Source organism: Armatimonadota bacterium (genome assembly GCA_022563855.1).
In the GTDB taxonomy this organism is placed as follows: domain Bacteria; phylum Armatimonadota; class Fimbriimonadia; order Fimbriimonadales; family Fimbriimonadaceae; genus JADFMN01.
The window spans coordinates 172,588-230,258 of record JADFMN010000005.1; the positions used below are offsets into that span (position 1 = coordinate 172,588).

Below are 57,671 nucleotides of genomic sequence, written 5' to 3' on the forward strand. Positions count from 1 at the left end.
ATCCGTCGCTGACCGGAGCAAGCCGATGGAGACCGAGCATGGCGTTGTCGATAAGGTTCCACCCCTCGATGACGCCCTCAGCGTGGCGGTCCTCTGGGATGAGACGGAGCCCTGCGGCAATGCGAGCGGTCGGTCGCATGCCTAGAAGAGACCGGTCGTTCAACTCGACTTCGCCAGCCGCTGCCTTGCGGAAGCCGATCAGCGCGTGGAACAGTTCGCGCTGGCCGTTGCCGTCGACGCCTGCAAGCCCCACGACTTCGCCAGACCTAATCGTAAAGCTCGCCCCCTTGACAGCGTCGTCGCCGCGATCGCCCTTGACGACCAGGCCTGTTACACGCAGCAATTCGCCGCCTAGATTCAGCGGGGTCGGCTCGTCTGCCGCGAGCGTGTGCCCGACGATCAGCTCCGCCAGTTCGGCCGGAGTGGTCTCGCCGACGACAAGGTCGGCGACCTTTTCGCCGCCTCGTAGGACGGTGACGCGATCGCAGTGCGCCATTACCTCCGGCAGTCGGTGCGTCACGATGATGATCGTCGCGCCTTCGACTGCCAGTTGGCGCAAGCTTGTGTACAGCGCATCGGAGTCCGCAGGCGAGAGCATAGCGGTCGGCTCGTCCAAGATCATGATCTCGGAATCGCGCCATAGCAGCTTGACGATCTCGAGCTTCTGGGCTCCGGAAGGGCTCAGCGATGCCGCCAGCGCCGTCCAGTCAAACTCGAACCCCATCCTCTTGGCAAGCTTGGCTGCTCGCTCTATCGAGCGCTTTTCCGAAATGAAGACGCTTGGCTCGGCGCCGAGCATGAGGTTTTGCAGGCAGGTCAGCTCGGGAATGATGCTGTAGTGCTGGCTGACCATGCCGATGCCGTACGCGATCGCGTCCGCCGCGTTCCGCCACGTCTTCTCTTCGCCAGAGATCTCGATAGTTCCGCGCATCGGCCGGAGCGCGCCGTAGAGCACTCGCATCAGCGTCGTCTTGCCTGCGCCGTTCTCGCCGATGAGAGCGGAAATATGACCGGCTTCGACTTGGAAATCAACGTCCTGCAGCGCCTTGACGCTGCCGAAGTGATGAGTGATGCCGCGCAGGTTGACGGTCGGGATCATGAATCGCCGTCAAGCTCCATGAGCACTTCGTAAAGCGCGGCGGTCGTCCACTCCCCGTGTCCGCTCTCCTCTAGCTTTTGCAAAAGACGATCGACGAGTTCCGTACCCGGCAGGGAAGCGCCGATCTGTGCCGCCGTCTCGACGCAGTAGCCAAAATCCTTGCGCTGATTTTTCACCGTGAAGCCCGGCGACCAGTCGCCATCAAGGATTCTCTGACCGTAGTTGTCGAACGCCCAAGAGCCTGCCGCGCCGCCAGCGAGCAGCTCGCGCGTTTGCGCTATGTCTAAGCCTGCTTTCTTGGCGAAAGCAAGCGATTCGCAAAGTCCGAGCAGCGACCCTGCCACGGCGATCTGGTTGGCCATCTTCATCGTTTGCCCCTTGCCCGGACCGCCGACCAGGGCGACGTTCTTGCCGTACGCCTCCAAAACCGGCTTTGCGACTTCAAACTCTTGCGCGCTGCCGCCGCAGAAAATCGTTAGCGTGCCCGCCGTTGCGCCCTTCGATCCGCCGGTGATCGGTGCGTCCAGAAACCGTAGACCGGCATCTGCCATCTCGTCGTGCAGCCGCTTCGTCGCTTGCGGCTGAATTGTGCTGTGATCGATGAACAGCGTGCCCTTTTCAGCGCCTCCGCGCATTCTGGAAAGACAGCTTTCGACGTCCTCTGTCTTGCTCACGCAAAGGCAGACGACGTCGCAGTTCGCCGGCAGTTCCTCCAGCGTTGAGGAAACCCGTGCGCCTCGCGCAGCCAGTTGCTCGGCTTTGGCAGCGGTGCGGTTCCAAACTGTCAGGTCGTGGCCAGCCGCCAAGAGGTGACCGGCCATTGGGCTGCCCATCACGCCGAGCCCCACAAATCCAACGCGAGCCATGGTATTGGATTTTAGCCGGTTCCCGTTCTATGCCGACGGCTGGCTTGCTGTGTTGCTAGACCGATGCGCTCGTCCGATAGGTCCTATAAGTCTTATGCGACCTAGCCTCCCTCTGCGGCAGGCTGGTGTGGAGCCAGGGCAACTGGCTCAAGGCAGCAGCTTCTTGGCGCGCTCGACGCGCTTGACGATACGCGCAGGCCCGAGGAGCGACATCAACTCGAAGAGGCCGGGGCCGACGGTCTTGCCTGTGAGCGCGACGCGGGTCGGGTGGACGACCGGGCCGAACTTCTCGACCCCTGCGCTCTCCATGAATCCGCGCAGGATCGACTCGCACTCTTCGGCGGACGTTTCCTTCTTGCCGTCGAAAGCCGTGGTCAGGTGATCGAAAAGAGCCCGAACGTGGTCGTGCTTGAACCACTTATCGACCGCCTTCTGCTCCATGTCAGGGCTTTCAACGAAGAAGAACTTGCACGCTGGGCCGAACTCGGCAAGGTTGGCGACTCGCTCTTGCTCCAGGGTGATCGCCCCCTGTACGTAGTCGAGGTCTTCTACAGTGACCAGCAGCTTCATGCCATCGACGTTTTCGGCTGGCGTCGGTTTGCCCTTAGCTGCCTGGTGGTCGGGCTCGCGCCCAGCCCAGTACTCTTGGTTCTCGTCGCACGACGAGTAGTCGCGGACCATGCTCGCCAGCGTGCCCGCGTCCATCGCACGGATGTAGTGGCCGTTCATCCAGTTGAGCTTGTCGAGGTCGAACACGCCGGGCGACGGCTGTATGCCCTCGATGGTGAACGCCTCGGCCATCTCGTCCATGCTCATCACCTCGCGGTCGCCGCCGGGGGACCAGCCGATCAGCGCGATGAAGTTCGAGATCGCCTCGGTCAGATATCCGGCTCGCCGGAAGTCGAGGCACGCGGTGTCGCCGTGCCGCTTGCTGAGCTTGCTGCCGTCCTTGCCCTTGATGATCGGCACGTGGATGAACTCGGGCGGATCCCAGCCGAGCGACTTGAAGAGCGTGACGTGCTTCGGCGCGGAGCTGATCCACTCCTCGCCGCGGAAGACGTGCGTGATGTCCATCAGGTGGTCGTCGACCATCGCCGCGAAGTGGTAGGTCGGCATGCCGTCGTTCTTGATGAGCACCGGATCGTCGACGAGGTTCGAGTTGATCTCGACGCGGCCACGGATCGCGTCGTTCAGCACGATCGTCTCATCGCGCGGGATCTTCAGGCGGACGACGCCGGGCAGACCGGCCGACCGTGCCTCCTCAACTTTCGCGCCAGAGGCGTCGCGCCAGACGCCTCCGTAGTAGCCGATCGGCTGTTTGTTGATCTGCTGGTACTCGCGCATCTCCTTCAGCTCTTCGGACGTCTCGAAGGCCCAGTAGGCGTGGCCCGACTCCAGCAGGCGGTCGAAGATCGGCTTGTAAATGCCCCTCTCCTTCCGCTCGCTCTGGTGGTAGGGGCCGTGGGGGCCGCCCTTGCCGACGCCCTCCTGCCACTCGACCCCGATGTACAGCAAGCTCTCGATGATCTCCTCTTCGCACCCCTCGACGAACCGGGCGCTGTCGGTATCCTCGATGCGCAGGATGTGGACCCCCCCGTGGTGCTTGGCGAAAAGGTGGTTGAAGAGCGCGGTCCGGATGTTCCCGACGTGGGGGCTCCCGGTCGGGCTAGGTGCGAATCGGACGCGGACGGACATCGCCTCTGAAGATACCAGGAGGCTGGCCTGCGGAATGGCCCAGGTACCCGGTCGACCGTCGCAACGTGCAATGCACTTTGGCGGTATCAGTTAAACTGCACAAGAGACCCACGTTTCATGAGTGAAGAGCGCACCAACCCGGAATGGTACTACGTAGGCCACTACGGACAGTTGGGGCCGCTGACGCTCGAGCAGATGTGCGAGCTTGCAACCGACGGTGTCATCGCGCCTGAAACGTACGTTTGGCAAGCAGGAATGAGGGACTGGGAACAAGCGCTACAAGTCGACGATCTTCGTGGCTACGTGGGTGCAGAGGAGCCACCGGCTACTCCTCCTCCGTCGCCTGGCGCAGGATCACGAAACCCACCACCGATGCCGTCAGCCACGTCGGCCGTGCCTACAGGCACGGTGCTGGCGACCGCCCTGCCCCGGCAAGATTGGCAGTACATTCAGGCCCACCTCCCCAAGAGCGACCGGAGTCGGGTTGTGGGTGGATTGCTCAATTTCATACCGGGAGTTGGCCGCATGTATCTCGGGTACGCGGCTCACGGCGTGCTACAGCTGTTCTTGGCGCCCTGCATTATCGGCTGCGTTTGGGCCTGGATCGACGCGATCTACATCCTTTCAGGCGGACTCAAGCTAGATGGGTACGGCCGACGCCTGGATGAGTGAACCCGCGTGCCGAATCGACCCTTGAGACGTCATACTACAGGAAGAAGGCAGCCGTGTTTAGATCGATCATTCTCCTGCTGTGCGTGTTGGGCGCCTCTCTTGCGCTTGCCCAAGCGTACAAGCCCAAGCCCGGAGAGACGGTGATGAAACTCACTATCGAGCGTCGCGGCGACGTCTTCATTCTGCTGCATACGAAGCAGGCTCCCAAGACGACTGCGCAGATCATCAGGCTGGCCAACTCCGGATTCTACAACGGACAGAAGTGGTTCAAGGTGCTCAAGGATCCGAGGCCGTTCTTGGTCCAGTTCGGCGACCCGGGATCGAAGACCAAGCCGATGAACGACCCGAGTCTCGGCAACGGCGGCTCTGGGACGAAGGTCGCCTATGAAGAGACTGGAAAGAGAAACGTCACGGGTGCCGTCGGCCTGGCGAACAAAGACGGCGACCGAGACAGCGGGGACAGCCAGTTCTACATCCTGTTGGGCGACTACGGATTCTTGGACGGCAAGTACACGGTGTTCGGGCAGGTCGTTTCAGACATGGACGTCGTTCGCGGGATCAAGCTGGGCGATAAGGTAACTTCAGTCGTGATTCTTCGCGGCTGATGACTGTCCCAAAGACGCTTCGAACGCTTCGCAATATCATTCTGCGGCTTCTTTACGGCGCCGTCAGCCTGCTGTTCATCATCTTCATTACGTTCATCGCGGACGAAATGGTGCCTGGCGACGCCGCGACGATTCTCGCCGGCGACAAGGCGACGGAAGCCCAGGTCATTCGCCTTCGCAAGGCGATGGGACTTGATCGTGCTTGGCCGGTTCGATTCGTCGAATACGTCGGTGAGATTTCCCACGGCGACTTTGGGAAGAGCTACCGTGCGCCGTACGAGCCGGTCGTCGACATTGTGAAGCGCGACCTGCCGATGACCGCGAAGATCGCCGGCTGCGCAATCCTGCTGGCAAGCGCGATCGGACTGGTGCTGGGAACGTTCGCCGCGTTGAATGAGAATCGAGCGACGGACCGCGTCGCGCTCAGCCTGAGCACGCTGGGGGTGACTCTGCCAAATTTTGTGCTGGCGCCGCTCCTGGTGCTCGTTTTCGTGGAGTGGCTCGACTACTTGCCGCTGAGGTGGCAGGTTCCGGAGCTACAGGTCGCGCCGCAGATTTACTACTTGATCCTGCCGGTCGTGGTCATGGCTGCCCGGCCGGTGGCCATGCTGACCAGGTTGACCAGGGCGAGCATGCTCGACACGCTCCAGCAAGAGTTCGTTCGGCTCGGCATCGCCAAGGGTGTGCCAGCGTTTCGACTGTACTTGGTCCACGCGCTGCGCAACGCCATCCTCCCCGTGCTGACAGGCATCGGTACAAGCTTTGGCTATCTTCTTACCGGCTCGTTCATCGTCGAGAGGTTCTTTCTGTTGCCGGGGCTCGGGCGAGAGGCCATCGAGGCGATCCAGCAGCGCAACACGCCGGTGATCATGGCCTGCGTGATCGTAACGGGGGCGATGTTCATCGTGATCAACTTGGTCGTGGACATCGTACAACAGCTCGTTGACCCTCGCATTCGGGAGTCGCAAATATGAAAAAGCGGCTCGATATCCTGTTTTGGTGCGGCGTAGGTTTCCTGTTCCTGATCGCCGTGCTGGCGTTGTTCGGACCAACGATTCGGTACGATCCGGTAGCGCTCGGCGAGAAATTCTTACTGCCGTCGGGCGAGCATTGGTTGGGAACGGACGAACTGGGGAGGGACGTTTTCGCGCGGGTAGCGTACGGCGCCCGCATGTCGCTGTTGGTCGGCTTTGTGGTGCAGATCGCGGCTCTGATCATCGGGATCACGCTTGGAGCGACTGGGGTTTTCGCACCGAAGTGGATTCGGGTGCCGGTCTTGCGGTTAACCGACGCGATGTTCGCGTTCCCGGACATCCTGCTGGCGATTCTGATCATCGGGATATGGGGGATGGGGCTAGCGCCGGTGATCATCGCGCTGTCGGTAACCGCTTGGCCTGCGGTTGCGCGCCTAGTGCGAACGCAGATGGCCAGCCTCAAGGACAGAGAGTATGTCATTGCGTCTCGGGCTCTTGGGGCCGGGACTTTCTACCTCGTCATCAAGCACATTCTGCCGCACTTGTGGGGGATCGTCCTGGCGGTTGCGATGATCGATATGGCTGGCATCATCCTGGCCGAGAGCGCTCTGAGCTTTCTCGGAATCGGCATTCAGTCGCCGACGCCCAGTTGGGGGAACATGATCAACCACGCGCGGGATCAACTCGACTCGCACCCGATCATGTTGCTGTGGCCGTGTCTCGCTCTGAGCCTAACGATCTTTGCGCTGAACTTCGTTGGTGACGGGCTGCGGTCGCTCATCGATCCGAAAAACCGTTAACGCCGGTTCTTCTCTTCGATCAGCTTGATGGCAGCTTGCAGCACTACGTCGCTCTCTGGGTCGCCTATTTCCCAGAAGGTGCCCAGGGTCGCTTCGGCAAGAACTTGCGGCTTGATTCCACCGGACACGTACACTCCGTCGGCATCGACTTTACGGCTGATGTTCTCTCCGCTCGGCAGGAAGTACCGTCCGTTCGTAATCTTGGCGGTGCTCAAATCGCGCAGGAGGATGACGTTTTGAACCGAGGCCTTTCCGTACGTGTGCTCGCCGACGATGGTTGCCAAGTGATAGTCGCGCAAGACTCCCGAGAATATCTCAGCGGCGCTCGCGCTGTTACGGTTGACCAGTACGGTGATCGGATAGTTGATTCCAAGCGTCCGACCGCGCCGCGTGAAAAGGCGTTCGCCGCGGCTGCCTCTCCGCTTCAACGTCACGGCAAGCTTGCGGTCCACGAACAAGCTCAGCATTTCGACCGTGATGTCGAGCAGACCTCCGGGGTTGTTTCGCAGATCGATGACCAGTCCTGCGGGGTCTCGTCCGTCCAAGCCTTGCAGGATGGTCTTGAACTGCTGGGCAGTGGGTTCGCCGAACGAGTCGATCTTGATGTACGCAACGTTTGAGTCCGGCAAGATTCTGCCGTCAACAGTCGGCACGACCACGTAACCGCGAACGATGCGAATCTCGATTGGCTGGGCGACTCCTTCGCGCATAACGGTCAAGGTAACGGCGGTGCCTTCGTCTCCTCGAACAAAGTCGACGATCTGGTCGACCCCCATCCCGCTGACGTTGAGATCATCGACCTTCACGACGATGTCGCCGACCTGCAGCCCGGCGCGATCCGCTGGACCGTCCTTGAACACGGTCACTGCCTTCGCGCCCAGATCGTCCCCTCTAAGCCGAGCGCCAACGCCCGCGTAATTGCCACTTGTTTCTATCGCGAAATCTTCCGCTAGCTCCGGCTCCATGAAGACCGTGTGCGGATCTCCTAGAGATGCCAGGAGACCGGTCATGCCCGCATGGGTCAGCTGTTGCTCGTCCACCGGCCTGTAGAAGCTGCTCAGGATGATGTTGTAGTGTCGTTGGAACAGTTGCGTCGGCGTCTCCGTCGAGCTGAAGTTGCCGGTCAGCAGTTTGCGGAAGGCGGCAGCAGACGGAGCAGATCCCTTCCGAACGTCTCGCCACGAGAAGCCTAGCGAGAAACAGAGGCAGAGCGCCACGAAAACGGTGAACGCCTTGGAGACCAGCTTCACGACGTGACCTCCTCGGAGCTGATGTCTGTGCTGAAGGTGCCCGTTCGAAGTACGTAACCCACGCCCGTGGGCAATGTAGCGACGCGGATCCACGCAAGATCTCCTGCGGTCGCAGGTCCGCGCAGCTCTGCCGATCCGTGCGCTGAGAGCGCTAGCGCGAACACCTCCGCCGCGCCGCGAACGCTGCCATCGACGTGCAGCACGATTTCGCGGCCTTTAGCGGTTCCAGTGGACTCAAGAACCGTTGGCTCGCCGGGCTTTTCTCTGCGGATCGCGCCGTAAATTCCTGCAGGCGCGAGCAAGTTCAGACACTCGGTCATGACGCCGAAGTCGCCTTGACCGCTGTTTCGAAGATCGATCTCGATTCGACCGTTCGGTACTCCGGTTCGTCGCAGCTCTTCAGCCGCACCCTTGAAAAACCTAAGCGTCAACCGGTTTCCGTCCCAGCTGACAGCAGGAACTTTGGTCAAGCTCTTGTCGATCGTCGCCGTGAACTCGTCTTCTCCGCGCATCCATTTGAGAGCCACCTGACCTGACTCCCCGGCGCTGAGCTGTTCAATCGCTCTAGGGGCCGAGATCGCCTGCTCTGCTTTCTCAATCAGTAGCAGGGCTAGCTCAAGAAACTCTTCTGGGGTCAAGTCTCCAGCGTCGCGGTGCCCCCGAAGCTCTCGCCAGTAAAGCGCGTCGTCCGAGCTTGGAATCCACTTGCCGTCGACGGACAGTATGAGGTCTCCGACCTGGAGGCCAGCCTGTTCCGCTGGACCGCCTGGCGCGACCGCTGAGACTATGAGATCAGGGATGAGAATCTCCCAGTCCACGGCGGAGTCGCTGTCCTGCAGCAGATCTCGACCGCCGATCAACTGGCGTTGCGCCTTCTCCAACTCCTCTTCGTTGTAAACGAGCCGCAGCTCGACGCCGATCCCTTCGAACTCGCCTCGCAACCGCCGAGAGTACGCCCGAAACCGCTCGGTGTCCATGAAGAAGCTGCTGCTGTCTGCGAGGTTGGCAAGCATGCTGCGGATCGCGCCGACGGCGAGGGAGTCATCGTGTTTGACCGGATCGACGAACTCTTTCTCGAGCAGCATCGAAAGCTGATAGAACATCTGGGCCTCGGGGATGCTCGCCGCCGCTCCAGGCGCCACGATGCCAGCCATCGTTATCGAACCACCGATATCCACGCCCGGACCGGTGTCCATGCGGGCGCGCAACAGCGCACCGCCGGCTACCGCGAACAGGGCGCAGAGCAATCCGCTGGTTGCCAATAAGTTGCGTTTGACGTGGTCCATCGATATTAGCCGTTACTCTTTCTTACAACTCGAAGCCAGTTGACCGTTCCCATCAAGCTTACGAACCCGGCGAATGCGCCTTTCAGCTGTATCTTCGGGCTCGCTCAAGAAGCTCTTCAGGATTTCGACCGACGTTTCCTCATCCGTCATCGATTGACCCAGACATAGAACGTTGGCGTGGTTGTGCTCGCGGGCCAGCCGCGCCATTTCCGCCGATACGCAGTGCGCGGCCCGAATTCCCCGATGCCGGTTGGCGCGCATACAGATCCCGGTCCCTGTACCGCACACAAAAACACCGAACTGGGACTGGCCGGCCAGTATTGCGTCGCACGCCTCGTCGGCCGCGTCTGGATAGTCGTACGCGTCAACATTGGGAGCCCCGACGACGGTTACCTCGTGGCCGTTTTCGGCAGCCCACGACGCGAGCTTGGTTTTGAGCGCGTATCCGGCGTGATCAGAGGTCAAGATTATTTTCATGCGGCATCCGGCAGTTCGATGTTCTTGATTCGGACAAGCTCTTTTAGAGCAACTTGCACGAGCGGGTCGGGATCGTTCAGCGTGTTCTGGATTTCAGCGAGTTCGACCGGGCCTGGTTGCGTCGCGAACGCTCGTAGACAGGCGGCGCGCACCCTTGGGTCGGGGTCGATCACGGCTTGTCTGAGAGCCGAGCGGTAATACGGCTGCGCCCGATCCGCCATGTGCTCGAGCAAGAACAGTCGGACGAAGACGCTTTCGTCTCGGATCCCGTGCAACGCCTGCGACCGCATCGACTCGTCCGGAGAATCGATCAGCCTGCGATACGCATGCGCCCGAACGGTCTCGTTGTTGTCGTTCACTGCCGTCCACAGCAGGCGGCGAGAGAGCAGCTCATTGCCGATGTCGGCGTGTTCGACGATCGCAAGCCTGACTGTTGCGTCTCCGTCGTTCAGCGAGACTGCGGCGTAGATGACAGTGTCCTCGGGATTCAGAGTCTGCAAGGAGCGAGCGGCTGACCGGCGGGTCCGCCAACTCCTTCTGCTAAACGCCCTGTTCAAGATCAGCGCCGTCTCCTTCTCCTGTTTGTCCTTCAATGCCTCTGCAGCAAATCGGACGTTTGTGTCGAACGGTCCGGCAACGCATCGCTCGCCGATGACCTTCCAGGCAGCCGTCGTATCTTGAAATCGAAGCGCTTGGATCGCGAGATATGCGATCGCTGCCGAGCCGCTGGAGGCGTATCGGGATATTGCCGGGACCATCTCTGGCGCCAGCGCTCGACCGAGAACCGCAAGCGCGTTTAGGACGTCGGCTTCGCGTCCCACTTCGAATGCCGTCTCGAGTTGCTCGAGGTGAATCGGTTGCAGCAAGGAGGGGAGTCCGGCCAGCAAGCGCGCGGTGCTTGGTGCGCGGTCGCCGCCGATTACTTGCTCGCCTGCGGCCAGAGAAATTGCGCCAATCTTGATGCGATTTCGTTCGCCCCCGGCTCGCTCGAACCGGTTACCGAGCGGTGGCGGACCAACTCGGATCTCGCTGACTGCAGTAGCGGCATAGGGGCTGAGATCCAACCGATGCTCTGTCCAGCCAGATCCAGCGACATGGCCTAACGACGTCACAGAATACGGATACGCGGAGGTCTCCGCCGGTCTTTCGGAGTTTGCCAACACCGAGTAAGCTGACACCGTCTGTCCGTCTTCGCCGATCAAGTAGATTCCGTAGTTCTCACGCCCCTCAACGCTGACCATCATGGCTAGTGTTTGACCCAGCTGGCAATAGAACAGAGCCTGGCCGCGGTCGTCCTTGCTGACCGTTGCAAATCCGCGCCTGTGTCGGTTCGGCTCGGTGACAACTACAATGGGATTGAAGGCTGGATCGCTCTGCAATTCGGCGGCAAAGCTGCCCTGGGCGTAGGCGGTGATCGGCAACGCTGCTCTTGGTGATCGGATAGGCACGATGAGCATCGCAGCTATTTCCGGCGCAGGCATCGCGATCGCTGCTTGATCCGTCTCGCCGGTCATCGGCGCTGACAGCTGAACTGCCACGCGAGGCCGCGCTCCTGGCCAGAGCTGCACGTAGCCGTGCGCAGTTGCGGCGCCATCTCGCTGGGTTAGGAACAGCCCGAGCATCTGTGGCTCGACAAACGCCCATGTCAGATCGCCAGATCGTACGCTCGATATACGACCGCCGGTCCACGAGGCAGCATCGCGGAACCCGACTAAATCTGTGACCGCCGTCGCTGGGATTCCCGCTACGGCCTCTTCCCAGTCGCTGGCCGAAATTGCTTGCGGGGTTTGGAGCCTGCTGGGCCCCCATCTGGACACAGCCCTATTTCCTGCTGCCAACAGAGAATTGGAGAGCCCCGCGTCGTGTATCGCCGGATACTGGGGCAAGTCCCTGCCCGTAGGAAGTGAGACGGTTGCGGCTCCAGGGTGCCCGCCCCGTTGGGCGTTGATCATCACGTGCTGAACCCACGCCTCGTACAGCTGAATGGAGAGTGCCTCCCCAGGACTCCGGTCTGTGAAGGTGACGTAGCTCACCGACGTGAGCGGTGTTTCGCCGCTCAGAATCGTCGCGGTCGACTCTGCCAGCGCGGCATGGATCACGAACGCGGAGGAGTACGGACCCCGATACTTGCCGTCATCGGATTCCCAACTGCCGCTGTTGATTCGTACGCCAAAGTCCTCCGTCAGCCATCTGCCGCCGGCTAGATCGTTGTCATCGAGCCCGTCGCCGTACGAAAACTCATTGAGCACGCCGGGCTGATTTCGGAACTCCGAACTCCTGCCGCTGGCGGACTCCAGAAAGACGAGGTCGTCGTCGATGGTCACGTCGAGAGAGATCCGAAGCGACGATCCTGCTGCAGCCTCGGCGATCGCCTTGAACTGCGCGAGAGACTGCAGAATCGTCTCAACGTCTTTCAGGTTCAGGGAGCCGCGGCGCTGCTGGACGTACCCGTCCTGTCCGTGGTCGAGAATGGTCACGCGAGTCGAGATGTACACCTTGACCGGGTACTCCGGTGCGCCCGAACGAGTGCGCTCGCCCTGCAAGAACGCTGCCGCTACATCTTTCCAGCCGCCATCGATCCTGTACCGTCCGGCGAGGTTCAAATCCGTGCCAAGCGCGTACTTGAAGCCGTCTAACTCGTAGTGGGGCGTCTCTGCGTTGAATGGGCCTCCAGACGCTGGGACGGACATGGTGATCGAGCGACCACCGATATCGATTGTTCCAAGCGTGACCTGGTCGTCGACCACTGAAACTGGATTGCCGACCGCTGAAGCGAGGACTAGAATCGCGTGAAACATCAGTGCCTATCGTAGATTCTAGTCGAATATGCGCACGTCATACTCGGATATCGCGTGTCCGTCACCGCGAGTGAACTGCAGACCCTCCGCTGTCGAGAACACCGAGAGGTCGTCTGGCATGCTCTTGATGAGGTCGAGAACGACCTTGGTCGCGTTGGCGGCGTTCTTTTTGAACACCTCCAAGACGTTGTGGGCAGTCACCGCTTCCGCTCCGACGACGACGCCGCTGTCGTAGTCGGTCACGAGCCCAAAGTTGACGACCCCCATTCCGAGTTCGTGGCAGAGGTACCCCTCGGGGTACTGGGTCATGTTGATGATGTCCCAGCCCATCTTCGTGAACCATGCGCTCTCCGCCTTGCTCGAAAACCGTGGCCCTTGGATGACGACCACCGTCCCAGTTTCGTGGCAGGCGATTCCGTTCGCCTTGATGGCCTCGATCGTTAGACGCCGAAGCTCTGGGTGGTAGATGTCTGCAGCAGAGACGTGCGTCGTTATCGGGCCGTCGTAAAACGTTTCAGGGCGGCCCTTTGTGCGATCGACGAACTGATCGGTAACCAGAAAGCTGCCGGGGGCGATCCGCTCCTGAAGAGAGCCGCACGCGCACGGGCTGACCACCGCCTTGACGCCGAGGCTGTGGAAGGCCCAGACGTTAGCTCGGTAGTTGATCATATGGGGCGGGATCGTGTGCTTTCGACCGTGGCGCGGAAGAAATGCGACGCGCTTCCCGCCAACGCTGGCCAACATCACGCTGTCACTCGGCGGACCGTATGGGGTGTCCACCTTGATCTCCGTCACGTCGTCCAGCAGGCTGTAGAACCCCGAACCCCCGAACACGCCAATTTCGGCGGCGCTCACTTCTGTCCCTCAGATCCGCTCAAAGACATCAAACCTGAAAGGATGTCGATCATCATGTCCACCCTCTTTCCCGCGCGCAAGAGAATGGCCGGTTCCTCGAAATCGAACACGCGCTTGTTCCTGATCGCGTTCACCGTCGTGAATCGCTCGTCTGCCAGGATGTCTGCCGCGTTCTCCGCAGAAATGATGATGTCTGGGTTTTCGACGATCAGCGTTTCCAGATTGAGCGCGACGAACATGGAAGCATCCGGCCCGACTGGCGATCCGCCTACAGATCGAACGACATCGGCTTGGAAGGTGTTTTTCCCGGCGATCATGTAGCCGCCTTCTCGATCGCCGATGACGATAGCTACTTTCAGAGTTGGATTGCCCGCGGAAAGAGCTGTGTTCCGGGCCGTGATCACCCTGTCGAGGTACTTCGAAATGTTCGATTCAAGTCCGATCTTTGACGCGAGCCGGTACGAGTAGTCGATGAATTCGTCTAGCGTCGAGGCCTCCATCGGCATCATCTCAAACCCTAACTGCTCGATTTTGGCAATTTTCTCGTCGCTGTACAGGTTGCTGTCGAAGATCACGAGGTCCGGTTTTATTGTCTCCAGCTTCTCGTAGTCGATTTCACCGTTGTCGACGACGACGATGGCTCTTCTAAGGCCGGCCGGGAAGTCGCACGCCGAGGTTCGGCCTTGCAACAGTCCCATTCCGCCGTTCCCAGCGACGAGTTCGGAAGTGCTCGGGCTCAGGCTGACAAGGACCGAATACGACTTCGCCTGCGGCGTCCGGCCAACGGGCGTTTGCTGCCGACAAGCGTTCAGCGCGAGCGCTGCCAGAACGAGCGCTGCCAGAACGGATATCACGCCGATTCGTAGAAACATATGTCTATTCTGGCCGAACACTAGACGATCCTGCCGGACACCAGAGGGCTCGGGCATGGCATGCAAGTTGCGGTATATTCTGACGATCCACAGGGGTATAGCTCAGTTGGTAGAGCAGCGGTCTCCAAAACCGCAGGTCGCGGGTTCGAGTCCTGCTGCCCCTGCCATTATTCGAACCTAAAACGAGAGATCAGCGTTCCCCGGATCGCGATCTGTTCATACTTTGTTCATACTATCGACCTGTCGATGCAGCTCTGCGCGGTCGATCTGAGCGTAGCTGTTCTGGACGGACTCGACGCTCTTCATGCCCGCCGCCGCAGCGACCTTCACGTCGTCCATCAGGCCAGCGCGTAGCTCGGTGATCCGCAGGTGCTTGAGGTCGTACAGGTGCCTGACTGTCAGTCCTGCGTCCTTCTGCGCCTTCCTCCACTGCTTGCTGACCCAAGTCTCGCTCCACGCGCGTTCTGTGCGCTTTGACGGGAATACGAACATGCTCGTCTTGGGCAGTGCGCGGATAGCCTGTGCGGCGACGCTGGGCACTGGGATCGGCTTCTCTCCCGACGGCCGCTTGGCGTTCTGTTTGCGCACGAACATCATGTCGCCTTCTTCGAGCTCGCTCCAAATCAATTCCCTCGCGGACTTCGGCCTGATGCCCGTGTAGCGCAGGAGAATCAGCAGCGCGCGATCGACTCGGCCAGAAGCTCCGGCGACTCCGCAGGCCAAGACCAGCCTGCACCCGCTTGAGGACCTGCCGGTAGGGGAGGTAGGGGGTCTTCTCCGCCTCCGTTTCGAGGGAGGCGAAGCGTTCCAGGATATCGACGCCGGCCGGGCCCTGCAGGGCAGCCTTGAGCGCCGATAGGATGCCGGCCTCCCAGTTGATGAGCGTGCCGTAGCAGTCGAAGGTCACGACTTCGACTGCTACGGCGCAGGGCCGCGCGCGGGATCATAAGCGGCTCACGAACTACAGGACAGCATAGAACACCCCGCTCGGTTGCGCGCCCAGTCCGGGCGGCGCTGCGCGTACTGCTCGCTGCCGAATTGGTCATCGTAGGGGCGACGCAACACATCGAGCAAATCCCGGATGCCCGTATCGTCACCCTGCTCAGTGCGGTCGATCGCCTGCTGCGCCAGATAGTTGCGCAACGCCCAGCACCAGGCTCGCGGTGGAAACGATACCGTCGTTCGCGCCCAATACCGCAGCGCGAAGCCAGCCGGTACGTTCAGTGCGGAGTTGTTCCCAGTGACGTGGATGCATTATGAAATTCGGCTCTTCAGGAAATCGAGTGGATAATTTTGGGGTGTTGGTTGGTAGCCCGCATGGACGCTGGCTTTCAGGGGTTTCATTTAGCGCCCGGAATTCGCATCATGGTTGGGATGCTCATTGTTCTTCCGCGAAATTGTACGCAGGCAAGGTCATGAGCCGACTGTCTTCAACCGGGCCGCCCACAGTGAAGTGGTAGAAACTTTGCCACTCGCGTGAAACGATCCCGAAGGCCGCATGGACCGGATCGTCGAAGTAGCAGCCGATCCCGGTGGCGCGGATACCCGACTCTTCGGCTTCGAGATAAAGCAGCTGGCCCACCATGCCGGCCTCCCAGAACAGGTTTCGGTAGAACCCGCTGCCATACGTCGCCAGGCTGTCCATGTAGTCGGCGATCATGGCCAGGCTGAAGGCGCCATCGCCGGCGATGGCCTGGCCACAGGAGACGGTGGTCGCCAGCGCTCGACAGTCCCCCTCTTGGAGGAGGTACAGGGGGAGTCCTGGCGGACAGTCGGATACGCGGTGCCAACAAAATTCTGGATGCATCACTCTCTTGAGGATATCGACCTTGTCCGGATCTCGGGCGAGCGCGTAGATGCCAGGCGCCAAGCCGTCGACGCGGTGAACGAAAAGCCCGATGTGGATGCGCGGTCGCCAGGGGATCGCGTCCCAGGGCATAGCTCTCCGCTCTTGTGTTGGAATCAGTCGGGCGAGCATGCGAAAGAATGCTGCTCGCGAGATTGCCGTCGAGCCATCCATCGCTACTGCGCTGCGGCGTCCAAGAATGGCCCTCTCCGCGGTGAGCAGGCCCTGACGGATGGGTGTCCCGAAAAGCTCATCCTCCGAGGGAAAGCCGGAGAAGTCCTCCTTGATAGGCGAGCTTTCGCATCGTCGCGTCGCCTGGGCAACGGCGTCGATCACGGGCCACTCGACGCTGTGTTCGGGGCTCAACGTATTGGCCCTGCCCTGCCAAAGCACGCCACCGCCATGCACCGTCAGCGGCGTCGACTCGATCGGAAGCGGCGCTGGTAAATCCGGTGAAATCAACGCGAGCAGCTCAGATTCCTCGCGCTCCGCCGCCGCGAAATCCTCAGCGCGGTCAAGCCCAAGGAGACTGGAGAGGGTGCCATCGCTGACGCTGTCGAGGAGCACCAATCTCCAGCCGAGCGCCGCTGCCGCGATACGCAGGCTGGCAAGCGCGTGTCCAACGTCGTGCTGGCAGTAACGGAACGCACGCTCACCGTACTTCCAGGCTTCCCGCCAATGCACCGACGACAGACCCACAAAGAAGGAGCCCTCAGGGAAAGGCTCAGTCAGCTCGGTCCACCGCTTCGCGTCGAGCACCGCTCGCCGTTCAAGAGCGTGCTCCCTCGGCGCATAGTGGTACACGGCGGCCGTCTCGCCGATCTGGTCGACCGCAGGTAGTACGGCATAGCCCTCGGTCGGATGAAGATTTCCACTCGACGGATTTGCGCGCAACGGCCACGTGGTATCACCAGATTGCTTCCATGCCGTCAGCGACAGTGCATACCGGAAAAAGAGCGAGACCGACGCGAACGACAGTGGCATCGGCGGCATGATCGCGCTCGCATAGAGCTGCCAATAGGGTAGCGGGCGGCCCGCTTTAGGCAGAGGGAGGCGAACGAGATCCGCTCCCGCGTAGCGCCGAAACGGATCGGGCTGCGTCGCCCAGTCCATGTAGCCAAGCGAGGCGGCGTAGCGGTGGAAGTGGTGTTTTGTCCGCTCGTGGTAGGCGACGACCACCTCTGCGGCAGAGGCATCTCCCTCAAGAAGGCTGGCTCGTTCCAGCGTACCTGGCTCCCCCGATAATGGTGAAAGACGATGCGACGTCATGGCAATCTTCGTCATGCTGTGCAGCACTCGATGAGCGCCTGCGCGCTGGCCACCGCGATGACGTGCCTGATTCCCGGCAGCTTTTCAGAACCGGCGGAAGGATCGTTGTGGTGAGGATCGGTGGTCTGCATATCTAAGCTCCATGATGGATACGAATCACAATCGCTCAGTAAAGAGGATACCGAATGGATAGGAATTCCAATCGCCCCGTGTTCATACTCTTGTTCATACTGTTTCCAGAAACTGGGTGCCGAAAACGGGTGTTTTTAGGCGCAGTGCGAACCTAGGCGCTATTTAGGCAGCGGTCTCCAAAACCGCAGGTCGCGGGTTCGAGTCCTGCTGCCCCTGCCACCTTCACGATTGTTCAAAACCCAGCTTGCAATTGCTCAGCCAGGCTGATGAGCTCTTCGAGTTTCCGATCGGCAATCATCAGGAACGATATGTCGTTGTGCGTCCAACTGAGACACGGGGTGTTGTTGAGTTTGCCGTGCGAAAACGCCTTCCTTCCTCTGACTGGCTTCAGGTCTTCTAATACTTTCTCTCCTTGGATCGCATACAGAATCAGCGGTCCAGAGCTATCTTGCATAGAAAGTCGTATGAACGAAGATCCCCCGACTTCGCCTGCGCCGACGGCGTTCACTTCGAACAACCGTTGCACGACAGGGAATTCCGGGCCTAGTCCGTCCTCCATGGCGGCGACGGCGTCGTTCGAGCTCAACGGGGTCGCGCTTCTCATCAGCTGCGCGACCTGCTGGCCTGACAGCTCTCGCCCGCCGATTTCACGGTTCCAAATTCCGGCAAACGCGATGATGACGAACAGGCTGGCAGCCATGGCCCACGAGTAGCGGCCGACAAAGCTGTCCAGCTTCGACGATCGGTCCAAGGCCTGCAATCGCTCTTTGGACTGCTGCCAAGCGTCATCGCAGTCGTGCTCGAGGCACATCGTGGCTAGAGACTCGCGGAAGAACAGAGCCCACTGGTACTCGGCAGCGGCGTCCGGGTTCTCCTCGACGATTTTCATCGTCTCCTTCCTCTTGTCATCTGGCAGCTCGCCGTCGGCAAGCGCATGTACGTCTTCGATCCAATCGCTCATTCGGTGTTCGCCTCTCGCAGGTACCCCTCTTCTCGGGCGTACTCGGTCAGCTGCCGTCGCAGCATGGCCCTCCCTCGCGCAAGCCTCGATCGGACTGTTCCAACCGGAACCTGCGTCGCCTCGGCCACTTCGTCGTAACTCATGCCTTCTATGTCGCTCAAAATCACTGTCATCCGAAACGCTTCCGGCACGTTGGCCAGCGCCTCTTCGATCTCTGCGCCTACCAGTTCGTCCAGCAGCCGCCTGTCCGGCACTTCGTCAGCCGGTGCGATCGGCTCGGCCGCCTCCTCGTCATCGAGCGAGGACGGCTTGCCTGTCCGTTGCCTCTTCCGGTACCTGTTGATGTACAGGTTCGTCAGGATGCGCAGCATCCAAGCCTTGAAGTTCCGACCGTCGAACCGGTCGAACGCCTCGTAAGCCCGAATCAGCGCTTCCTGAGAGATGTCGTTGGCGTCTTCCGGATCCCTCGTCAGGCGCAACGCTGTGCCGTAGAGAGAAGGAAAAACGTCCTCGGCCATCCGCTCGAAGCGATCCCTCAGCGGGTTCGCCTTCCCAAATAGCATGAGGCTCGAGTGTACCTCTCGGTTAGGTTCAACCGGCTGTCCTCGTCACGGGTTCCCAATGCTCGGAAACAGGCAAATTTACTGGGGTATATGCAGGGTGCCAACTGCCCGACGCTCGCCCTCCCGTGGGGGAGTCCCGAACTCCCGAGTCCCGAGTCCCGAGTCCCGAACCCCCGAACCCCCGAACCCCGAGTCCCGAGTCCCAAACCCCCGAACCAACCCGAACGGCGTTAGCGCTCACCAGGCCGTATGACGTGCCGACCCTCTTTCAGAATCCGGTCGAGGTCGGCGAGCTTGAACCTAACCGTGCGGATATAGGCGACCTCGCCCTCGTCCCAATGGCCGTACGTCGTCGTGACGAACGTCCCGTCCGGCAGAATCTCCACCCCGGGGTAGCCGCAGTCCGCGCCGACGTAGTTTTTCTTCAGCCGCACGCGGTACTGGCCCTCGCGGCCCATCACGATATCTTCCCACGTGCCGACCCAGCCGGCCCAGTCCCAGCGCGTCGGGCTGATGTGGGTCGTGTCGCGGAAAGAGATGAACAGCCTTCCGTCCGGGCCGTACTTGGCGGTGTGCCTGTCTCCGGTCAGCGCGGCGGGCAGCTCGCGCGGGTTGGTCCAAGTCTTGCCTTCGTTGCGGCTGAACATGACGTAGGAGTTGCGGGTGCGGGTGTTCTCGCGCAGCAGGATCGCGATGGTCTTACCGTCCGGCGAGCGGATGAACCCCGGCTCGCAGAGGTGGACGTCGCTAGCGGCGTGGACCGCCTCGGGCTCCGACCACGTCATTCCGCCGTCCTTGCTGAACGTCTTGTACAGCGTCATGGTCGGCGTCTGCTTGCCGCCCTCTTTGAAGAACCGCCCGTCGTCGTGGAACATCGCGAGGTAGTCGCCGTTCTTCATCCGCTCCGTGAACCCCATGACGACGATCCCACCCCAATCGCCGACCGACTCCAGCGGGCTCCAGCTTTCGCCGGCGTCCTCGCTGACTGCCATCCGCGCTGGATAGAGCCCGGACCAGACGATCAGCCGCTTCTTGCCGGTCTTGGGGTCGATGACCCGGTGGATCGTTGGCGTCTCCTTGCTCGTCGCCCAGTTCTCCGGCGTGGGCAGCCGCTCGCTCCAGGTCTTGCCGCCATCCGCGGACCTCTTGTAGACGATCGGCCCCCTCCCGTGAGCCTTCGGATACACCGTCAAGATCGTCTTGCCGTCCTCGAGCAGCACGGTCGTCGGATGGCCGAGGTACTGGCCCTTTTCCTGGTCCACGACGACGTGGAACTGCGGCAGCCTGTCGAGGTCGACGACAGGGATCGCGTACGCCTTCGGCAGCGGGTCTTGCGCAACCATGCAGATGAGAGCGAGAGCGATCATGACTCTCCTATGTTCTCACATTTCGCTTGACCGATGATCGGCACGGCGCCCACCTGATCGCTCGCATCCTCCGGCAATTCGCTCTGCGACCTGAGGGTCGCGGTTGCGGGAGGGCGATCGTCCTCGCGAGCCGCGTATGTCTGTCGCCCTGCGATGTCGTGCAGACCTGAAGGTTGGCACTACTATGGAGGATGCTGCTCCTTTTGGGAGTGCTCCGACGCGTCGGAGCTTTCCTCAGCGCTGACCGATGACCTTTGATCCAAGGCGGCTCGCGGGGACGCTCGCCCTCCCGTTCCTAGTGGACCATGGTCAGTGGTTCGAGTTGCTTCCTCGGCTTGGTGTCCGCCAGTTCCTCAGGCGACCGCTCGACCACGTTGTAGAGCGAGTCGCGCTCGACAGGCACGCGCCCAGCCTCGCGGATCATGAAGTTCATGTTCTGGTAGGTGAGGCCCTGGCTCTTGTTGCCGAAGTCGCCCTCGCTATACGTGATTTCGTACTCGTGCACGAGCCCGTCGCAGTCGTCCGAACCGTACCAGAGCGCGGCTTGGGTGATCTCGGGTGTGTTCATGATCCAAAAAGACTTGATGTGGTCGAAGTTGTCGAGCATTAGGCGGCTGACCGCGATGTTGCGCAGGTCCATGGCGCCGGTCAGCGGCTTGACGTCTTCCAGCTCTGTGTTCTCCGGATGGAACGAGAGAGGCGTGAAAGAGAGGAAGTTGCCGACCTCGTCCTGCAGTTCGCGGAGTTGCACCAGGTGCTCGACCCGCTCCTCGTCGGTCTCGATGTGTCCGTAGAGCATCGTCGCGTACTGCGGAAGTCCGGCCTTGGCGGTCGCTCGAGCGACGGCCTTCCACTCTTCGCCTCCTAGCTTTCGGCCGAATAGCTCTTCGTGGACGCGGTCGCTCAGGATCTCGATCCCACCGCCAGGGAGACAGTCCAGCCCAGCCTTCATGAGGTCGCTCAGGGCCTGGTCGATCGAAACCTTGCCCTTCTTGGCGATCTGCTCGATCTCGATCGCGGTGAAAGCCTTGACGTGCGCTCCGGGAAGGACCTCCTTTACCACGCCAACGAGGCGCATATAGTAATCGTAGGGGAGGCGCGGGTTGATGCCGCCGACCATGTGGACCTCCTTGATCCGCACGTCTTTGTGCCACTCGAGTCGCCTGCGGACCTCGTCGATCGTCATCTCGTAAGGGTCCGGCCCGCCCTTCTTGGCGTAGAACGAACAGAACTTGCAGAACTTGTTGCAGATGTTCGTGTAGTTGATGTGCTGGTTGCGGACGTAGTACGCCTTGTCGCCGTTCTTGCGCTCGCGCACGATGTTCGCCATGTAGGCGACGCCGGTGAGGTTCGGGTGCTGGTAAAGCCGCAGCCCGTCCTCTGAGTTCAAGCGCTGGCCCGTTTCGACCTTTTTGAAGACGTCGAAAAGATCGGAGCCAACGATTCGTTCTGCGGCGATGCTCATGGATGGGGAAGAGGGTGGATCGACCCTGTCAGCAATTATGCCAGAACTGTCCGCAACTACTTGGGCGTGCCCGGCATTTCTACCAGTATGCTGACCAAAATTGCTGGACGAAGATCGGGGGATGAGCTATAATGTTGGTTCGTCGAAAGACGTTTTTTGCTTCTGTCTCTGCCACTGGCACGTTAGGAATTTGCACCATGAATCGCACCCTTCGCGTAGTTCTCGCGCTCGTCGTCCTTAGTTCGTTCAGCTTCGCATTCGGCCAAGTCCGCGGTGGTGGCGGCGGCGATTCCAGCCAGCGATTTGTCGAAGTTGCTGGCGTCAGAGAGTTTTCCGGCGAGTTGATCGTCCGACCGATTCAAATTGTCGAGAGTTTTGTCCAGCGCCGCTCGATGTCGGATCAAATGCGGCAGAATCGCGCACGCCAACGGTTGGCGCGACTGCTCATCGAGTATGTCGCCGATACGGATGAGTTGGTTGTGGCGGTCCCTTCGAATTACGACGAAAACTCGTTCTCGGCGTTCTTGATGGCGACTGGCGATTATCAGTACGCTGAACCGAATTGGACCGTCTACCCTGTCGTTATCCCTAACGATCCGTTTTTTGGCCAACAGTGGCATCACTTCAGAATGCAGTCCCCGCAAGGTTGGAACATCAACACCGGCTCTGGCGTGACGCTCGCGACTTGTGACACCGGCGTGCATCTTACGCACGAGGACCTAGCGCCGTTGCTGGTCCCCGGATACAACTCGGCCAGCAGGCTGTCTCAAAACAACGGAGGAGCCGTCAACGATATCAACGGCCACGGGACGCACGTCATGGGAGATGCGGGGGCTGCTGGCAACAACAGTCGAGGAGTCGCAGGCGTAGGTTGGAACTACCGCCTGATGCCGATCCGCGTAACGAACAGTGCCGGCGGCTCCGCGAGCATGGCCAACATAGTGAACGGCGCGCGGTGGGCCGTCAACAACGGGGCAAAGTCCATTTCGGTCAGCTACAGCGGTGTGAGCAGCAGCACCGTGCAAACAACTGGCGCTTACATCAAGAGTCGAGGCGGCCTTTTTCTGTGGGCGGCTGGGAACAACGGCGCCAATCTGAACTGGTTCGACTGGGCGGACGTCATCATCGTCGGCGCATCGACGAGCAGCGACACCAGATGGAGTTCTTCGGCATTCGGACTGGCCATCGACGTCTTTGCTCCCGGCGTGAACATTCTGTCGACTGTGCGCAACAGCAACAGTTCGTATGGGTTTGGAACTGGAACGAGCATGGCGGCGCCGGTCGCAAACGGAGTGGTCGCGATGGTCTGGTCCATCAACCCCGCGCTTTCGGCGAGCAAGGTCGAGCAGATCGTGTTCCAGAGCTGCGACAATATCGGCAGTTCGAGCACGTTCGGCAACGGCCGCGTGAACCTCTTCAAGACGGCCACGCTCGCTGACATGACGGTGCCGAAAACCGTTCTGCCAAGCTCCGTAAACCTGAATCGAGGCACATACATCAGCGGGTCGATCAGTAGTTTCTTCAGCCAAGACGGAAACGTGTATGTAGTGAATGCCGGCATAACCTTGAACCAAAGCGAGTCGCCAAACGACATCACGCTCAACGGAGTTGCGCCATACACGACAGCGGTCAGGTTGAAGTTCCGCACTGTCTCACGATCTTCGTCGATCAATGTCACCGAAGAGATTCAGTTCTACAACTTTACGACTAATCAGTGGGATTCAAAGAACACTCGAACCTTGAGCACTTCTGATACGAGCGTGACGGTGGACGTGACATCGGGTGCCAGCAACTATGTGAGATCCAGCGATGGCGCCGTGCGTGCTCGCCTGGTCCGCCGGGCAGGCGGAATCGTCGCGCACTTGCCCTGGAGCGTGAGCAATGATCTCGGTGTCTGGGAGATCACTGCCTTCTAGGCTAGACCGGCTACGCGGTGCGATACAGGGTGCGTGTAATGCGCACTATCAACTGTATCGTACCGGGCGTTTCGGAGGCCAGGAGGCTTTCTGTAAGCGCTTGCACCCGGATGCGCCGGGAGCGCACGTCCGATGCGTTGACTACTGAGCCGTCGTCGGCGTACATGCGCGCACCGCCACCGCTGTCTGAGCCGATTGGGCTGAACATCAGCTCCATGTGATCCGGCACGGTACCGCCGTCGTCGATCCTTAGATGCAGTACGTCTGGGCCGTGCTTGGTGATCAAGGCGCCGCGCCAGCAGCCGTAGTAGCCGGGGCCGTTGCTCGGTCGATACATCGCTGGCAATTGGCAGTCCGTTAGGGATACGTCTCGATCCACAGGCGCGAGCTTTCCGTGGCGTGAAAACTGTAGATCGATTGCGGTATCGCTTGCGGCCTTGATCTTAGTCGACTTGGCTACCCTGTGATTGTGGCGATTCCATATGAGAAGCGCGGGTAGACCTGGCTTGATCAGGTCCGTCGGAAAGCTCCCGTCTTCTGGCTCCAGCCGTGCGTGCGTCGGAGCAGAGCTGACGACCTCGCACCTGAACTCCTCGTGCGAGCCTAGAACCATGAGGATGGCTTTGCTATTGGTCAAATTGGTGTGCAAGCGAGCTTCCTACCTTCGATCACCGAGTCCGGATGATCACCACGGTACCGACACTCCACAGAAACGGTACCGCTGCGCCCCTTATTCCACGCTTTGCCCGGTATTTCCGCCAGAACTCCTAACGACACGCGGCTTCATGGCTCGATACCCGGGATTATTGCCAGGCCCAAGGTGCGGCGGACTTGGCTCGTCGTGCCAACGGACGGATCGACAGCGTGCGCATGCCAACCCCTTACTCGGGCGGCTTCCACGTTCTCCTTCGTGTCGTCGAAGTACACGATCTCACTGCCGGAAAAGCCGGATTTGCGTTCAAACGCTTCAAACATTGCGGGGTCGGGCTTGTTGACGCCTACGTGGTGCGATGCTACGTTTACGGTCAGCAGATCGGCAAAGGGGAACCTGCCGCTGCCAAAGATCTCCTGCCAGTGTAAATCGTTTGTGTTGGATAGGCAGCCGGTTTGAAGACCCGCGGACGCGATGTCCTGCGTCAGTTCAGCTGTTCCGGGATAAGGTTCCACCAGAATCGCGTTATGGACAAGCTTCGCCTGGTCCGCCGTCCGGCAGCCAAGAAACCTGGCTAGTTCGACCAGATACTCGCTCGTATCGAATTTTCCTGCTTGGTAGGCAACCAGTGCTGTCGATTCGTTCAGCAATCCAAGGCCTTCGTTCAGACCTTGTTCTGGCAGCGCTAGCTCAACGGCGTCCGACCAACGGTTGCAGATTCTGATCAGCACGCCACCGAGGTCGAACGCCACAACTCGATGCGACATCTGGCGTTAGTCCCGCAGACCCATCTTCAGCATGTACTCGCGGCTGCGGCGGACGTGTACGAAAGGGCTTTCGATGCAAGTGTCTCGCTCGATAATGGCGTACTGCACGTTCGTTTCCCGGGCGGCTTCAATGATCGGATCCCACTGCAAAACCCCCGACCCGACGTCTTCAAACCCCCGATCAGCCTCAGCGGACATGTCTTTGAAGTGCATCGTCACGACGCGGCCGCTCAATCTGTTGAGGTAGGCGACGGGATCGCCGCCGCCGTACTGAACCCAGTACGCGTCCATCTCGCACTGCACGTACTCCGGGTTTGCGGCCTCCCACAGCACTTGGAAACCTGGGCGCTTTTGCAGCTTGTCCTGTTCGAACTCAAAGGCGTGGTTGTGGTACAGCAGCCGGATTCCGTCTTCGATCAGCCTCTTCCCGATTCGCTCTAACCTGTCAGCGACTAGACCCCACCCGTCGGCGTAGACATCTTTGCCGATCCACGGCAGCACCGCGTGCTGCGTTCCCAGCGCCTGGCACGTTTTTGCGACTTTGCCGGGGCGTTTCTCAAGGTCGTCAAGGCCGACGTGGGGAGCGATTAGGCGGAACCCGATGTCGTCGCACCGCTTGCGAACCTTCTTAGGGTTGTTGCCGAACAGTCCAGCCGGTTGGCCAGTCTTGAATCCGATCTCTGCGAGCTTTTCGATCGTTCCGAAGAAGTCGTCCGCCATCAGGTCGCGGAGCGTATACAGCTGAACGGCGATCTTGACGGAGTCTAGGGTCGGTTCCATTGGCTTGAGAGGATTCTGCCAGATGTTCGCCGGTTCGAGCAGTCCTCGGGCCTCAATGCTGGCGCGCATCGCAGAAACCTGGAACTCTGCGAGCGATTACCCATCGAATCTGTCCCTATTCGTGCATAATTGGTCTAGGCGTTAATTTGCTCGCAGGGGGCGCTGCGATGGCTGAGATTCCCGGTTTGCCGGGATGTCCCCTTGAACCTGATCCGGGTAATTCCGGCGTAGGGATTGCGTTCGCGGCCTCCAAGGTTCTTGGCCAACTCTGCAATCGGTGAGAAGGTCCACGCCATTGGAGGTTAAGAAACTTGAAACGTTCCGCATTTACGCTCATCGAACTGCTCGTCGTTATTGCGATCATCGCAATCCTTGCGGCGATCTTGTTCCCAGTCTATTCACGCGCCAAGGCGTCGGCGAAGAACATCAAAGAGGTCGTCCAGGCGCGCGAGATCGGCATGGCCGTCTCGATGTACCTGGTCGACTACGACGATACGATGCCGATTTTCTACGCATACAACAGCGACCCGCCAGCCGGCGTCGAAGGGCACAAAGGCGTCGAAGTCTTGCTCTTCCCGTACACGAAGAGCGAGCCTATCTTCTTGAGCCCGAACGATGTAGGAGGCCCCTTCGCCAGCATCGATGTGCCGGGCGCAACCACCTACTGGCAGGCGTACGGCAGCTCCTACAGGTTCACGCAGTGCATGTTCTCGATCGTTGCGGGCGAGTCGTCGCAGAACAATACTCTGTACGACTTCTCGAGGATCGTTACGTCGACGATGATCCAGTTTCCGGCCGAAAGTCGAATGATGCGCGTCGAGATGTTTCCGTTCTTCTCGCGCAAGGTCGATATCGACTGCGCGCGCTACTTCTACGACTGCGATCCACCTTACAACTACTACAGAACATGGAGTGACATCGGTGGAACTGTAATTTACGCCGACAGCCATGCGAAGTTCATCACCGGGCCAGGTCAGTTCGACGCCCAGTACGTTTCGCCGGATGGACACAGGTCTGGCGACGAAAACCCGGACTCCTGGACCGGCGACTGGTACGGCGTCTGCGACTAGCTTGAAAATGGGCACTCCCGGACCGGTCTATAGGACGTATATGACGTATACGTCCTAGAAGGAGAGCACCGGTCGGAGATAATGTCCGCTGGCGTGAAGAAACGCAATATCTCTATTGCAGAGCCGGTCACCGAGTTGAAGCGTGTCAAGATAGTCGACAACGGCGACCCGCTCGTCGACTATCTTGACCTCTGTCCGAAACTGGTCAAGGCGAAGCCCGTTTTCAACTACCGCTACGAGACGGTCGTGCGCGAGACGGTTGCACGGATGCTGTGCGCTGCCAGCGAGGCGCTGGCGCCCGGTTACCGGCTCGGTGTGCTGGAGGGGTGGCGACCTCACCACATTCAACGCCGCATGTATCTCCGATCGTGGAACCGGTTCAAGAAGATGCATCCGGAATGGAGCGACGCGCAGCTGAGGCGAACCACAAACCGGTACACCGCGCCGATGAACGACAAGGTGCCGCCGCCGCACTCGACCGGCGCGGCCGTGGACCTGTTCCTGCTCGATGAGAATCTGAACGAGTTGGACCTGCGTGCGCCATATGAATTCATGGATCCAAAGGCGTTTCTGTTCGACGCTAAGGGGCTGACGGTTGAATCCAAGGAACGCAGGCGGATATTGGCTGACGCACTACTGGCCGGGGGCATGACGAACTACCCTTCCGAGTACTGGCACTGGAGCTTTGGCGATCAGGGCTGGGCCTACAGGACAGGAGCGCCGAATGCCATCTACGGAGTGATCGAGCCGCAAGACTACGCGCCGCATCCGCCGGACGTGACGGACGATCCTGTTGAGTGGATCGAGCGTTGACGCGCGTGCGATGTGCCAAGATTCCAGGGTGGCAGGCACGACCCAGTTAGCGACGCACGAGCAAATCCGCGCACAGTTCCCAGCGCTCGAATCCGGTTTCGCGTTCTTCGAAAACGCGGGCGGATCGCTGCTTCCTAAGCAGGTGATCGACAGGATGACCGACCTGCTGACGAACGCGTACGTTCAGATTGGTGCGGGGTATCCGGCGTCCGATGCTGTGACTGAAACCGCAGACTCAGCGAAGGCATTCGCTAACGTTCTGATGAACGGGGAAGGGGTTGGGACGACTGTTCTCGGGCCATCGACCACCGATCTGCTTTACAGACTGAGCAATTCGATGGCGGATCACATCGAGCCCGGTGACGAGGTCGTCGTGTCGATCGCGAACCACGAATCCAACATCTCGCCGTGGATCAGGCTGGAGAAAGCCGGGGCGAAGGTTGTGTGGTGGGACGTTGATCCGGAGAGCGGCGACTACAGTTACGAGGAGCTGAAGAGCCTGCTGGGGCCGCGCACCAAGCTCGTCGCCGTCGCGCACACGTCGAACTTGCTGGGCGACATCATGGACGTGCAGAGGGTGGCCGAAATGGCGCACGCCGTCGGGGCGCAGATAGTCGTCGACGGCGTTGCGTTTGCGGCACATGGGGCAGTCGACGTGCAGGCTTGGGACGTCGACTTTTACACGGTCTCGATGTACAAGTTGTACGGGCCGCACATCGCCGGTCTGTTCGGTACCACGGAGGCTTGGGCAGAGCTGAGCGGGCCGAACCACTACTTTATCGCGGACGACGACCTGCCGTGGAAGTGGGAGCTTGGATGTCAGCCGTACGAAGCGCTGGCAGGCATCCTGGGGCTCGGCGACTACCTGGCGTTCGTGACCGGATCGGATCGGCCCGAAGTGGACCGAAAGGTCGTCGAGCAGGCGTTCCGCGCCATGCGAGAGTTCGAAGTGCTGATCCAGGCTCAGTTGATGGAGTACTTGACGGGTGTGGACTCGATTCGCTTGGTCGGGCCTCGATCTGCAAGCGCTGGAGACCGCCATCCGACGATTTGCTTCTTGCACGACTCGCTGAACTCAGCCGAAGTCGTGGGCAAGGTCAACGGCCCTGAAATCGGTATCCGGTGCGGGCACATGTACGCATCCCGGCTCTGCGGGCGTTTGGGGGCTCCCACGGATACAGGCTTCGTCCGGATCAGCGCCGTCCACTACAACAGCGCCGAGGAAGTTGACAGGTTGATCCAATCCCTGCACTCAGTCTTGTAGAATGGGGGCATCGTGAGCGAAACCCGTGTTGCAACGTCCGTAGAGGAGCTGATCGGCCAGTTGGACGAGGCCGTGGAAGACGATTGCACGGACGGCAAGTGCAGTAAGGTCAAAGAGATCTTAGAGCGCATGTTTCGTGCGCAGCACGACTTTCTCGACGAGAGCCTGCTCGTCCCCTTGCCAGACACCTACGCCAGGCGCCTTCTGCATCGCGATCCGGCCGGGCGCTACTCCGTGGTCGTCATGGTCTGGGGGCCAGGCCAGGAAACACCGCTGCACGACCACGCTGGCAAGTGGTGCGTGGAATGCGTCTACAAGGGACGAGTGAAGGTCGATTCGTACCGGATGGAGTCAGAGGATGAGGACGGACTCGCCCGGCTGACTAAGGTGACCACCGTTCACGCGGGCGTTGGAGCCGCGGGCGCGCTCATCCCTCCGTTCGAGTACCACGTGCTGGCGAACGACACCGACGGTCCGTCTGTGACGGTGCACGTCTACGCTGAGGAATTGACCTGCTGCAACAAGTTCGTTCCTGAGGGCGATGGCTACAGAAAGGAGAAGTGTGAGCTTTGCTACTCGCCATGAACGGCCTGCGGCCTGCGCAGTAGGTACCGATTTGCCTGGAATGAACGAACAATTCCCTCCGAAAGGCGTCAAAGGAACAGGTGCAGGCTTGCACGCGGTTATCCCGTGCCATGCGGCTCAGGAGATGCCGCGAGGACTTGAGGAGTGATGGTTGCGAGCCAATACTACTGTTGTGAGCGTGCTGTCGCCGTACAGCAGCGGTACAGGCGGCGATGACCGAGCTTGCGGAGTACCCTGAGGGCTGATCGGATTGGTGGAACAGGTAGTTAGCCAGGCAGAGCGGACGCTCCTCGACCTTATCGAGGAGCTGAGCGAATGTCACGACAACATGGACGTAATGCGCGTCGCATGCGCGCACACCGTTCGTCCGTTCCCCGATTACCTGTTCTTTGGCATTCTGCTTTCCAATCAATCGCGCCAAGAGTGGTGGTTCCTGCCGATCGAGAACCCTCGGAAGCCGTGCGACGGTTGTGTTCCGCTGGCGAAGTTGCCCAGTGACGAACCCATCGACCCTATTTTGCACGAGTTAGGGAAAGACGTTTCGTCGCTGATGCAGCAGGGTGGCAAGATTAGCGCGCTCCTACTCACGGGCGCTGAACCGTTCTGGTGCGGCGCGGAAGACAAGTTGCTGCCTGCTCTTGCCGAAGTAACCGGTCTGTCGCCGAAGACGGTACTGGGTGCGAGTTGGGAGCGCCCTCGCGGCGGGCTGGGGTGGATGCTGTTGGGTTTCAGCGAAGCGCGACCATTCAGCGAATCCGAACTGCGCCTCTTCGAGCTGATGGTCCGCGTTACCAGCAGGATGGCGATGTACCCAGAACTCGTCCACGAAGTCGCCCGGACAGAGCGGCTCGGAGCCTCCCTGAGAAGAAACGTCGTCCACGACCTCAAGACTCCTCTTGCTGTGATCCGCGGTTACGCGGAGACGCTGCTGACCACAGACTTCGTGGAGGACTTGGCGACGACGATGGAGCTGTTGCGCGGCGTCGTAGAGCAGACCGAGAGACTGCAGGACGACCTGGACGACATTCTAAAGCCGTTGGACGACGCTTGGCGACCGCTCCCAGAAGAGTTCGACATCGCGCGACTCGTACAGCAGACGATCATTGCGGAGCGACACACCGAGCGCGCCCGCGATCACAGAATTCGGTTGATAGGTGCCGTCGAAGCGTGCAACATCGTGGCCGATAGGAGAAAGATCCGGCGCGTAATCGAGAATCTCACGAGCAACGCGGTCAAGTATTCGCCGGGCACGGGCAACACGGTAACGGTATCGCTCGAGAAAGACTCCAAGTTCGTTCGAGTCTCCTTCAGGGATGAGGGGATCGGCATGACGGAAAGCCAGTTGGATCGAGTATTCACAGCTACCATAAGAGTGGTGGACGACGCTCTAGGCATCGAAGGCACGGGCTTCGGCCTGGACTCCTGCAAGCGCGTTCTAGACATGCACGGCGGGAGCCTTGAGGCGTATTCGGAGCCGGGCGAAGGCTCTACGTTCATAGCTGTGATTCCGCTTGAGTTCTCCGGCTAGCCGCCGACGCTGCAGAACTGCTGCCATCCGATCGGACTTCCCGGCGGCGCTGCGCTTGGCCTGGCGTAGTCGAACGTCGTTCCCGCAGGACGGAAGAGGAACCTCTCGATCTCCTCATCGACCAGCGCCTTCTTCGGATCAGAGAGGTCCATCCTGTTCTTGATGGAAACCAGTTGCTCCCGAGCTGCCGCCCGGAGGTGGATTGAGTTCGAAGTGTCTGCCGCCAGCTGCATCAGCCTGTTCAGGTACAGCTTCCGCAACGCCCATCCGACCGGGCTGATATCGCGCCGCGCCCACGACGGGCCGAATACGACCTCGGTTGTCGTGCCGAGAACTTCGTCGATGCCGGGGAGGTCGGCGCGGGGCCTCGTCTGTTGGATCACCCGCTCTAGCCTTGTCGGGTTGAGCAGAAACCTCAAGACGGTGTCCGCCGCAGCCTCTGACGCGGTTACCGGATCGAAGGTGGGGCTTGTCCGTGTTCCGAATATCTCGCGGTTCCCGCCGAAGCCGTACGGTCGAGGGCCGATCAGTTGTACGACGTTGTGCGGCACGGTCAGGAAGTCTTCCTCCAAGCACTCCATCAGCGCATTGAGCGCATCGCGCTGCAGGCTGGCGGGCACGAGGGTGAACGGTCGCACTCCGTCGCTGTTCACCGTGTGCGCGTAGTACACGCCGCCGATCGCCTTCGCGGCGGCCTCGACCTGGTAGCGGTGGTAAAGGAAGATCGGAACGAACACCTCCTGGAGCATCGACAGCGGCTGGTCGTTTGCGAGATTGCGCCTGCCGAAGTTCTTGAGCGCGATTTCGCGAACGGCCATCGTCTCGCGCAGTCCTTCGACCGCGTCCCGCCCGTTGTCCCAAAGGCTTGCTCTCGGGTCGGCGGCGCCTGCTGAGCGGGCGTCCTGGTCGCTCAGGAAGAGCAGGCCGCGCCTCTGTCCATCGCGTATGATTCGCTCAAGCTCTTCGTCCTCGTTGCTCGTGAACTGCGAGTACATCCACTTCACCGCGTGCTTGTCGTACACGCCGATCCCTACGTCGTAGACCTCGCTGACGTCGAGCTGATCGCCATCGACGCGGACGAGCGGCGCGGGGTAGTCCATCACCGAGCCTCGTCCGTAGGTGCTCGCCGCGAAATTGTGAGCGAGGCCGATCGTGTGTCCAACTTCATGGGCTGAAAGTTGGCGAATTCGCGCGAGGGCAAGCTCCACCGGGTCGTCCGCGTCTCCGCTTCCGGTCTTCTCGACGCCGAGCAGGCCTTCGAAGATCAGGCGGTCTTGCCGCACTCGAAGTGAGCCGAGCGAGACGTGGCCTTTGATGATCTCGCCGGTTCTCGGATCCCTGACGGACGCGCCGTAGGACCAGCCGCGCGTGGAGCGGTGGACCCACTGGATGACGTTGTAGCGAATGTCGAGCGGGTGGGCGTCTTCGGGGAGGACCTTGACCTGGAACGCGTTGATGAAGCCTGCCTCCTCGAACGCTTCGTTCCACCAGCTAGCGCCCTCGATGAGCGCGGACCTTACCGGCTCTGGCGCGGCGTGGTCGACGTAATAAATGATCGGCTCGATCGGCTCGGACATCGCGGCGTTCGGATCCCCTTTCTCAAGTCGGTGTCGAGCGATGAACCGCTTGCTGATCGACTCGCTGAGCGGAACGGTGTAGTCGAGGTACGAGATTCCGAATGCGCCGATGCGGGTGTCGGCCTCGCGCCTCTGATAGCCGTCGTCGGGGAGCTCGACGATCGAGACGTGCTGCACGAGGCTCCAGCTTTCGGGGATTTCAGTCGTCGCGCGCACGAAGTTGCCGGGGCCGGAGACCTTGAACGTCAGGAACGCTTCGAACTCCAGGTTCTTCGGGAACGAGAGGCACTGCTCGAAGTCGATCGCGCTCTTTCCGGCATCGATGCTGGCAGAGCCCTGTCCGGCGAGCGATCGCCCCACATGGTGTGCGTCGCGCAGGACGAACGAGGTCAGATCGATCAGCAGGTTGCCGTCGTCGTCCTCGGCCTCTATCTTGGTCGCCCAGAGGACCGATGGTGCGAACGCCTCGGCCACGGATCGCCGTTCGGCTGGCGACCCCTGTTCGGCGCGGAAACCGAGGTTGGGGACGAAGAAGACGATCTTGTCGGCCATCCGCTTGATCTCGACGACGTAGGACGGGCCGAGTTGGCCGCGGTCGAGCCCGACGTCGTTCGACCCGAGCCCCGTTCGGATCGCGCTGAGCATCAGGAACTCGCGCATGTCCTGGGGCCGGATCAGCATCATCAGCTTGTTCGCCTTGGCTTCGTGGAACGTAGTCAGGAGCCCGTCGTGCCGCTCCATGCCCTCGGTCATCTCTTCGATCGGAGTCTGCCCAAGCGCCAGGGCGCTCAGGGCGAGAACTGTCAAGACGATCATCGCGCGCGTCATGATTGTTCTTATACTCGAAACGGGGCGTTCAGGGTCGAGGATCGAGGGTCTAGGGTCGAGGGGAGTTGGCAGTTTGCAGTGACCAGTTTGCAAAAGGATGATCAGGGGCGACTGCTTGGCGACGACCAGGCGACGGCGAAGCGGCCGACGCATCCAAGGGAGGGCGAGCGTCCCCGCGAGCCGCGGCCTGGCGAGTGCCGAGTGCCGAGTGCTGAATGCTGAGTGCTGAGTGCGGAGTGCTGAGTGCTGAATGCTGAATGCTGAATGCTGATTGCTGAACGATGCACGGGGCGACTGCTTGGCGACGACCAGGCGACGGCGAAGTGGCCGACGCATCCAAGGGAGGGCGAGCATCCTTGCGAGCCGCACCTGTGACTTGGCGATGTGTTGCAGATGGACTTCATGGCTACCCCGCACGGTCATCGGGGCAACCATGCCACGCGCCGAGTGCCGAGTGCTGAATGCTGAGTGCTGAGTGCTGAGTGCGGAGTGCTGAGTGATGCGACGAGTCCCCTCAACCGTCATCCTGAGCGAGCCTGTCCTGAGCGGATCGAAGGAAAGGAGCGCGGTTGAGGGGACGGCACTCTCCGCCTGATTCGACAATCACCACTTTCTGGCCGTCTGGGCGACGGCGAAGCGGGCGGCGGCACCCGATGGAGGGCGCTGCTCCGTCGGCGCCCCGGAGCGTAGCGTAAAAAAACGCACGACTCGGATGCTCACGGGCTATCGCGCCGTTCGCTGTTCGCGATTCTCCCGAACTGCCGAACCTCCGAACTCCCGAACGCGACCTAATCCTGCGTTGAGAATGGACGATATGTTGTAGATGAAGTTCATGGCTGTCACGCACGATCATCGGGACAACCATGCCACCCGTCGCTGAATTGGTGGTTGCAGTAACCGAACCGAGGGCGTCGTGGAGGTAGTTCGTCCGCGTCCCTCCCGAGGACTCGCCTCGAATCCTCCCGTTCACGGTGTAATAGCTCTTCACGGCGTAGCCGGCCTCCAGTCAGTTATTTTTCTCCATTTCACATACACGTCGATACTTGGAAGTTCGATTTGGCCGATTTCGCTTTGATCTGTGAATCCATAGTTTGGTGCCGAACCGTTAACATTTTTATCGTCGTAGTACAAGTCACATCGGTGCCAACCGTTCCGGGAATTCGATGAATCAAGAAACGACTGTAAGCCAAGGTATCCAACGATTGAATCGTTGGGGTTTAGGGTCTCCCAGGCTCCCGTATCCATCGTGGGTGAGTAAGTGTAGGCGCGCCTGACAATTGCACCCGATCTCACATAGAGAGTCCAGTCCGAATCCGGGGCGTATGCAGTTATTGTATTAGATGAGAGGTTTGTTATTGATACTTCAATGTATATTTTGTTCGAAGAGAACTCATCTGTGGTCCGATTCAACGTGACTTGAAAGTCGCCAGAAACCGCGACTGCGCTAGCAGCCCCGGAAGGCTCTCCGCCATCTCCTGGCGCAGTGCAGCCTAGTAGTGCAAGAGGGGTCAGGAAGGCAATAAGAGAAGGCAATCTCGAACGCATTTGGCATACTCGTTTAGGTCTGTTTGACTAGGACCGTCGTCGTCATGGGAATTGCAACCCGGCCCACAAATGTGCCCCATCTCATGAAACATCGTGAATACACTCCATTGGCAACCGGCAGACGGGCGGGTGGCATGGTTGTCCGAATGCCCGTGTAAGGCAACCATGATCGCGCCTCTTTACTATCAGTCACCAGATTAGCCTACCCAGTCAAATCCTTGATGACATTCCCACCGACATCCGTCAGACGGAAGTCCCGGCCTTGATACCGATATGTCAGCCGAGTGTGGTCCATGCCCATCTGGTGGAGGATCGTTGCGTGAAGGTCGTTGATGTGTACCGGGTTTTCGACGATATTGTAGCCGAGTTCGTCGGTCAGGCCGTATGAGACGCCGGGCTTGATCCCTCCCCCGGCCATCCACATCGTGAACGCGCGCGGGTGGTGGTCGCGGCCTTTGAACTTCGACCCGCCGCGAGCCTCGTTCATCGGCGTCCGGCCGAACTCGCCGCCCCAGACGACGATCGTCTCGTCGAGCAGTCCGCGCTGCTTGAGGTCTTTGATCAGGGCTGCGATCGGCTGGTCGATCTGTTTGCACAGCACGGGAAGGCCGCCGTCGATAGACTCACCCTGATTGGTTCCGTGGTGATCCCAACCGCGGTGGTAAAGCTGGACGAACCGCACGCCCCTTTCGACCAGCCGGCGAGCAAGCAGGCAGTTGTTCGCGAAGCTCCGTGCCCCCGGATCGGTTCCGTACGCGATGTGCGTCGCCTCGGATTCGCCTGAGATGTCCATCAGTTCCGGGACGCTCGTCTGCATCCGGTACGCGAGTTCGTACTGGGCGATGCGCGTTTGGATTTCCGGATCGAGCGTCTCCTCGTACCGCATCTGGTTCAGATCACGGATGGCATCAAACGTGTCGCGCCGCACGCCGTCGGTCACGCCCTCGGGGTTTGTCACGAACAGCACCGGGTCGCCCTCAGACCGGAACTGCACGCCTTGAAAAACGCTCGGCAGGAACCCGCTGCCCCAGCACGCCTTGCCGCCGTCCGGGTTGGCGATCCCGGAGATCAGAACGACGAACCCGGGCAGATCTGCGTTCTCACTGCCGAGCCCGTACGTCAGCCACGATCCCATGCTCGGCCTCCCGGGTATTCGGAAACCCGTGTTCATGAATATCTGCGCGGGGGCGTGATTGAACTGCTCCGTGTGCATCGAGCGAATAATGGACACGTCGTCGACGATCGTCTTGAAATGCGGCAGCAGTTCGGTCACCCACTGGCCCGATTCTCCACACTGTTCGAACTCGAACGGGGAGCCGAGCAGCTTTGGCGTGCCCCGGATGAACGCGAACCGTTCGCCTTCGAGGATATCCGCCGGGCAGTCCTCTCCATCAAGCTCCTGCAAGATCGGCTTCGGGTCGAACATGTCGACTTGCGACGGCGCGCCAGCCATGAACAGATAGATCACGTTCTTCGCCTTGGCAGGAAAGTGCGAAGGCTTTGCCGCTAGCGGATTGACGGGGTCCTGCGTTGGCAGAAGCGCCTTCACGCCCGGCTTCATGAGCAGCGAGGAGAGCGCAGTCGCGCCGATTCCGTATCCCATCTGCCGGAATAAAGCTCTGCGTGTGATGTTCTTCAGTGCGTTGATCATGTCGTCACTCCTTGGTGATAGTCTCGTCAAGGTTCAGCAGAGAGTTCGCGAACATCGTCCACGCGGCCATCTCGGGATCGTCTGCCAGCGAAGCCGGAATCGCCTCGGCGTCTGAGAAGCGCGCCTGTAGCTGCTCTAGAAGTTGCAACAGTCGCTGGTGTTCTTGTCGTGTCGGCGGGCGAGCCGTGCACAGCCGAAAGCCTCGCGTTATCCGCTTTTCGACGCTGTCAGCCTCGCTCACGATTCGCTTGGCCAGCGCTCGCGCCGCCTCCATCATCGCCTCGTCATTCAGCAGAGCCAGCGCCTGTAGCGGCGTGTTCGTGCGAATCCGCCGTACTGTGCAAACCTCTCGGCTCGTCGCGTCGAACGCCGTGAACGACGGGTACGGCGAGGTGCGCTTCCAGAACGTGTACAGCCCGCGCCGGTAACGGTCGCTGTCGTCCGCGCTCTTCCACCGGTCGGCGTTGTACGGACTGTCCCAAATTCCGTCCGGTTGATAGGGGAACACGCTGGGCCCGCCGATCTTTGGGCTGAACAGGCCGCTGACCACGAGCGCGTTGTCGCGGATCATCTCGGCGTCCATCCTGAACCTCGGACCGCGCGCGAATAGCTGGTTCTCGGGGTCTTTGTCGATCAATTCTGCGTTCGTCGTTGACACTTGTCGGTATGTTGCGGAGTTCACGATCAGGCGGTGGATGTGCTTCATGTCCCATCCGCTTTCGACGAACTCGACGGCCAGCCAGTCGAGCAGTTCCGGGTGAGTCGGCTGTTCACCTTGCGTGCCGAGGTCTTCTACTGTTTCGACCAACGCTCGACCGAAGTACTGCCGCCAAATGCGATTGACCTGCACGCGGGCGGAGAGCGGATTCTCGTCGTCGACCAGCCACTTCGCAAGCCCGAGCCTGTTCTTCGGCAAGCCGTCTGCCATCGGCGGGAGAAACGCGGGCGTGTCGGCAGTCACTTCGCGGTCGGGGCTGAGAAATTCGCCGCGCGTGTGTATGTTTGCCGTGACCGGTCCGTCGGTCGGCCTGTCGCGCATCACCATCGCCGACGGTATCTGCGACTTGAGCATCGCAAGCTCGGCGCTCTTCGCTTTGATCGCTCGCCGGTTGTTGAGCGTCAGCAAACTGCGAGACGCGAGCACGCCCATGAGTTCCTTCTTGCGCTCCTCGCTTGTTCCTTCGCGGTAGATCTCCTTGAGCGCATCGGCCGATACAAGCTCAAACGTCGGCTGAGCCCAAGGGGAGAGCAGCACGCGGAAGTGTCCGATCGTGTGCTGGACATGCCTCGAATTGAACTCCATCGTGACCTCTACCTTCGCGTCCGGCTCTACCCTCAGAGTTTCGGGGAGATCGAAGATGACGACGTGGTCTTTGCCGTACTGCTGCGCGACCGCCCAGCCGCTGGACACATCGTGTGCGATGACCCGGTCGGGGTCGAAGTCGACTTGTGTGTAGTCGGCGAACGCTTGCGCAAACTGTATTTTTTCGCCGTTGATCCTCAGCGTGATCCCGGTCAGGACGAAGTTGCCGTGGTCGACACGGCCAGGGCCCTTGTCGCCGATCTTGAGCGCCTCAATCTTCAGTCCACCGATTTCGTCCAGATTCGCCGTGCCGGTTACCGTGATCGTGTCTTTCGCCGGGTTTTCTCCGGTCAGCAGCCACGTGCCGTCTGGCTGTTTCTCCGGCGTCGCTCCACCGCTCGACGTCACTGTTTCATCGGTGATCGCAGTCCATGTTCCGCCCAGGAGATTCCTCGTCGCTGCAACCATCTGCGCATGCTTCAAGACTATGTCCTCGGTGGAAATCGGGCCGTCGTCCAGTTGAAGCGCATAGAGGTCTCCTTCGAGGAAGAGGCGCTTCTTCTCCTGCTCCCAAGTCGGCGTCGGCATGAGCGGCTCGTACAGTTTTTCGGCGCCGACGTTCCGGTCTCCTCGCCTCTCGGTGTCGCTGTTGTTAAAAAACGCGAACATCCGGTAGTAGTCCTCGGTCGTGTACGGATCGAACTTGTGATCGTGGCAGCGGGCGCACTCGATGGTCGCTCCGAGCCACACCGTCCCGGTTGTGTTGATACGGTCGAGCACGACGGTGAACTGCCCTTCATCGGCGTCGACGCCGCCCTCGCCGTTCCACATCGAATTGCGGTGGAACCCGGTCGCGACTCGCTGCTCGATCGTTGCATTGGGCAACAGGTCGCCGGCGATCTGTTCTATCGTGAACTGATTGTACGGCATGTTGTCGTTGAACGCGTTGATCACCCAATCGCGGTACAGCCACGCGACCCGGCTGCGGTCCGCCTCGAAGCCGTTGGTGTCGGCGTAGCGCGCGAGGTCGAGCCAGAACTGCGCCTGCCGCTCGCCGTAGTGCGGTGATCTGAGCAGTCGTTCAACGGCGTCTGCATATGCGTTCGGGCTGTCGTCGGCGAGGAACGCGTCGATCTCCTCAATGCTGGGCGGGAGGCCGACGAGGTCCAGGCTGAGCCTTCGGATCAAAGTCTCTTTGGTCGCCTCGGGCGATGGCTTGAGCTTCTCTTCATCTAGGCGCGAAAGCACGAAGGCGTCGATCGGATTTCTGATCCAGCCCTTGTCCGAGACTTCTGGAATGGGCGGTCTCACCGGGGGCGTGAACGCCCAGTGGGTCGTCGGGTCTATTCCAACCGTCGGGCCGCCCTCACGAATCCACTCTTCGAGCATCTCGATCTGCTCGCTCTCCAGCGGCTTGAAGCCGAACGGCATCTGCGGCAGACCGTCAAGTCCTCTGAGCCGTCGAATAATCAGCGAGTTTTCGGGGGCGCTGGGATCGAACAGCGGGCCGCTTGTGCCCCCGAACCTCACACCGCGAGCAGTTGAAAGGTCGAGTTCGCCGGCGGGGTCGTCGCCTGAGTGGCAGCTAGTGCAGCTCGTTTTGAGCAGGCGCAGCACGTCTTGCGGGAAGCTCACCGTCGGATCGGGCGTGCTCGCACCTTCTTCGATCCAGCGGCGGATGAGCGCGATCTCGTTGGCCGGGAGCGGTTCGCCGGGTGCAGGCATGAGCGGCAGGCGTGAACGCGGGTTAATTCGTTGCACAAGCAACGACACAGCCGGGTCTCCTGCGATTATCATCGAACCGTTGTCGCCGCCAGCTCGAATTCCGGCGATTGAGTCCATATCGAGGCCGCCCAGCGCCTGGATCGAGTTGTGGCACGGCAGGCACTTCGCCTCGAATATCGGCTTGATCTCCTTTTCGAAGCTGACTGGAGTCTGGCGCTCGGCAGCCAGGAGCAAGGCGATAGGGAGCGGCAGCGTCGTCGCGATCGCGATCGGTACGCGCAGGTTGCTCCACATGATTCGCCGCCGTTCCATATCCTCTATCAGTAAAGCGCAACTTTGGGCCTGCAAGCAACGTTAGGCACGGAAAATCGCCCGTTCGCCGTTCTTGTAGATAGTGTGGACGTGGTCTACGCCGAAGAAGTATGGGATTTCGCGGTAGTCGTCGACGTCCCACGCGACTAGGTCGGCGACCGTTCCTTGCTTGATCTGTCCTCGATCTTTGTAGCCGAGGGCCGTTGCTGCGTTTTTGGTGCAGGCTAGCAGGGCTTCAGCGGGTGTCATGCCCATTTGTGTGCATGCGAGCGACATGATCATGGGGAGGCTAGGGGTCGGCGATGAGCCGGGGTTGAAGTCCGTGGCGAGCACGACCGGCAGGCCCTCGTCGATCATCTTCCTTGCGTCGGGATACTTGCCCAGTCCGAGCGCGTAAACGCTTCCGGGGAGGAGCACCGGGATGGTTCCGCTCTCTTTGAGGGCTTCTATTCCCGTGTCGGTCGTCTGCTCGAGGTGGTCGGCGGTGCTGGCGTTGAGCCGCGCCGCCAGCACTGCTCCGCCGGTCGAAAACTGGTCGACGTGCAGCCTTAACCGCAGGGAGGGCGAGCGTCCCCGCGAGCCGCGCTCGTCGCCGATACAGGTCTGGAGACCCGCGCTGCAATTTGCGAGCCGCTCGGCGTCTTCGTGCGAGAAGTACCCGTCTTCGACGAACATATCGACCGCGACCGCAATGCCCTGTTCCATGACGGCGGGCATCATCGCGTCGCAAAGATAATCCATGTACGCCGCGCGATCGTCGAACTCCGGAGGCACGGCGTGCGCTCCGAGGAACGTCGCCTGTGTGTCGATCGGCGTTTCTTCATCGAGCCGCTTGATGACGCGTAGCATCTTCAGCTCGTCTTCGAGCGTCAGCCCGTACCCGCTCTTCATTTCTGCAGTCGTGGTGCCGGATCGGAACATCCAGTCGGCATGCTTCTTGGACTGGTCGAACAGCTCGCTTTCGGTCGCTTTGCGGACGGCGCGCATCGTCGCCTTGATCCCTCCGCCCGCGCTTGCGATCTCTTGGTAGCTTGCGCCCTTTGCGCGCATTTCGTACTCGTCCACCCGGCTCCCGGCGAACACCGCGTGCGTGTGCGCATCGATCAGCCCCGGCGTGACGACGCGACCGCCGACGTCTATAGTCTCAACATCCGGCGGAACTTGCTGGCCCTCTGAGACGGCTACGATCACCCCGTCCGAGACCAGCACCGTCGCGTCCTCGATCACTCCTGCCTCGGAACAGGTCGCGACCTGTCCGCAGTTCGTCAACGCGAAAGTGCCTGCCATCGGCACAAGTTTGGCATTTGGGAGTGCTCCGACGCGTCGGAGCTTTCCACGGCGCAGTAGCACGAGCTTTGGGGGATCGTTCTCCTGGGCGACCTTTAGTGAGTTGTCACTTGCTTTGGACTGAGAGTCCAAAGGCAGGGATGCGGTCCTTCGACAAGCTCAGGAAAGAGTCCGCGCTCCGAGCGCTGCCATGCCTCCACACTCGCAGTGTGGAGGGTTCTATCGTTGCCACCGGCTGTCCAGCGATGCCTGCTATCGCAGACGCGCGACAAGACCGCATGCGAACGACAGGAGGAACATTCCAGTTGCTAGACAAGTGGTGTCGTTGATATCTTTCTCTGGATCGACTTCGACGAGGTCCATGGCCTTAACCTTCGGGTGGCGGCCCATGAGGAACGCGGCGCGTTTCACCTGCGAGGGCAAGAGCCCGCCCGGTCGCGCGCCGGGGCAGGCGGGGGCGAACGCGCGATCCAGTACGTCTACGTCGAGGTCGAAGTAGATCACGTCTGCCTTTTCGGCGATCGAGTCCAGCGCGTTTTCGATCGTCGCGTCGATTCCTGTTTCGTGCACGGTGTCCATCGTCGTAATTGCTATGCCTGCGTCGTCGGCGATGCGCTTGTACTCCTTTGAATTAGCGAACGACGCGATTCCGATCTGTACGATGTTCTCGCCTGGAAGTCCGTCGTCGAGCAGTGCGCGAACGGGGTTGCCGTTGATCAACCCGCCTTCGAGAGTGCGCAGGTCGAGGTGTTGGTCGAGTGTGACCAGGCCGCACCGGTTCAAGGGAACGCCGAGCCCGTGCATCGCAGGGCGCGTGATCCCGTTGTCGCCGCCGAGCAAGACGACGGCGCTGCACTCTGCCAATGCCCCGCGTACCGCATCGCTGATCGGTGCCAAAGCCTCTTCCGGCTTCATCGCTGCAATCGGCAGATCGCCGAAGTCCTTGCACGCCAGCGACATCGCCTCGACGCCGTTCTCGATGTCATAAGTGCTCAGCCGGTGCATCGCCTTTCGCACTGCCGCAGGCGCAAGGTCGCAACGACCAGGCGAGATCGAGTGGTTCAGCGGCGCACCGATCAGCCCGAGCGTCCCGACAGTGCTGTCGGAGGACGAGCCGGTCAGCCATGCGCTTGCGCGCGGCCAATGCGGGTCTTCGTAATTACTCATCCATCGGCACCCGCACGTTGTGCTCTTTTGCAAACCGCTTAGCGTCTTCGTACCCTGCGTCGGCGTGGCGGATGACGCCGGTGCCGGGGTCGGTGGTTAGGACGCGCTCGATGCGCGTGCGCATCGCGTCGGTTCCGTCGGCAACGACGACCATGCCCGCGTGCTGCGAGTAGCCGATGCCGACTCCACCGCCGTTGTGGATTGAGACCCACGACGCCCCGCTCGCGGTGTTGAGCATCGCGTTTAGCAGCGGCCAGTCGGCGACCGCGTCGGTGCCGTCGAGCATGTTCTCCGTCTCGCGATTTGGCGACGCGACACTGCCACAGTCGAGGTGGTCGCGGCCGATCACGATCGGGGCTTTGATCTTTCCATCACGCACGTAGTCGTTGATGGCGACGCCGAACTCTGCGCGCTCGCCGTAACCGAGCCAGCAGATGCGGCAGGGAAGACCTTGGAACCGTATCTTCCTTTGCGCGAGCTTCATCCAGCGACTGAGCGTTTGGTCTTCGGGGAAAAGCTCCAGCGCAAGCTTGTCCGTCACTGCGATGTCCTGCGGATCGCCGCTGAGAGCAGCCCACCGGAACGGCCCGCGACCCTCGCAGAACATCGGCCGGATGTACTCCGGCACGAAGCCGGGGATGTCGAACGCGTTTTCCACACCCGCCTCGACCGCGAACGCACGGATGTTGTTGCCGTAGTCGAAGGTGATAGCGCCTGCTTTTTGTAACGAGAGCATCGCCGAGACGTGCTCGCCAATCGCTGAAATCGACTTCTTTGTATAGGTTTCAGCATTAGACTTATGCAAGTCGCGTGCTTCTGCGAGGGTCATTCCGTTTGGCACATAGCCGTTCAGAGGGTCGTGCGCGCTTGTCTGGTCGGTCAGGATATCGGGCACCAGCCCACGCTTCACCATTTCAGGCAGCACGTCGGCGCAGTTTCCAACAAGCCCGACGGAGACCGGCTCAGAAGCCTCATCGATCATAGTCAAGGCCTCGTCTAATGTGTGCGCCACGCGGTCGCAGTAGCCGGTTCTCAGACGCTTCTCGATCCGTGCGGGATCGACCTCGACGCCGATGAAGTTCGCGCCCGCCATCGTCGCGGCGAGCGGTTGCGCGCCCCCCATTCCGCCCATGCCCCCGCTGACGACGAGCTTGCCTTCTAAAGAGCCGCCGAAGTGCTTGCGCGCACACGCGGCAAACGTCTCGAAAGTGCCCTGCACGATCCCCTGACTGCCGATGTAGATCCACGAGCCGGCGGTCATCTGGCCGTACATCATCAGCCCTTTTTTTTCTAGCTCGTTGAAGTGATCCCAATTCGACCAGCGACCGACTAAATTAGAGTTCGCAATCAGCACGCGCGGCGCGTGTTCGTGCGTTTGAAAAACGCCGACAGGCTTCCCCGACTGGATCAAAAGCGTCTCGTCGTTCTCGAGGTTTCGCAGCGTGCGGACGATCACGTCGAACGCCTCCCACGACCGAGCGGCGCGACCGGTCCCGCCGTAGACGATCAGCTCGTCCGGGTTCTCGGCGACCTCCGGGTCGAGGTTGTTCATCAGCATGCGCAGGGCGGCCTCCTGCTGCCAGCCTTTGCACGAAATCTCTGTCCCGCGCGGCGCACGAACTGGCGTCCTGATCGACATGGCCGTATTTTACTGGGGTTCGGAAGTTCGGGGGTTCGGGAGTTCGGATTGGCTCGGGTTTGTTTTCGGGATTCGTGACTCGTAACTCGGGACTCGGGACTTCCGACTTACGTGTTCCGATGGAGGGTCGTTCTCCTGGGCGACCTTGGCTTTGGCTTGCAGTGTGTTTCCGCTTGCGACCCCCTCACCTCAATCCTCTCGCTCCAGGGGAGAGGAGGCTGAAACCCGGAGCCCCGCGTTGGAGCGTGGCGCGTCATCCTGAGCGGATCGAAGGATCATGCGACACCGCGCCTTTGACTCACGGGCTACCGCGCCTTTGACTCACGGGCTACCGCGCCTTTGACTCACGGGCTACCGCGCCTTTGACTCACGGGCTACCGCGCCGTTCGTCTTTGAGGTTCGGGAGTTCGGGATCGTTCTCGATTGCACTGAGAAGGTGGCACGGCCATCCTGGCCGTGCGTGGCTCGGGCATCTTGCCCGATCGCTGTCGCAGGTTTTCTGCTGGATGGTTGGGCATCCTGTCGTCGTAGAGCCTGTCTGCCGTGGACTAAAAGTCCACGGGCCGGGATGCGGTCCTTCGACAAGCTCAGGAGAGAGTCCGCGCTCCGAATCCCTCACCTAACCTCTCCCACTCACGATTGCGAATACCGGTCGGGCGGCCGAGGAGCGGGAGAGGGATTGGCGGATCGAATCGCCAGCGCTGCTAGATTAGAAATCGCCGGTCGCGGATCGCAGCCGTCAGCCGTTCGATGTCCCCAGAGAGCGGGCGGTCCGAGTCCAAGAACGGCACGATCTCGCGCACTTGGTCGTAGATCACCTGTACGCGAGGGCCGGGTTTGAGCGGCTTTCGGTACTCGAGCCCTTCTGCGGCTGCCATCAGCTCGACGGCGATGACCGTCTCGGCGTTTCCAACGATCTGCTTGAGTTTGAGCGCGGACATCATGCCCATGCTGACGTGATCCTCCTTGCCGCCGCTCGTGGGAACGTTGTCGACGCTCGCCGGATGCGACAGCACTTTGCACTCGTTCAGCAGAGACACCGCCGCGACGTGCGCGATCATGTACCCGCTGCCGGTGCCGGGATTGGACGTTAGAAACGGCGGCAGCCCTTCGCTCATCTCCGGAGTGATCATGCGGTCGATCCTCCGCTCGGAGATGCTCGCAAGGTCGGTGACGGCTATCGCCACGTAGTCGAACGTCCCGGCGAGCGGTGCGCCGTGAAAGTTGCCGCCGGACAACACCTCGCTGGTCTCAGCGAAGACAAGCGGGTTGTCCGTCGCCGATCCGCTCTCGATTTCGGTGATACGCACTGCGTGGTCGATCGCATCGAGGGTCGCGCCGTGGACTTGCGGCATGCACCGAAGGCTGTACGCGTCCTGCACGCGCTCGTCGCCCTCGAAATGCGACTCCCGGATTTCGCTGTCGAGCATCAGTTCGGCAAGGTGTTTTGCCACAGCGATCTGCCCGACGTGAGGACGCGCCGCGTGGATTCGCGGATCAAAAGGCACCGGCGTTCCGAGCAGCGCTTCCAGCGTCATCGTTCCTGCGCCGTTCGCCAGCCAGACGAGACGCCGGGCTCGCGCCAACGCGAGGGCGCCGACCGCCGACATTGCCTGCGTGCCGTTCAAAAGCGCCAGCCCCTCCTTCGCCTCAAGCACCACCGGCTTGATCTTTGCCTTCTTGAGCGCGACGGACGAGTCTACGCGCGCACCTTGGTAAAAGCACTCGCCCTCGCCGATCACAGCCAGAGCCAGGTGCGCGAGAGGGGCAAGATCGCCGCTAGCCCCGACCGATCCGCGCGACGGAATCACCGGATGCACGCCAGCGCTCAGCATTGCGATCAGCGTCTCGGCGACCACCGGCCGCGCGCCGCTGAGGCCGACCGCCAGCACGTTCGCTCGGAGCAGCAGCATCGCCCGCACTTCGGGCTCGCTCAAAGGCTCGCCGACGCCGCAGGAGTGGCTGCGCACCAGGTTGAGTTGGAGCTCGCCCAACTCCTCGTTTGGGATGCGGACGTAGCTGAGCTTCCCGAAGCCCGTGTTGACGCCGTACACGGTTTCGTCGGTCGCGACGATCCGTTCGATCACCCGGCGCGAATCGGTCATCCGGTCGATGGCGGCGGGGTCCAACGACACCTGAGAGCCGTTGTAAACGACGTCTTCCAGCACCTCAAGCACGATCGGATCGCCGCTGACCGAGATCATGTAGCGAGATTACCATTCTGCTGTGCCAAACTCACGAAAGAGAAAAATGGCAAAACGCGAGCTACTCACGACCGACCTTCGACGAATCAAGTGGCGCAGCATCGGGCCAGGCACAATGGGCGGGCGGGTCTCGGCGCTCTGCTTTGAGCCTGGGAACGACAAGACTTTTTATGCCGGGTTTGCGTCGGGCGGCCTGTGGCGAACGGAGAATCGCGGCGTGACGTTCGATCCGATCTTCGACAAAGAGATCACGTCGAGCATCGGCTCTGTCGGTGTTGCGGACGCGCCTGCGGACTGGAGCGGCTGGTCGAAGGAAGACAAGAAGCTGGGCAAGCGCAAGCGCGAGGAGAAGGGACGGGGCGCGATCATCTGGGTCGGCACCGGCGAAGGCAACAGCCGCAATTCGTCGAGCTGGGGCCACGGCGTCTACCGTTCAACAGACCGCGGCAAGAAGTGGACGCACTGCGGACTCGAGAACACGCACGACATACCGAGCTTGGCGATCGATCCGCGCGACCCGGACACCTGCTACGTCGCCGCGCTTGGCCACCTGTGGGGCGCGAACCGCGAGCGAGGGGTCTACAAAACCACGGACGGAGGGAAGACTTGGAAGGCGGTGTTGCGCATAGATCACGATCACGGATGCTGCGACGTCCACATCGATCCGAAGAACCCCAACACGGTGTACGCGTGCATGTTCTACCGGCGCAGATCCGCTCACAGTTTTGCGAGCGGTAGCGCAAAGGGAGGAATCTATAAATCTACGAACGCCGGCAAGACCTGGCGAAAGCTGAGGACGGGCCTGCCGAAAACGGCGGGTCGAATCGGGATCGACATCTTCGACAAAGACCCGAGCGTGCTCATCGCAACGGTCGAATCAAAAGAAGGTGGCACGCGCGACATCCGGGACGACCGCAGCCGATCTGGCGGCGTGTTCCGCAGCGAGAACGGCGGCCGGACGTGGAAACGGCTGTCGGTCCGCACGCCCAGGGGCTGGTACTTCGGGCGAATCTACCTCGATCCGAAGAACAGCAAGCGCGTGTATCAGCTCGGTTGGTACACCGAGGTCAGCGACGACGGCGGCAAGACGTTCCGGCGGGGTTTCGGCGACAAGATGCACGTCGACATGCACGCGCTGATCATTAGCCCGCGCGACACGGATCACGTGGTCAACGGAAGCGACGGCGGAATCTACCAAACCTTCGACGGGGGCAAGAAGTGGCAGTTCCTCAACGTCATGGCCGTCGGGCAGTTCTACAACGTGTCGTTCGACGACTCAGATCCGTACCGAATCATCGGCGGGCTGCAGGACAACGGAACGTGGGTCGGCCCGAGCAGCGGGACGCGCCAGGCGGAGGATCCCGATGCGCCGAAAACCGGAATCACGAACTTCGACTGGAAGTTTGTGCTGTGGGGCGACGGTTTTCACGCGGAGTTCGATCCGACCGACGAAGACGTCGTGTTCGCTGAGTGGCAAGGCGGGAACATTACCCGCGTAAATATGCGCACCGGTGAGTTCAGCCGCGTCGCACCGCACCCGGCGGAGGGCGAGCCGCGTGTGAGGTTCAACTGGAACAGCCCGTTCCTCGTCAGCGCCCACGATCCAAAGACGCTGTACATCGGCGGGAACCACGTCTTCAAACTGACCGAGCGGGGCGACAGGTGGAAGCGGATCAGCCCAGATCTGACGACCAACGACAATGAGAAGTCCGATACGACTGGATCGACCGCAGAGACGCACTGCACGGTGGTCACTCTGGCGGAAAGCGCTCTGAAGAAAGGCTTGCTCTGGTCTGGCTCCGACGACGGCTTGATCCACGTGACGACGGACGACGGGAAGAGTTGGAGCGATGTGACTCCGCGTCAAGTCGGCGGTCGGTACGTCAGCAGGATAGAGGCGTCGCACCACACCCAGGGCGCGGCGTACGCTAGCGTGGACGGCCACAGAGATGACGACATGGACCCGTGCATTTTGATGACGACAAACATGGGCAGGAGCTGGTCCGATATCTCCGGCGATTTGCCCAAAGGCTGGTCCGTGAAGGTCGTGCGCGAGGACCTGAAGAACAAGAACGTGCTGTACTGCGGCACGGAAAACGGAATGTACGTCACGACAAACCGCGGCAAGAACTGGGTCTCGCTAAAGTGCGATAACTTGCCGACGACCCCCGTCGACGACATCAAGCAGCACCCGCGAACGCTTGACCTGATTCTGGGGACGCACGGCCGGTCGATCTGGGTGATGGACGACGCTTCGATGTTCGGCCAGCTCGACGCAAAGGTCATGAAGTCGAAGCTGCACGCGTTCGATCCGCTGCCCGCAAAGCCGCGCTACTTCCTCAATTACGGCGGGCTGTGGACCGATCAGATCTTCCGAGGCGAGAACAGGCCGCTCGGTGCGATGATCAACTACTGGGTCGGCGAGTACGAAGCCGACGAAGTCGAGATCGTGATCGAGAACGCGGACGGCAACGAGGTACGCAAGCTCACCGGTCCGGCGGCGCCAGGGCTCAACCGTGTCGTATGGGACTTGCAGCCGAAAGAGCAATTGCAACTGGCGGACAAGAACCAAGAGCCGGGGCAGACGTTCTTCGTCGAACCGGGCGTGTACAAAGTGAAGCTGAAGGCCGGCGACGAGACCGCCAGCGTCGAGGTCGAAGTGCTGGCGATGGACTCGTAGCTGATGGTCTGCGACAAACTGTGGTGATACGCGAAATCATCTGGCGGTAGGATTACTTTAGGATTCTGTGATGCGAAGAAAACTCGTTCTGTCTCTCTTTATCGTTGTCGTCGCCGCGCTGGCTGTTGGCCAGGGCAAGACCGATTGGCCGCAGCCGATCATTCGCGGGTCGATTATCGTCTGGGGCGGCGACGAGGCAAAGGACGATGCGCGTCCACACTTCAAGCGCCTCGCCGGCGATGGACAGATTCTCGTCATCTCATCGACTGCAGACGACGCACGCGCGACGTGGGCGGAGACGTCGAACGCAAAGGTTGTTTCCGTGTTTGACTCGGCCGATCTCGCTAAAGCTGACTCGGTCTGGATCGACGGCCTCTTCGTCGGAACGGCGAGCGCGCGCAACGCCCTCAAGGCGATCAAAGAGAAGGGAGGCGTCGTCGGCATATCGGAAGAGCTGCTCGGCACGGGCAGGTTCAAGGCGCTGCTGCCGTACGTCGAGATCGCCGGGAGCAGCGATAGCTCGTCGGTAGGCACGGTGCAAATGGACGTGGGAGACGGGGCGGCGATCGTGTTCGTGGGGCGGTTCGGACGCGTGATCGGGAGCGGCGATACCAAGTTCAGCCTAGCCGCTGGCGGAGGGATGGACGCGGTGGAGATCGTCGTCTCTCCAGGCGGTCGAGTTGATCTCGTTTCGCTCCGACGTCGCGCGCTCGATCGGACGATGCCCGCGTTCCCGGTTGCCAAGACCCCCGAAGTGCCGAGCGGCACGCTGATGATCGTTGGCGGCGGCGGAATCCCCGACGGGCTGATCGAGCGGTTCATCAAAGAGGCTGGCGGTCCGGACGCGCGGATCGTTTACGTGCCGTGCTCGTTCCAAGAGGAGATTTCACAGGAGCCCGGTTTCGTGCGGCTCTTGCGGGGGCGAGGGGCGAAGAACGTCACTTGGATTCACACAAAGGACCGTGAGAAATCGGATACGGATGAAGAGTTCTTAGAACCGCTGAAGGACGCGGGCGGTGTTTGGTTCGGCGGTGGGCGCCAGTGGAACCTCGTCGACAGCTACATGGACACGAAGGCGCACGACCTGATGCGCGACGTGCTGAAAAGAGGCGGGGTTATCGGCGGCTCGTCGGCGGGCGCGTCCATCCAGGCGGAGTTCCTCGCGCGCGGCGATCCGCTCGGAAACCTGAACATCATCGCGCCCGGTTACCTGCGCGGCCTCGGATTCCTCCCCGGCGCGGCGGTCGATCAGCACTTCACGCAGCGCGGTAGGCAGAAGGACATGACCGAGTTGATGAAGGCGTATCCGCAAGTGCTCGGCATCGGCATCGACGAAGGCACCGCGATCATCGTGCAGGGCGTTGTCGCGGAAGTCGTCGGCACCGGCGCGGTGCACTTCTACGACTACAGAGTTACCCCGACTGGCGAGACAGACTTCTTGAGATTAGAGAAAGGGAAGACCTACGACCTTAAGGAGCGTCGCCAAGTAGTCGCCAAGTAGTCGCCGAATTGTCACCAGATAGCCTCCTCTCCCGAAGCCTCGGGATTTGCCGCCAAGACCTCTCCGGTGGAGAGTCTTGCCGCGCAAAGATTGAGGAGGGGGTTCGAAACCGACAAAGTCCTTTCATTGTTCATGCCTCCAAACTCATGGAAGGAAGGGGTTTTTTGGCGGCACAAGTACCCTCCACACTTCGAGTGTGGAGGGATGTAAGATGTACGACCTGAAGGAACGCAAGGAAATCGTCGCCAAGTAGTCACCCGGACGACATTGCGACCCCCATGTATCGGAGCGCGGGCTCTTTCCTGAGCTTGTCGAAGGACCGCAACCCGGCATGTGGACTCTGCAGTCCACAGTGTTCTAGCCCCCTCCTAGCCTCCCCCGGCCACCAGAGCGCGCTGCGAGAGACAGCCCGCAGGCCGCGGGAGGGTTTTCTAAGGAGCCTCCTATCCCGGAGCCTCGGGATTTGCCGCCAAGACCTCTCCAGTGGAGAGTCTTGCCGCGCAAAGATTAAGGATGGGGTCCAATCAGACGAAGTCCTTTACTCTTGCGGTGCGACGTCTGGTTGTCGACAGGTAGTCGTCGGGGAGACCAAGTGGCTTCCTCCCCCGTTCGAGGGGGAGGATTGAGGAGAGGGGGCGAAACAGAGAAAGTCCTTTCGTTTTTTCGGTTCGATTCTGGAGCCAGAGTTTAATCGGATGGGACTGTATCGCTTGACCCCCTTAGCCAGCCTCTCCCTCAGGGGGAGAGGTGCTTACTGATGAATAATGCACGACAACTAGGCGACGTCGCAGGCAGACGACTACCAGGCGACAGCAGAGGACGTGCCGTCAGCCGTCTGCGAAATAGTCACAGAAACGAACGTGTTCGTTCCGTCCGGGTTCTTGCGCAAGTCGAATGCGTCGTACAGCTCGCCGGTCACTAAATACGCGCGGTACTGCACCGTGTCGCCGTTGACTCGGATGATCTGGTACAGCTGTTTGCGCTCGCCGGTCTTCTGCATCGTGCGCTTGGCCTCGTCGCCGACCGTGTACATCTTCGGCCCGCTCACAGAGACCACGTACGCAGTCCCCGTCGCCTCATTGACCGCCGACAAGCCGGTCGTAACGTTGCGCCGACCGTACGTGTGGTCGTGCCCTTGCAACACCAGAGCGACGTTGTACTTCTCCAGGATCGGCTGCCACGCCGCGCGAAGGCCCGGGTTGTCACGGCCTTGCGCGGTTGAAAAGATCGGGTGGTGGAAGGTCACGAACGTCCACTTGTTCGGGTTGTCCTTTAGCACTCCATCGAGCCACGCGGCCTGCTCCTCGATGAGCCGGTTCGAGTCGAGCGCGATGATGCGCGCGCCCTGGAAGTCGATGTAGTAGTTGGTGTCCGGCAGCTGTGGAAGGCCGTTGCGCGGGAACTCGAACTGCGGGATCCAGAAGTCGCTTAGCTTTCCGCAGCGGTACTCGTGGTTGCCTGGCACAGCGATGCTGGGGAGCATGCTGTGCACCCAGCCGCCTGCGTAAAACCAGTCCCTCCATTCGCCGTCGGCGTTCGGCGAGTTGACCAGGTCGCCGGCGTGGATCATGAAGTCAGCGCGGGCGTCGTGCCGGTACGCCTGTCTCACGGTCCTCGACCACAGGCTCTTGAGGTCGTTCTGCGCGTCGCCGAAGTAGATGAACGTGAACGGCTTGGGCGTTGCGCTGGCGGTGCGGAACTGCACCCACTCGCTCCATTCCTCCTGCGTTCCGACCCGGTAGGCGTAGAGCGTCTCGGGCGTCAGGTCCTTGAAAGTGACTGTGTGGTAGTGGACGGTTGTCTCACCGATTGTCAGTGGCTGAGAGTTCGCGATGGTCTTTGTTGCATCTTGGACGAACGCCGGATCCGCGTCGGCTGGCGCGATCTCACCCTCGGCTCCTTCCGTCGGTGCCTCTGTCCGCCATGTGACGCTGGCCGAGGTCGCCGGATCTCCGGACCAGGTCAGCAATATCCGGTGAGGCGTCGTCGGCGAGACGTGCGGAGCAAGAGCCAGGAACAGAACGGTGGACGCAAGCATGGCGTGATTCTGTCACGTTTGGAGCGACCGCGTCAGCTACGGAGCGGCTTACGCTCGTGCCACTCGTGGTCGATGTCGCGCATGAGTAGCGCGCAGTCGAATACCGCCGAGCCCGGCGGAAACTTCGACTCGTCATCGAACAGGCTGGACTCGACGACGTCGACATCGAGCGGCTCGACCAGCCAATTCACGCTCATCAGTTCCAGGCCGTCATAAGTCCCCGCACTCCGCGACGCAGAGTAACCCAGCGAACCCGCCTCAAAGAACGACGAAGCCTCTTCGAGCGAAGGGAAGACCGAAGATTGCGGAAGACGGTCCGCAATCTTGCCATCGACCATGAGCTTGGCGCCTCCGTCGTCGCTGGTCATCTCGACACGGTATCGACCACCGCCCTCCTGCACGTCGAACTTCGCAAGGTGATGGTATCCGGGAAACAGACGCCCGCCGAGGAGAACGTTGAGCCGCGAAGAGGTGTCTCGCCGCGGGATGTACACCCCCTCCTTCGACAAACCGTCCTCGTCCCACTCGACCGCAAACCGATGCGCGGCGTTCTCGGACGAAATCCCGAATGCGGCTGGAGCTCTGCGCGGCCTGAGCCCCTTCAGGCGGATTAGGCAGACGCCGCCGATCCCGTAGCCGCCCACCGTCTTCGGTCGGAACGGGTCCGGCAACACTCCGCTCAGAACCTCGGGATCGATTCGGTAGTTCACGAGAATCCGGCGGTCGATCACGCCGTGCACGACAGGAATGTTCACTCTCACTGAGAGTATACAGCGAGGTTGGGTGGAACGTTTGGCGGGGCGTCGTCCAATGGTCGCCAAGTAGTCGCCAATTGCTATCCCGGCGACGGCAAAGGCAGACGACGACCAGGCGACAGCGACGCGGTCGACGCACCTTCAAGCCCCGTCCGCAAGTTTGGTTGAGTCTAATTAGCTCTGCTGGCCTGTGGAAGAGTCGGCGCCGTGCTCAGCCGCTGTTGGGAGAGCACGCTCGGAGAGCCGGGCTCGTTCGGCGAGGTTGTCGACGCGGTGGTTCTTCGGTATATTTGCGGGGGTGCTCGGGCGACGGTTGGTTGGTATACTTAGATGTGTACTTTGCCTCCCATTTGGAGGATGCGGAGGCTAGATCTAGAGAGGTTCGAAAGGACTGATGAGACCGACGTCTAAGTATTTGGTAGTCGTTTTGGCCGCAATAGCGGCTGCTCCGCTCGTGCAAGCTACTGGCCAGGACAAGATTGTGTTTCATTCCGAGCGCGTGGGCCCCGGCAACAATGATATCTTCGTCATGAACGCGGACGGCTCCGGGCTGACGAACCTTACGAACGACGCGGTTGACGATATATCTCCTGCGTTCAACGCGGACGGGTCGAAGATCGTGTACCGATCGTCTGGCCCGAGTAGCCCGGATATCTTCGTCATGAACGCGGACGGCACCGGGAAGACAAACCTGACGAACGACTACCAGATCATCGATAGCAATCCTGCGTTCAGCTGGGACGGATCGAAGATCGCGTTTCAGGCCTGGGAGGGCTTCAGCGAACAAATCCACGTCATGAACGCAGACGGCTCTGGGCGGACGAACCTTTCGAACAACCTGTTTGGCGATGCCTCTCCTGCGTTCCGTCCGGACGGGTCGAAGATCGTGTTTGAGTCCGGGCGCGACGGCAACAGTGAGATCTACATCATGAACGCCGACGGCACAGGAGTGACGCGGCTGACCTTTAGCGCGGGTCGCGATCAGCGCCCTGTGTTCAGCCCTGACGGGTCGAAGATCGCGTTTGACTCCAACCGCAGCGCCGGGTTTCAGATCTACGTTATGAACCCGGACGGCTCTGGGTTGACGAACCTGACCAATCACACGGGTACCAATTGGAGTGCTGCGTTCAGCCCGGACGGATCGAAGATCGCGTTTGCGTCCGGGCGCGACGGCAACAGTGAGATCTACATCATGAACGCCGACGGCTCTGGGCAGACGCGGCTGACGAACAACGCGGCCAACGATGCACAGCCCTCCATCGGGATGGCGCAGACCACGACGGTCTCGCCGGACAGCTTCTCTCTGTTCCGCGGGATTCTGACCGGCGGCGGGTTGAGCGATCTGCTAGCCAGCGACGACAGCTGGATGCGGGTTAGGCCGGGGATCACGCTGAACCAGGCTGAGCGACAAGTGCAGCTGATCGTCGTCGGCACTTCTCCGACTGAAACGCCGAGCGAGCTTCGGATCAGAGTAGAGGCCCACGCCGAGATCAACAACATCGGCCAGTGGATCGAGCTGTGGAACTACGACACAAGCTCGTGGGAAGAGGTCGACTTCATGATCGCTACGTTGGCGGACTCGATAGTTGAGGTGAGCATCACGGTCGACCCGGGACGGTTCATCGAGGCGGGCACGAGGCAGATGAAAGCCAAGATCAGCTACAAAGAAGCTGGGATTGTGCTCTCGTACCCATGGCTGATCAGCTTCGATCAGACGGTGTGGATCATCGTCTATTGATCGTGAGGCGGCGAGTGGCAGGACAGTGCCCCCAATCGTCATCCTGAGTGGATCGAAGGAGCGCGATTGGGGGTATCTGCCGGGCTGTAGACGGCTTTTGGGCCACCTTTCTAATCGTGAGATTCGAGGTGAGCAACCGCCCCTGAACCGTGCTCCTTCGGTCCGCTCGGGATGACGGTTCTGCTAAGATTCGCCTATGGCTTACGAAGGCAGGGCCTCCATTCTCGAAGAGCCGGGCGCTCCGGCTGTTGTGCGCGACATCGTCATCGATCCCCCCGGCCCGAACGAAGTTCTGGTCAAGCTCGTGGCGAGCGGTGTGTGCCACACCGACCTGACGGTCAAGAACCTGGGCGGCAGCGGCATGGAGTTCCCGATCGTGCTCGGCCACGAGGGCGCGGGGTATGTCGAAGAGGTCGGCGAGGGTGTTACCAATTTACAAAAGGGCGATCCCGTTGTGCTGGCTTATCGCGCGCCTTGCGAAAAGTGCCCGGCGTGTCTGCGCGGCGATCCGCGCCATTGTTACGCTGCTTTGCGGCCCGGCCCGCGCATCCACCGCAAGTCCGACGGCGCTGTCTGTTCGCAAGTGCTGCGCTGCGGCACGTTCGCGACCCACACAGTCGTGCACAGCAAGGCCGCGATCAAGATGCCGAGCGAAATGCCTCTTGACAAGGCGTGCCTGATCGCGTGCGGCGTCGTCACCGGCGTCGGCGCGACGATGAACACGACGCCCGTGTTCCGCGGTGCGCGCGTCGTCGTCATCGGTTGCGGCGGTGTCGGCCTGAGCGTGATCCAAGGCGCGAAGCTGATGGGCGCTCGCCAGATCATCGGCGTCGACCTGAAGCAGACGAAGCTCGATTGGGCCAAGAAGTTCGGCGCGACGCACGTGGTGGACGCGAGCAAAGTCGATCCGGTAGCGGAGGTCCGCAAGCTCACCGACGACGGTTGGGACGGAGGCGCGGAGTTCGCTTTCGAGGCGACCGGCGTCCCGGCCTGCACCGAGCAGGCGATCAAGATGCTCTCCTACGGCGGCACGGCGACGACGATCGGATTCCCGGCGGAGACCGACGCGGTCAACCTCAACCTCGGCGACTTCGCGACTGGCGTTTATTGGAACAAGGCGTCGCTACGCGTTTGCCACTGCGGCGACGCGCTCCCCTCGCACGATTTCCCCCTGCTGGCCGACCTGTATCTGACCGGCAAGCTCGACCTCGACAGCATGGTGACCGGCAAGATCGCGCTCGAAGACGTCGAGGACGCGTTCCATGAGATGGAGACCGGCGATGTGATCCGATCGGTGATTATGCTTTAGGGGGCGTTCCGGTTGGTTCGGAAGTTCGGTAGACGGGTCGCGGGTGACGGGTGATGGGCTTTCGGAGTGCGCGGACGCAGTCATCCTGAGCTCAGCACAGGCTGAGCTCAGGAGAATGTTCGCGGACCGGGGTACCGTCCTTCGACTGGCTCAGGAGAATGCCCGCGCTCCGAATCCCTCCCCCGGTCTGCTGGCTGACATACGCCTCGAATCGTCGTGACCGGGGGAGGTTAGGTCGGGGCCTTCCGACGCAGGTACGCAATTTGCAAGCCCGATCACGGACAAACCCCTCGGGCCTGACCGTGGCACAAGCCCGATCACGGACAAACCCTTCGGGCCTGACCGTGGCACACCGCCCATATTCTTCCTTCATCCGTCGCACACCGCACCTTGATCCTAAACAAGAAGATCGACAGACCCGCAGTCAAAGCGTTATACTTCTGGCGAGGAGTCTTATGTCCAAGAAACTGTCCCGCCGCGATCTTTTGAAGGCGTCCGCGATAGCCGGAGTCGGCATGACAATCGGCCTTCCTGCGTCGGTTGTCGCCGGCACGACGACCTACCGAGTCCAGAGTCGTCTGCCGCGTTTTGCCGTCGTCGGCGTCGCCGGCAAGGGCGCTTCCGACATGGCATCTGCGAACACGTATGGCAAACTCGTCAGCCTCTGCGACGCTGACGTCGGCCGCCTTACGACGGCTCTGATCCAGCACCCCGAGTGCAGCGCTTTCAACGACTACCGCATGATGCTCGAAAAAATGGATAAGGAGATCGACGCGGTCGTCATCAGCACTCCTGACCACAACCACGCCCCCGCCGCCGCGCTGGCGATGCGCATGGGCAAGCACGTCTTCGTCCAGAAGCCTCTGACGCGCACGCTGCACGAAGCGAGGATGCTGCAGCGCATCGCAAAGGACAACCGCGTGATGTCGCAGATGGGCAACCAGGGTACGGCTTCGACCGATCTTCGGAAAGTGGCGAAGATGCTTGAGGACAAGATGTTCGGCGATGTCAAGGAAGTGCACGTTTGGACCGACCGCGCGAGCGGCTGGTGGCCGCAAGGCGTCGGTCGCCCCGATGTCAAGCCGATCCCGCGCACGCTCAACTGGGAGATGTGGCTCGGGCCAGCGCCGTTCCGCGTTTACGCTGACGGGTACCACCCGTTCGCGTGGCGCGGACGGTGGGACT

At 60.9% G+C, this 57,671-nt stretch carries 41 protein-coding genes, 1 tRNA gene, 2 pseudogenes and 1 riboswitch (2 of these 45 only partly in view); of the genes and pseudogenes, 16 read left to right on the forward strand and 28 right to left on the reverse strand.

Going from position 1 to position 57,671, the window contains the following annotated elements:
* The 3 genes from IH944_08385 to IH944_08395 all read right to left on the reverse strand — a co-directional run.
* Positions 1–1,099: the 5' portion of an ABC transporter ATP-binding protein gene (locus IH944_08385; GenBank protein ID MCH7904568.1), read on the reverse strand. 395 nt of this gene lie to the left of the window's left edge; the window shows 1,099 of its 1,494 coding nt (coding positions 1–1,099); the start codon lies at positions 1,097–1,099; the stop codon falls past the left edge of the window.
* On the reverse strand, positions 1,096–1,965 hold the full coding sequence (locus IH944_08390) for an NAD(P)-dependent oxidoreductase (protein ID MCH7904569.1): 870 nt from the start codon (positions 1,963–1,965) through the stop codon (positions 1,096–1,098). Before IH944_08390 ends, IH944_08385 begins: the two co-directional genes overlap by 4 nt.
* A gap of 147 nt (positions 1,966–2,112) precedes the next feature.
* Positions 2,113–3,660 (reverse strand): glutamate--tRNA ligase, encoded by a 1,548-nt coding sequence (locus tag IH944_08395; GenBank protein MCH7904570.1) that lies wholly within the window; start codon positions 3,658–3,660, stop codon positions 2,113–2,115.
* Positions 3,661–3,777: 117 nt separating this feature from the next.
* On the opposite strand from IH944_08395, the gene IH944_08400 reads away from it, so the two are divergent.
* From IH944_08400 to IH944_08415, 4 genes are read left to right on the forward strand one after another with little or no spacing between them, the layout of a single operon-like run.
* Positions 3,778–4,332 carry a DUF4339 domain-containing protein gene (locus IH944_08400; GenBank protein MCH7904571.1) on the forward strand — a complete coding sequence of 185 codons (555 nt, stop codon included), beginning with the start codon at positions 3,778–3,780 and terminating at the stop codon, positions 4,330–4,332.
* A gap of 53 nt (positions 4,333–4,385) precedes the next feature.
* On the forward strand, positions 4,386–4,937 hold the full coding sequence (locus tag IH944_08405; GenBank protein MCH7904572.1) for a peptidylprolyl isomerase: 552 nt from the start codon (positions 4,386–4,388) through the stop codon (positions 4,935–4,937).
* Positions 4,937–5,911 (forward strand): ABC transporter permease, encoded by a 975-nt coding sequence (locus IH944_08410; GenBank protein ID MCH7904573.1) that lies wholly within the window; start codon positions 4,937–4,939, stop codon positions 5,909–5,911. The genes IH944_08405 and IH944_08410 overlap by 1 nt, the downstream gene beginning before the upstream one ends.
* Entirely contained in the window at positions 5,908–6,711 is an 804-nt protein-coding gene (locus tag IH944_08415; GenBank protein MCH7904574.1) for an ABC transporter permease, read from the forward strand. The genes IH944_08410 and IH944_08415 overlap by 4 nt, the downstream gene beginning before the upstream one ends.
* Here IH944_08415 and IH944_08420 read toward each other — a convergent pair.
* The 6 genes from IH944_08420 to IH944_08445 are packed head-to-tail and all read right to left on the reverse strand — an operon-like array spanning position 6,708 to position 14,249.
* Complete coding sequence (locus tag IH944_08420) at positions 6,708–7,961, reverse strand: S41 family peptidase (GenBank protein MCH7904575.1); 1,254 nt, start codon at positions 7,959–7,961, stop codon at positions 6,708–6,710. The genes IH944_08415 and IH944_08420 overlap by 4 nt on opposite strands.
* On the reverse strand, positions 7,958–9,247 hold the full coding sequence (locus tag IH944_08425) for a PDZ domain-containing protein (protein ID MCH7904576.1): 1,290 nt from the start codon (positions 9,245–9,247) through the stop codon (positions 7,958–7,960). The genes IH944_08420 and IH944_08425 overlap by 4 nt, the downstream gene beginning before the upstream one ends.
* 12 nt (positions 9,248–9,259) lie before the next feature.
* Complete coding sequence (locus IH944_08430; GenBank protein ID MCH7904577.1) at positions 9,260–9,724, reverse strand: RpiB/LacA/LacB family sugar-phosphate isomerase; 465 nt, start codon at positions 9,722–9,724, stop codon at positions 9,260–9,262.
* Positions 9,721–12,522 carry a hypothetical protein gene (locus IH944_08435; protein ID MCH7904578.1) on the reverse strand — a complete coding sequence of 934 codons (2,802 nt, stop codon included), beginning with the start codon at positions 12,520–12,522 and terminating at the stop codon, positions 9,721–9,723. Before IH944_08435 ends, IH944_08430 begins: the two co-directional genes overlap by 4 nt.
* 18 nt (positions 12,523–12,540) lie before the next feature.
* Positions 12,541–13,377 (reverse strand): S-methyl-5'-thioadenosine phosphorylase, encoded by an 837-nt coding sequence (locus IH944_08440; protein MCH7904579.1) that lies wholly within the window; start codon positions 13,375–13,377, stop codon positions 12,541–12,543.
* A complete protein-coding gene (locus IH944_08445) occupies positions 13,374–14,249 on the reverse strand; it encodes an ABC transporter substrate-binding protein (protein MCH7904580.1) in 876 nt (291 codons plus the stop codon). Before IH944_08445 ends, IH944_08440 begins: the two co-directional genes overlap by 4 nt.
* 91 nt (positions 14,250–14,340) lie before the next feature.
* On the opposite strand from IH944_08445, the gene IH944_08450 reads away from it, so the two are divergent.
* Positions 14,341–14,416: transfer RNA gene (locus IH944_08450), tRNA-Trp, on the forward strand.
* Positions 14,417–14,465: 49 nt separating this feature from the next.
* Here the strand turns inward: IH944_08450 and IH944_08455 are convergent.
* The 7 genes and pseudogenes from IH944_08455 to IH944_08485 all read right to left on the reverse strand — a co-directional run bounded on the left by IH944_08455 (position 14,466) and on the right by IH944_08485 (position 21,852).
* A complete protein-coding gene (locus IH944_08455; protein MCH7904581.1) occupies positions 14,466–14,972 on the reverse strand; it encodes a tyrosine-type recombinase/integrase in 507 nt (168 codons plus the stop codon).
* A 231-nt stretch (positions 14,973–15,203) separates the two neighbouring features.
* Positions 15,204–15,398: pseudogene (locus IH944_08460) on the reverse strand (hypothetical protein).
* A gap of 229 nt (positions 15,399–15,627) precedes the next feature.
* Positions 15,628–17,319, reverse strand: coding sequence for a SagB/ThcOx family dehydrogenase (locus tag IH944_08465; GenBank protein ID MCH7904582.1), 1,692 nt, complete (start codon positions 17,317–17,319; stop codon positions 15,628–15,630).
* Positions 17,320–17,728: 409 nt separating this feature from the next.
* Positions 17,729–18,457: a hypothetical protein gene (locus IH944_08470; GenBank protein MCH7904583.1), complete on the reverse strand. Its 729-nt coding sequence runs from the start codon at positions 18,455–18,457 to the stop codon at positions 17,729–17,731.
* Entirely contained in the window at positions 18,454–19,020 is a 567-nt protein-coding gene (locus tag IH944_08475; protein MCH7904584.1) for a sigma-70 family RNA polymerase sigma factor, read from the reverse strand. The genes IH944_08470 and IH944_08475 overlap by 4 nt, the downstream gene beginning before the upstream one ends.
* Before the next feature lie 230 nt (positions 19,021–19,250).
* Positions 19,251–20,387, reverse strand: coding sequence for an exo-alpha-sialidase (locus IH944_08480; protein MCH7904585.1), 1,137 nt, complete (start codon positions 20,385–20,387; stop codon positions 19,251–19,253).
* Between the two features lie 295 nt (positions 20,388–20,682).
* Entirely contained in the window at positions 20,683–21,852 is a 1,170-nt protein-coding gene (locus tag IH944_08485) for a CofH family radical SAM protein (protein MCH7904586.1), read from the reverse strand.
* A gap of 197 nt (positions 21,853–22,049) precedes the next feature.
* On the opposite strand from IH944_08485, the gene IH944_08490 reads away from it, so the two are divergent.
* Positions 22,050–23,768 (forward strand): S8 family serine peptidase, encoded by a 1,719-nt coding sequence (locus tag IH944_08490; protein ID MCH7904587.1) that lies wholly within the window; start codon positions 22,050–22,052, stop codon positions 23,766–23,768.
* A 10-nt stretch (positions 23,769–23,778) separates the two neighbouring features.
* Here IH944_08490 and IH944_08495 read toward each other — a convergent pair whose 3' ends face one another.
* The 3 genes from IH944_08495 to IH944_08505 form a co-directional block, all read right to left on the reverse strand.
* Positions 23,779–24,417 carry a hypothetical protein gene (locus tag IH944_08495; protein MCH7904588.1) on the reverse strand — a complete coding sequence of 213 codons (639 nt, stop codon included), beginning with the start codon at positions 24,415–24,417 and terminating at the stop codon, positions 23,779–23,781.
* Positions 24,418–24,551: 134 nt separating this feature from the next.
* Entirely contained in the window at positions 24,552–25,187 is a 636-nt protein-coding gene (locus IH944_08500) for an HAD-IA family hydrolase (protein ID MCH7904589.1), read from the reverse strand.
* Between the two features lie 6 nt (positions 25,188–25,193).
* Positions 25,194–26,036: a TIM barrel protein gene (locus tag IH944_08505; GenBank protein ID MCH7904590.1), complete on the reverse strand. Its 843-nt coding sequence runs from the start codon at positions 26,034–26,036 to the stop codon at positions 25,194–25,196.
* A 76-nt stretch (positions 26,037–26,112) separates the two neighbouring features.
* Positions 26,113–26,219, forward strand: a riboswitch (TPP riboswitch).
* 59 nt (positions 26,220–26,278) lie between these two features.
* Between IH944_08505 and IH944_08510 the strand changes: the two are divergent.
* From IH944_08510 to IH944_08530, 5 genes and pseudogenes are all read left to right on the forward strand, one after another.
* Positions 26,279–26,377: pseudogene (locus tag IH944_08510) on the forward strand (prepilin-type N-terminal cleavage/methylation domain-containing protein).
* A gap of 753 nt (positions 26,378–27,130) precedes the next feature.
* The gene (locus IH944_08515) at positions 27,131–27,850 is read left to right on the forward strand and encodes a hypothetical protein (GenBank protein MCH7904591.1); all 720 of its coding nucleotides are present in this window, start codon (positions 27,131–27,133) and stop codon (positions 27,848–27,850) included.
* Between the two features lie 28 nt (positions 27,851–27,878).
* A complete protein-coding gene (locus tag IH944_08520) occupies positions 27,879–29,114 on the forward strand; it encodes a cysteine desulfurase-like protein (GenBank protein MCH7904592.1) in 1,236 nt (411 codons plus the stop codon).
* A gap of 12 nt (positions 29,115–29,126) precedes the next feature.
* Entirely contained in the window at positions 29,127–29,699 is a 573-nt protein-coding gene (locus IH944_08525) for a cysteine dioxygenase family protein (protein ID MCH7904593.1), read from the forward strand.
* 253 nt (positions 29,700–29,952) lie between these two features.
* Positions 29,953–31,227 (forward strand): HAMP domain-containing histidine kinase, encoded by a 1,275-nt coding sequence (locus IH944_08530; GenBank protein ID MCH7904594.1) that lies wholly within the window; start codon positions 29,953–29,955, stop codon positions 31,225–31,227.
* Here the strand turns inward: IH944_08530 and IH944_08535 are convergent.
* The 7 genes from IH944_08535 to hutH all read right to left on the reverse strand — a co-directional run bounded on the left by IH944_08535 (position 31,224) and on the right by hutH (position 46,465).
* On the reverse strand, positions 31,224–33,632 hold the full coding sequence (locus IH944_08535; GenBank protein ID MCH7904595.1) for a zinc-dependent metalloprotease: 2,409 nt from the start codon (positions 33,630–33,632) through the stop codon (positions 31,224–31,226). The two genes, IH944_08530 and IH944_08535, sit on opposite strands and share 4 nt — an antisense overlap.
* A 1,747-nt stretch (positions 33,633–35,379) precedes the next feature.
* Positions 35,380–36,828: a DUF1501 domain-containing protein gene (locus tag IH944_08540; GenBank protein MCH7904596.1), complete on the reverse strand. Its 1,449-nt coding sequence runs from the start codon at positions 36,826–36,828 to the stop codon at positions 35,380–35,382.
* 4 nt (positions 36,829–36,832) lie between these two features.
* On the reverse strand, positions 36,833–40,168 hold the full coding sequence (locus tag IH944_08545) for a DUF1553 domain-containing protein (protein MCH7904597.1): 3,336 nt from the start codon (positions 40,166–40,168) through the stop codon (positions 36,833–36,835).
* A gap of 42 nt (positions 40,169–40,210) precedes the next feature.
* Positions 40,211–41,455 (reverse strand): imidazolonepropionase, encoded by a 1,245-nt coding sequence (locus IH944_08550; GenBank protein ID MCH7904598.1) that lies wholly within the window; start codon positions 41,453–41,455, stop codon positions 40,211–40,213.
* A 252-nt stretch (positions 41,456–41,707) separates the two neighbouring features.
* Positions 41,708–42,622, reverse strand: a complete 915-nt coding sequence (locus IH944_08555; protein MCH7904599.1) for an agmatinase family protein — start codon at positions 42,620–42,622, stop codon at positions 41,708–41,710.
* The gene (gene hutU / locus IH944_08560; protein ID MCH7904600.1) at positions 42,615–44,261 is read right to left on the reverse strand and encodes a urocanate hydratase; all 1,647 of its coding nucleotides are present in this window, start codon (positions 44,259–44,261) and stop codon (positions 42,615–42,617) included. The genes IH944_08555 and hutU overlap by 8 nt, the downstream gene beginning before the upstream one ends.
* A 704-nt stretch (positions 44,262–44,965) precedes the next feature.
* Entirely contained in the window at positions 44,966–46,465 is a 1,500-nt protein-coding gene (gene hutH, locus IH944_08565; protein ID MCH7904601.1) for a histidine ammonia-lyase, read from the reverse strand.
* A gap of 46 nt (positions 46,466–46,511) precedes the next feature.
* Between hutH and IH944_08570 the strand changes: the two genes are divergently transcribed.
* Positions 46,512–49,145 carry a glycosyl hydrolase gene (locus IH944_08570; GenBank protein ID MCH7904602.1) on the forward strand — a complete coding sequence of 878 codons (2,634 nt, stop codon included), beginning with the start codon at positions 46,512–46,514 and terminating at the stop codon, positions 49,143–49,145.
* Positions 49,146–49,215: 70 nt separating this feature from the next.
* A complete protein-coding gene (locus tag IH944_08575) occupies positions 49,216–50,646 on the forward strand; it encodes a cyanophycinase (GenBank protein ID MCH7904603.1) in 1,431 nt (476 codons plus the stop codon).
* 799 nt (positions 50,647–51,445) lie between these two features.
* Here the strand turns inward: IH944_08575 and IH944_08580 are convergent.
* Positions 51,446–52,684, reverse strand: a complete 1,239-nt coding sequence (locus tag IH944_08580; GenBank protein MCH7904604.1) for a metallophosphoesterase family protein — start codon at positions 52,682–52,684, stop codon at positions 51,446–51,448.
* A gap of 32 nt (positions 52,685–52,716) precedes the next feature.
* Positions 52,717–53,439, reverse strand: a complete 723-nt coding sequence (locus tag IH944_08585) for a DUF2071 domain-containing protein (protein MCH7904605.1) — start codon at positions 53,437–53,439, stop codon at positions 52,717–52,719.
* 394 nt (positions 53,440–53,833) lie between these two features.
* Here IH944_08585 and IH944_08590 point away from each other — a divergent pair, with 394 nt between their 5' ends.
* The 3 genes from IH944_08590 to IH944_08600 form a co-directional block, all read left to right on the forward strand.
* A complete protein-coding gene (locus IH944_08590; protein MCH7904606.1) occupies positions 53,834–55,177 on the forward strand; it encodes a PD40 domain-containing protein in 1,344 nt (447 codons plus the stop codon).
* Between the two features lie 196 nt (positions 55,178–55,373).
* The gene (locus tag IH944_08595) at positions 55,374–56,486 is read left to right on the forward strand and encodes an alcohol dehydrogenase catalytic domain-containing protein (protein MCH7904607.1); all 1,113 of its coding nucleotides are present in this window, start codon (positions 55,374–55,376) and stop codon (positions 56,484–56,486) included.
* Between the two features lie 455 nt (positions 56,487–56,941).
* A protein-coding gene (locus IH944_08600) for a Gfo/Idh/MocA family oxidoreductase (GenBank protein MCH7904608.1) crosses the window boundary here: on the forward strand, positions 56,942–57,671 show its 5' portion. Its footprint extends 590 nt past the window's final position; 730 of the gene's 1,320 nt are visible here — the first part of the coding sequence; it begins with the start codon at positions 56,942–56,944; its stop codon lies off the right edge, out of view.

Bases quoted from the DNA above. Each gene is read 5' to 3' on its own strand.
- IH944_08390 (MCH7904569.1), bottom strand. From the start codon at position 1,965: ATGGCTCGCGTTGGATTTGTGGGGCTCGGCGTGATGGGCAGCCCAATG.
- IH944_08395 (MCH7904570.1), bottom strand. From the start codon at position 3,660: ATGTCCGTCCGCGTCCGATTCGCACCTAGCCCGACCGGGAGCCCCCAC.
- IH944_08400 (MCH7904571.1), top strand. From the start codon at position 3,778: ATGAGTGAAGAGCGCACCAACCCGGAATGGTACTACGTAGGCCACTAC.
- IH944_08410 (MCH7904573.1), top strand. From the start codon at position 4,937: ATGACTGTCCCAAAGACGCTTCGAACGCTTCGCAATATCATTCTGCGG.
- IH944_08415 (MCH7904574.1), top strand. From the start codon at position 5,908: ATGAAAAAGCGGCTCGATATCCTGTTTTGGTGCGGCGTAGGTTTCCTG.
- IH944_08425 (MCH7904576.1), bottom strand. From the start codon at position 9,247: ATGGACCACGTCAAACGCAACTTATTGGCAACCAGCGGATTGCTCTGC.
- IH944_08430 (MCH7904577.1), bottom strand. From the start codon at position 9,724: ATGAAAATAATCTTGACCTCTGATCACGCCGGATACGCGCTCAAAACC.
- IH944_08435 (MCH7904578.1), bottom strand. From the start codon at position 12,522: ATGTTTCACGCGATTCTAGTCCTCGCTTCAGCGGTCGGCAATCCAGTT.
- IH944_08445 (MCH7904580.1), bottom strand. From the start codon at position 14,249: ATGTTTCTACGAATCGGCGTGATATCCGTTCTGGCAGCGCTCGTTCTG.
- IH944_08470 (MCH7904583.1), bottom strand. From the start codon at position 18,457: ATGAGCGATTGGATCGAAGACGTACATGCGCTTGCCGACGGCGAGCTG.
- IH944_08475 (MCH7904584.1), bottom strand. From the start codon at position 19,020: ATGCTATTTGGGAAGGCGAACCCGCTGAGGGATCGCTTCGAGCGGATG.
- IH944_08480 (MCH7904585.1), bottom strand. From the start codon at position 20,387: ATGATCGCTCTCGCTCTCATCTGCATGGTTGCGCAAGACCCGCTGCCG.
- IH944_08485 (MCH7904586.1), bottom strand. From the start codon at position 21,852: ATGAGCATCGCCGCAGAACGAATCGTTGGCTCCGATCTTTTCGACGTC.
- IH944_08490 (MCH7904587.1), top strand. From the start codon at position 22,050: ATGAATCGCACCCTTCGCGTAGTTCTCGCGCTCGTCGTCCTTAGTTCG.
- IH944_08500 (MCH7904589.1), bottom strand. From the start codon at position 25,187: ATGTCGCATCGAGTTGTGGCGTTCGACCTCGGTGGCGTGCTGATCAGA.
- IH944_08505 (MCH7904590.1), bottom strand. From the start codon at position 26,036: ATGCGCGCCAGCATTGAGGCCCGAGGACTGCTCGAACCGGCGAACATC.
- IH944_08535 (MCH7904595.1), bottom strand. From the start codon at position 33,632: ATGACGCGCGCGATGATCGTCTTGACAGTTCTCGCCCTGAGCGCCCTG.
- IH944_08540 (MCH7904596.1), bottom strand. From the start codon at position 36,828: ATGATCAACGCACTGAAGAACATCACACGCAGAGCTTTATTCCGGCAG.
- IH944_08545 (MCH7904597.1), bottom strand. From the start codon at position 40,168: ATGGAACGGCGGCGAATCATGTGGAGCAACCTGCGCGTACCGATCGCG.
- IH944_08550 (MCH7904598.1), bottom strand. From the start codon at position 41,455: ATGGCAGGCACTTTCGCGTTGACGAACTGCGGACAGGTCGCGACCTGT.
- IH944_08555 (MCH7904599.1), bottom strand. From the start codon at position 42,622: ATGAGTAATTACGAAGACCCGCATTGGCCGCGCGCAAGCGCATGGCTG.
- hutU (MCH7904600.1), bottom strand. From the start codon at position 44,261: ATGTCGATCAGGACGCCAGTTCGTGCGCCGCGCGGGACAGAGATTTCG.
- hutH (MCH7904601.1), bottom strand. From the start codon at position 46,465: ATGATCTCGGTCAGCGGCGATCCGATCGTGCTTGAGGTGCTGGAAGAC.
- IH944_08570 (MCH7904602.1), top strand. From the start codon at position 46,512: ATGGCAAAACGCGAGCTACTCACGACCGACCTTCGACGAATCAAGTGG.
- IH944_08575 (MCH7904603.1), top strand. From the start codon at position 49,216: ATGCGAAGAAAACTCGTTCTGTCTCTCTTTATCGTTGTCGTCGCCGCG.
- IH944_08580 (MCH7904604.1), bottom strand. From the start codon at position 52,684: ATGCTTGCGTCCACCGTTCTGTTCCTGGCTCTTGCTCCGCACGTCTCG.
- IH944_08590 (MCH7904606.1), top strand. From the start codon at position 53,834: ATGAGACCGACGTCTAAGTATTTGGTAGTCGTTTTGGCCGCAATAGCG.
- IH944_08595 (MCH7904607.1), top strand. From the start codon at position 55,374: ATGGCTTACGAAGGCAGGGCCTCCATTCTCGAAGAGCCGGGCGCTCCG.